Raw genomic sequence first — 56,676 nt, forward strand, 5'->3', positions numbered from 1 at the left:
ACGGACGCAGGTCTTCGGGTGGGACAACGAGTCACGCGGCCATCTTGGCGCAGCCGAAGCCGTTGATCAGACGTTCCGAAACATGGTGGCGATGGTGCGGGCGTATCGCCGTTCTGTCCAGTGGCCGCGGGCGCCGATCCCGAATAAAATCCCATGCGCCGCGAAATGCCGCACCGGCCGTTTCAGCCCGCCGCCGCACCTTCGGCGATCAACTGGCGCAACAACCGTTCCAGCCGCGCGGTATCCTCGGGGCCGAGCCGCCGGCGCAGCGCCTGGCCATAGGCGGTCGCGCGGCGGCCCAGGTCGGCAAAGGCGGCGCGGCCCGCGTCGGTCAGCGACAGGATCTCCACCCGCCGGTCGTGGCTGTCGGGCGTGCGGGTCAGGAAACCGCGTTCCTCCAGCGCCGCCACGGCGCGGCTGACCTTGGTCTTTTCGATATGCGACAGCGCGCAGATGTCGCGCGCGGTCATCGCGCCGAACCTGCCCAGGTTGGCCAGCACCCGCCACTGGGTGCGGGTCATGCCGTAGGCCTCGCGGTAGATGGTGTGGAACGAGCTTGACGTCGCCTCTGCGGCCTGGTTGAGCAGATAGGGCAGGAACGACCCGAGGTCGAAATCCTCGCCCGGTTCCGCGCCTTCGGTCGCCCTGTTCATGCCGCCATCCCCGTCCGCAACGGCGCGCGTGCCGCCACCGCAAGCTATACCAGCCCCGGCGGACCCGGCGCAATGCGGGGGCGGATGATATGTTGCAGATGCAACTTTATCTTGACTTCATTGCATCTGCAACGATAATGCGCGCCGGAACCACGCCGCCCCCGCCGCGGCCTGCCAGGAGGACCCCGATGCACCACGACCCCGCACCCCGCGGCATGATCCGCGCTCTTGGCGGCAATGGGCCGCATGAAGGCTACATGCCCGGCTTCGGCAACGATTTCGAGACCGAGGCGCTGCCGGGCGCGCTGCCGCAGGGGCAGAACAGCCCGCAGAAATGCGCCTACGGGCTTTATGCCGAACAGCTTTCGGGTTCGGCCTTCACCAAGCCGCACCCGGAACGGACCTGGTGCTACCGCATCCGCCCCTCGGTCAAGCACACCACGCGCTTCACCCGCATCGACGTGCCGCTGTGGAAATCCGCCCCCCATGTGCTGCCCGAGGTCACCAGCCTCGGCCAGTACCGCTGGGATCCGGTGCCCCATGCGGATGAACCGCTGACCTGGATCACCGGCATGCGCACCGTGACCACGGCGGGCGATGTGAACACCCAAGCGGGGATGGCGGCGCATATCTACCTCGTGACCGAGTCGATGCGCGACGAATATTTCTATTCCGCCGACGGCGAGCTGCTGGTGGTGCCGCAGGAGGGCCGGCTGCGTTTCTGCACCGAACTGGGCATCATCGACCTCGAACCGAAGGAAATCGCGGTGCTGCCGCGCGGGCTCGTCTACCGTGTCGAGGTGCTGGAAGGCCCGGCGCGCGGCTTCGTCTGCGAAAACTACGGCGTGCCCTTCGCGCCCCCGGCCCGCGGCCCTATCGGCGCCAACTGCCTGGCCAACCCGCGCGATTTCAAGACCCCGGTCGCGGCTTTCGAGGACCGCGACGCGCCCTCGCGCGTGGTGCTGAAATGGTGCGGGCAGTTCCATGAGACCCCGATCGGCCATTCGCCGCTGGACGTGGTGGCCTGGCACGGCAACTACGCGCCCTACAAATACGACCTGCGCACCTATTCGCCGGTCGGCGCGATCCTGTTCGACCACCCCGACCCGTCGATCTTCACCGTGTTGACCGCGCCTTCGGGGCTGGAGGGCACGGCCAATATCGACTTCGTGCTGTTCCGCGAACGCTGGATGGTGGCGGAACATTCCTTCCGCCCGCCGTGGTACCACAAGAACGTCATGTCGGAACTGATGGGCAACATCTACGGCATCTACGACGCCAAGCCCAAGGGCTTCGTCCCCGGGGGCATGAGCCTGCACAACTGCATGCTGCCCCACGGGCCCGACCGCAACGCCTTCGAGGGCGCGTCGAACGGCGAACTGAAGCCCGAGAAGCTGGAAGAGACCATGAGCTTCATGTTCGAAACCCGCTTCCCCCAGCATCTGACCGAATGGGCGGCGAAAAGCGCGCCGATGCAGGACGACTACATCGACTGCTGGGACAGCCTCGAGAAGAAGTTCGACGGAACCCCCGGCGTGAAGTGACCCCAAGGGCGGGGGCGCGGTCGCGCACCTCCGCCCGCAGCCCCGGCGGAGGGCGCAGGAGCCTCCGGCGGGGATATTTAGGGACAGAAAATGAAGCAGGCGCGCCTTGTTCCGGGGCGTGCGGCTTCATCTTTTCCCAAATACCCCCGCGCGGCGCGCCGCCGACGGCACCACCGGCACGGCGCCGGGTCAGGGCGCGCCGAAATCCAGCACCAGCTTGCCGCGCAGATGGCCGCTGTCGGACAGGCGCTGCGCCTCGGCATGGCCGCTTGCGGGCAGCACCTGCGCGGGGCCCGGGTCCAGTTGCCCCTGTGCGACCAGATCCAGCAATGCGGCCAGCATCGGCGCGTCGGGCGCGATTTCCGCGATTTCCACCCGCATGCCGGTTTCCGCCGAACGGTCGGCGAAGGGGGCGGCGCGCAGGCAGGCGATCAGCCCGCCGGGGCGCAGCACGGCATGGCTGCGGTGGTGCACCTCGCCGCCCATCGTGTCGATCACCAGATCCACATCGCGCAGCGCGGTGAAATCCTCGACGTCATAGGCCCAGAGCCGCGCGCCGAGGGCCTCGACCGCCGCCCGGCTGGCGGAGGATGCGGTGGCGTGCACCTCTGCCCCCGTCAGCCGTGCCAGCTGCACCGCGATCCGCCCGACGCCGCCCGCCCCGGCATGGACCAGCACCCGCAGCCCCGGCGCCGGCCGCAGCGGCCAGAGCCCGCCGAGCGCCAGCGCCCGCGCGGCGGAGATCCCGGCGAGCGGCAGGGCCGCGGCGGCGAGATCGTCGACGCCTGCGGGGATTTCGGCCAGCGCCGCGACCGGCAGGTTCACCGCCATGCCCCATGTGCCCTCGCCGCGCGGCGCGAGGAAGGCCACGCGGCGGTTCAGCCAGCCGGGCGCGACGCCGGGGCCCACCGCCAGCACGCGCCCCGCGCCGTCGCGCCCGGTGGTGGCGGGAAAGGCGGGCGGCAGGCCCGGCAGCCGCCCCGCGCGGATCTTGCCGTCCACCGGGTTGACCGAGGCCGCGCGCACCGCCACCCGCGCCTCGCCCGGGGCGGGCGGGGGCAGGGGCCCCTTGCGCCAGGTCAGGACCTCGGGCCCGCCGGGGCGGTCGTGTTCCACGCGCCAGACCTGCGTGGCGGTGGCGAGATCCTGCGGTATGTCCATGGCCGTTCCCCCGGTTCGCTGCGGGTATCCTGCCCGTTGCGGCGGCCGGGGTCCACCCGTCGGCGGGTTCAGTCGATCAGCGGGTCGGGCCTGGCGAAGGCGCGCAGGCGTTCGGCATCGGTGATGATGATCCGCGCGCCATCGACCCGCACCCCGTGCGGTTCCAGCGCGCGCAGGGTGCGCGACAGGCTTTCCGGCGTGATCCCGAGGTAAGAGGCCAGGTGCCGCTTTTCCACCGGCAGCATGAAGGCCGGCGCGCCGTTCGCCTGCGTCAGGATCCAGGCCGCCAGCCGTTCGCGCGCGTTGCGCAGTTTCAGGTTCTTGGCGTGGCGCACCATGCTGCGATAGCTGCCGGCGAGTTCGGCCATCGCCGCCATCGCCAGATCCGGGTCGCGCCGCATCGCCGCGCGCAGGTCCGCGACCGGCAGCAGCACGATATGCGATTTTTCCAGCGTGCGCGCCGACATCAGATAGGGCACGTTGCGCACGCAGGCGGCGAGGATGAAGGCCGACACCGGCCGCACCACGCCCATCACCGTTTCCTGCCCGTTCCACTGGGCCTGAAGCTCGACCGCGCCCTCGATCACGATATGCAGGAAGTCCGCCGTCTCGCCCTGGCGGAACAGTTCCAGCCCCGGGGGGAAGCTTTGCGAATAGGCGACCTGCATCAGGCCGTCGAAGGTCTGGGTCATCATCTCGCGGAACAGCGGCAGGCGGCGGATATGGGGTTTTTCCTCGTCGCGCACGAATCGGCGTCCTTTCCGAAGGGTGGCTTGATTTTCATCAATCGCAGCCCGGCGCCATATCAACCTTGATCCGTGTCAAATGCGGCGCCGACCTTGACGCGCCGCCTTCGCCGCCTTGCGGCACGCCAATTCGGGTCGGATTTCGCACGTGCAGCGGGAAAAATTGATCTGCATCAACCCGCCCCGGCGGTGTCGGATGCTGGGTGTTGCCCGAACCACCGCGCGCCCCCGGGTGCGCCGTCATGCGGAGCCATTCATGCCGGGTATATCCATGCCCTCTCGGGCCGATCAGCAACGGGCGCTCTGGCTGTCGACCGTCGCCTTCACGCTCTGTTTCGCCGTGTGGACGATCTTTTCCATCATCGGCATCACCATCAAGGCCGAACTCGGCCTGACGGAATTCGAATACGGCGTCCTGATCGCGACGCCGGTGCTGACCGGTTCGCTGACCCGGCTGATCCTCGGGGTCTGGACGGAACGCTATGGCGGGCGGCTGGTGTTCGGGGCGCAGATGGTGCTGACGGGGGCGGCGACGCTGGCGCTGACCTGGGCCGACAGCTACGCGACCTTTCTTCTGGCGGCGCTGGGCGTGGGGCTGGCGGGCGGGTCGTTCATCATCGGCGTGGCCTATGTGTCGAAATGGTACCCGGCGGAAAAGCAGGGGATGGCGCTGGGCGTCTTCGGCATGGGCAACGTGGGCGCGGCGGTGACGAAGTTCCTTGCGCCCTTCGTGCTGGTCGTCTGGGGCTGGCAGGGCGTGGCAGAGATCTGGGCCGCCGGTATCGCGCTGATGGGGGTGGTGTTCTGGATCTTCGCCAAGGACGATCCCGATTTCGCCGCCCGCCGCGCCCGGGGCGTGCGCGCGCCCACCCTGGGTGAACAGTTCGCGCCGCTGAAGAACCTTCAGGTCTGGCGCTTCTCTCTGTACTACTTCTTCGTCTTCGGGGGCTTCGTGGCGCTGGCGCTGTGGCTGCCGCATTACCTCGTGCAGGTCTATGGCGTGGATGTGCGCATGGCGGGGATCGCCGCGGCGGCCTTCAGCCTGGCGGCGAGCGTGTTCCGCGCCTATGGCGGCGTGCTGTCGGACCGTTTCGGCGCGCGCACGGTGATGTACTGGACCTTCGGCTTTTCGGCGCTGTTCCTGTTCATGCTGTCCTATCCGCCGACGGATTACGTGATCCGCGGCAAGGACGGGCCCATCGCCTTTTCGACCGAGATGGGGTTGCTGCCCTTCGTCGCCACGCTGTTCGCGCTGGGGTTCTTCATGAGCCTCGGCAAGGCGGCGGTGTTCAAGCACATCCCGGTCTACTACCCCAACCATGTCGGCGCGGTCGGCGGGCTGGTCGGCATGATCGGCGGCCTGGGCGGGTTCATCCTGCCCATCGTCTTCGGCGCGCTGCTGGATGTCACCGGCATCTGGACCTCGGCCTTCGTGCTGCTGCTGCTGATCGTCGTCGTGTCGATGGGCTGGATGCATCTGTCGGTCCGGGTGATGGAACGGCAGGCGCATGGCGCGACCCTGGACCGGCTGCCGGCCTTCCCCGAACTGCGCGAGGTGCACGACCCCGAACGCACCGTCATGCCCCATGTGATCGAGGACTGGCGGCCCGAGGATCCGGCGTTCTGGGCCGAAAAGGGCCGGCGGATCGCGCGGCGCAACCTGTGGATTTCCATCCCCGCGCTGCTGTTGGCCTTTGCGGTCTGGATGGTGTGGTCGGTGGTGGTGGCGCGGCTGCCGGCGATCGGCTTTGCCTTCACGCAGGACCAGCTGTTCTGGCTGGCCGCCTTGCCCGCGCTGTCGGGGGCGACCTTGCGCATCTTCTACAGCTTCATGGTGCCGATCTTCGGCGGTCGGCTCTGGACCACCTTGTCCACCGCCTCGCTGCTGATCCCGGCGCTGGGGATCGGCTATGCGGTGCAGGATCCGGGGACGCCCTATCTGATCTTCGTGGTGCTGGCGCTTCTGTGCGGGCTGGGCGGGGGCAACTTCGCCTCGTCCATGGCCAATATCAGCTTCTTCTTCCCGCGCGCCGAAAAGGGCAATGCGCTGGCGCTGAACGCGGGTCTGGGCAATCTCGGCGTGTCGGTGATGCAGTTCCTGGTGCCGCTGGTCATCACCCTGGGCGTGTTCGGCGCGATGGGCGGCGCGCCGCAGGAACTGTCGGACGGCGGGCGGCTCTGGGTGCAGAACGCGGGCTTCGTCTGGGTGCCGTTCATCGTCGCCTCGACCGCGGCGGCCTGGCTGGGGATGAACGACCTGGCCGATGCGCGGGCGAGCTTCCGCGAACAGGCGGTGATCTTTGCCCGGCGGCACAACTGGATCATGTGCCTGCTCTACATCGGCACCTTCGGCAGCTTCCTGGGCTATTCCGCGGGCTTCCCCTTGCTGACCCGGATCGCATTTCCCGAGGTGAACGCGCTGCAATACGTGTTCCTCGGCCCGCTGGTCGGCGCGCTCAGCCGGGCGGGAACGGGCTGGGTGTCCGACCGGGTGGGCGGCGGTCGCGTCACCTTCTGGGTGTTCGCGGGGATGATCGCCTCGGTTCTGGTCGTCATCCAGGGGTTGCAGGGGGCGTCCTTCGCGCTGTTCTTCGCCGGGTTCATGGCGCTGTTCTTCTTCACCGGGGTCGGCAATTCGTCCACCTTCCAGATGATCCCGGTGATCATGCGCAAGGAAACCGCGCGGCTGGCCCCGCAGGCCGGGCCCGAGGAACAACGCCGCCGCGCCGACCGCGAATCCGCCGCGATCATCGCCTTTTCCAGCGCCATCGGCGGCTATGGCGGGTTCTTCATCCCCAAGGCCTACGGGTCGTCCATCGCGATGACGGGCGGGCCGCTGGGGGCGCTCTGGGCCTTCCTTGCCTTCTACGTGCTGTGCCTTGCCGTGACCTGGGCCGTCTACACCCGGCGCGGCGGGCTTCTTTTCGACATCGAACGCGGCCGCGCCCCCGTGGCCGCCGCCCCGGCAGAATAACCTGAGGGAGAGCGCCATGAGCCATCTTCTGGATCGCCTGAATTTCCTGACGTCCCTGCGCAAGGACACGTTCGCGGACGGGCACGGCCAGACCACCATCGAAAGCCGCGACTGGGAGGACGCCTATCGCCGCCGCTGGCAGCACGACAAGATCGTGCGGTCCACGCATGGGGTGAACTGTACCGGGTCCTGTTCGTGGAAGATCTACGTCAAGTCCGGCATCGTGACATGGGAGACGCAGCAGACCGACTATCCGCGCACCCGCCCGGACCTGCCCAACCACGAACCGCGCGGCTGCGCGCGGGGGGCGAGCTACAGCTGGTATCTCTACAGCGCGAACCGGGTGAAGACGCCGCTGATCCGGGGGCGGCTGATGCGGCTCTGGCGGGAAAAGCGGCGGACCATGGCGCCGGTGGCGGCCTGGGCCGCGATCCAGAACGACCCGGCGACGCGCGAAAGCTATACCCGCATCCGCGGCAAGGGCGGCTTCGTCCGTGCCAGCTGGGACGAGGCGACGGAAATCGTGGCCGCCGCCAACGCCTATACCGCAAGGCAATACGGCCCCGACCGGGTGTTCGGCTTTTCACCCATCCCGGCGATGTCGATGGTCAGCTATGCCGCCGGCACGCGCTATCTGTCGCTTTTGGGGGGCACCTGCATGTCCTTCTACGACTGGTATTGCGACCTGCCGCCGGCCAGCCCCATGACCTGGGGCGAACAGACCGACGTGCCCGAAAGCGCCGATTGGTACAATGCCGGCTATCTGCTGCTCTGGGGGTCCAACGTGCCGCAGACGCGCACGCCGGACGCGCATTTCTATACCGAAGTGCGCTACAAGGGCACCAAATCCGCCGTCATCTGCCCGGATTATTCCGAGGCGGCGAAATTCGCCGACATCTGGCTGAACGCCAAGCAGGGCACCGATGCCGCGCTCGGCATGGCGTTCGGCCATGTGATCCTGCGCGAATTCCATCTGGACCGGCAGGCGGACTATTTCGAGGATTATTGCCGCCGTTACACCGACATGCCGATGCTGGTGCGGCTCGACCGGCAGGGCGACCGGCTGGTGCCGGGGCGGCAGTTGCGCGCGGCGGATTTCGCGGGCGGGCTGGGGCAGGCCAACAACCCCGAATGGAAGACGGTGGCGATCGACGATGCGACCGGGGGGATCGTGGTTCCCAACGGCTCCATCGGCTTCCGCTGGGGCGAGGAGGGGCGCTGGAACCTCGAACAGAAGGCCGGGGGGGCAGAGGTCGCCCTGCGGATGAGCCTGATCCTCGACGACGACCATGACGAGGTGGCGAGCGTCGGTTTCCCCTGGTTCGGCGGCATGGCCACCAACGGTTTCGTCGTGGACGACCGCGGCGGGGTGCTGGCGCGCAACGTGCCGGTGAAGCGGCTGCGCCTGGCGGATGGCGAAGAGGTGCTGGCGGCGACGGTGTTCGACCTGCTGTGCGCCAACTACGGGCTCGACCGGGGCCTGGGGGGCGAAAACGTCGCGCGCGGCTATGACGCCGACGTGCCCTTCACCCCCGCCTGGGCCGAACGCATCACCGGCGTCCCCCGCGACCGCATCGTGCAGGTGGCGCGCGAATTCGCCGCCAATGCCGAAAAGACCCGTGGCCGGTCGATGATCATCATCGGCGCGGCGATGAACCACTGGTTCCACATGGACATGAACTATCGCGCCGTCATCAACATGCTGGTGATGTGCGGCTGCGTGGGCCAGTCGGGCGGCGGCTGGGCGCATTACGTGGGGCAGGAAAAGCTGCGCCCGCAGACGGGGTGGACGGCGCTGGCCTTTGCGCTCGACTGGGCGCGCCCGCCGCGGCACATGAACTCGACCTCTGCCTTCTATGCCCATACCGACCAGTGGCGCTACGAAACCGTGACGGCGCGGGAACTGCTGTCGCCCACCGCGCCGGAGGGCGACTGGGACCGGCTGTCGCTCATCGACTACAACATCCGCGCCGAACGCATGGGCTGGCTGCCCTCGGCCCCGCAACTGCGCACCAACCCGCTGGAGGTGGGCCGGGCCGCCAAGGCCGCAGGGGTGGAGGCCAGGGATTATGTGGCGCAGCGCCTGAAATCGGGTGAACTCCAGATGTCCTGCGAGGACCCCGACGCGCCGGAAAACTGGCCGCGCAACCTGTTCGTCTGGCGGTCGAACCTGCTCGGTTCTTCCGGCAAGGGGCATGAATATTTCCTCAAGCACCTTCTGGGCACCGCCCATGGCGTGCAGGGCAAGGATCTGGGGCAGGAGGGCCGCGCCCGCCCCGTCGAGGCCGTCTGGCACGACACCGCGCCCGAGGGGAAGCTCGACCTGCTGGTCACGATCGACTTCCGCATGTCCACCACCGCGGTCTATGCCGACATCGTTCTTCCCACCGCCAGCTGGTACGAGAAGGACGACATGAACACCTCGGACATGCACCCGTTCATCCACCCGCTGCAGGCGGCGGTGGACCCGGCCTATGAATCGAAAACCGACTGGGAGATCTTCAAGGCCATCGCCAAACGGTTTTCCGAGGTCGCGCCAGAGGTTCTGGGCGTGGAAACCGATGTGGTGCAACTGCCGCTGCAACACGACAGCCCCGGCGAGATCGCGCAGCCGCAGGTGGCGGACTGGAAGCGGGGCGAGTGCGACCTGATCCCCGGCCGCACCGCGCCCGCCTATATCGCGGTGGAACGCGACTATCCCGGCCTTTACCGCCGCTTCACCGCCATCGGCCCGCTGATGGAAAAACTGGGCAACGGCGGCAAGGGGATTTCGTGGGACACGAAACACGAAATCGCCCATCTGCGCGCGCTGAACGGCACGGTGACGGCCGATGGCCCGACGCGCGGCATGGCGCGGCTGGAAACCGCCATCGACGCGGCCGAAATGGTGCTGATGCTGGCCCCCGAAACCAACGGCGAGGTCGCGGTCAAGGCGTGGGAGGCCCTGGGCCGCGCCACGGGACGCGATCACAGGCATCTGGCAGAGGTCAAGGAGGACGAAAAGATCCGCTTCCGCGACATCGCCGCACAGCCGCGCAAGATCATCTCCTCCCCCACCTGGTCGGGGATCGAAAGCGAAGAGGTCTGCTACAACGCCGGCTGGACCAACGTGCACGAACTGATCCCCTGGCGCACCGTCACCGGGCGGCAGCAATTGTATCAGGACCACGAATGGATGCGCGCCTTCGGCGAGGGTTTCGTCACCTGGCGCCCGCCGGTCGATCTCAAGACCGTGGGCCATGCGGCCACCCGGTCGCTGGCGCCGGGCGAGAAACATGTGGTGCTGAACTTCATCACCCCGCACCAGAAATGGGGTATCCATTCCACCTATTCCGACAACCTGCTGATGCTGACGCTCAACCGCGGGGGGCCGGTGGTCTGGATTTCGGAAACCGACGCGAAAACCGCCGGGCTGGCCGATAACGACTGGGTGGAGGTGTTCAACGCCAACGGCGTCATCGCCGCCCGCGCGGTGGTCAGCCAGCGGATGAAGGACGGCACCGTCTTCATGTATCACGCGCAGGAAAAGATCGTGAACACGCCCGGCAGCCAGATCACCGGCCAGCGCGGCGGCATCCACAATTCGGTGACGCGCACGGTGCCCAAACCCACCCATATGATCGGCGGCTATGCGCAACTGTCCTACGGGTTCAACTACTACGGCACAGTGGGCGCCAACCGCGACGAATTCGTCATCGTCAGGAAGATGGAAAAGATCGACTGGCTGGACCAGCCCGCGAACGTGGAGGCAGCGGAATGAAAGTGCGCGCACAGATCGGCATGGTGCTGAACCTCGACAAATGCATCGGCTGCCACACCTGTTCCGTCACCTGCAAGAACGTCTGGACCAGCCGCGAGGGCGTGGAATACGCCTGGTTCAACAACGTGGAAACCAAGCCCGGCATCGGCTATCCCAAGGACTGGGAAAACCAGAAACGCTGGAACGGCGGGTGGGTGCGGTCGAAATCGGGCGCCCTGCACCCGAAACAGGGCGGCAAGTGGCGCATCCTTGCGAACATCTTCGCCAACCCCGATCTGCCGGAAATCGACGATTTCTACGAACCCTTCGATTTCGACTATGACCATCTGAAATCCGCGCCCGAGATGCAGGCTTTCCCCACCGCCCGCCCGCGATCCAAAATCAGCGGCGAGCGGATGGAAAAGATCGAATGGGGCCCGAACTGGGAAGAAATCCTCGGCGGCGAATTCGCCAAGCGGTCGCAGGACGCGAACTTCGAGGGGGTGCAGAAGGAGATCTACGGCGAATACGAAAACACCTTCATGATGTATCTGCCGCGGCTGTGCGAACATTGCCTCAACCCGGCCTGCGTCGCGTCCTGCCCCTCGGGTGCGATCTACAAGCGCGAGGACGACGGCGTGGTGCTGATCGACCAGGAAAAGTGCCGCGGCTGGCGGATGTGCGTTTCCGGCTGCCCCTACAAGAAGATCTACTACAACTGGTCCAGCGGAAAGTCGGAAAAGTGCACCCTGTGCTATCCCCGGCTGGAAAGCGGCCAGCCCACGGTCTGTTCGGAAACCTGCGTCGGGCGCATCCGTTACCTCGGCGTGATGCTCTATGACGCCGACCGGATCGCGGAGGCCGCGGGGACGGAACGGGAAACCGATCTTTACGACGCGCAACTGGGCGTGTTCCTGAACCCCCACGACCCCGAGGTCATCGCCGCTGCCCGCGCCGAGGGCATCCCCGAGGACTGGATCAGGGGCGCGCAACGTTCGCCGATCTGGAAGATGGCGATGGAATGGAAGATCGCCTTCCCGCTGCATCCCGAATACCGCACGCTGCCGATGGTCTGGTACGTGCCGCCGCTGTCGCCGATCCAGAACGCGGCAGAGGCGGGCCGGATCGCGGCGCAGGACGACATGCCCGATGTAAGATCGCTGCGCATCCCGCTGAAGTACCTTGCGAACATGCTGACCGCGGGGGACGAGCGCCCGGTGGCCGCGGCGCTGGAACGGATGCTGGCGATGCGGTCCTACATGCGGTCGAAAACCATCGACGGCGTGGTCAATCTGGGCGTGGCCGACCGCGTGGGCCTGACGCCGCAGCAGATCGACGAGATGTATCACCTGCTGGCAATCGCCAACTACGAGGACCGTTTCGTCATCCCCACCACCCACCGCGAACTGGTCGAGGATGCCTATGACCTCAAGGGCGGCTGCGGCTTCACCGACGGCAACGGCTGTTCCACCGGCCATTCCGGCGGCACGCTGTTCGGCAGCCGCAAGTTCCGCAGCCCGCAGGAGTTCATCGCATGAAAACCTTCAAGGCGCTTTCGCTGTTGCTGAGCTATCCCACGGTCGACCTGCAACAGGCCATCCCCGCCATCGACGCGGTGCTGCATGCCGAGGGGCTGCTCGGTCCGCGGCGGATGCACGATCTGGCCCCCCTTCTGGCCATGCTGCGCGACCAGGACATTTACGACCTGCAAGAGGGCTATGTGCTGCTGTTCGACCGCTCTCGCACCCTGTCGCTGAACCTTTTCGAACATGTGCACGGCGAAAGCCGCGACCGGGGCGGGGCGATGGTGGATCTGCTGACGATGTACCGGGCGGGGGGCTATGACCTGTCGGGGGCCGAACTGCCCGACCACCTGCCGGTGCTGCTGGAATACCTGTCCACCCGGCCCCTGGCAGAGGCGCAGGCGGTTCTGGCCGATGCCGGGCCGATCCTCGTCGCGCTGGCCGAACGGCTGACCCGCCGCGCGGCGCCCTATGCGGCGGTGCTCGACGCGCTGGCGACGATTGCCAGCGCCGATCCGGGGGCGGAGGCCGCGCAGGCCCTGCTGGCCGAGGCCGACGACAACCCCGAGGATCTGGCCGCCCTCGATGCCGTCTGGGCCGAGGCGCAGGTGACGTTCGGCCCCGATCCCAGTGCCGGCTGCCCCGCCAGCCGCGATATCCTTGCCCGCATGGACCCGGGCCCCGCAGCGCCCGCCCAGTGACAGGAGGCCACGATGCACGATTTCCTCTACGGCATATTTCCCTATATCGCGATCACGGTGATGATCATGGGCTCGGTCGCGCGCTACGAACGCGACCCCTTCACCTGGAAATCCTCGTCCAGCCAGTTGCTGCGCCGGCGGCAGTTCGTCCTGGGCTCGGTCCTGTTCCATCTGGGGGTGCTGATGATCCTCGCCGGGCATCTGGTGGGCCTGCTGACCCCCATCGCGGTTTTCGACGCGCTCGGCGTCGGCCATGGCGCGAAACAGGTGCTGGCGGTGGCGGCGGGGGGCATCGCGGGGGTGATGGCGCTGGCGGGGGGCATCATCCTGCTGCACCGCCGCCTGACGGATCCGCGCGTGCGCGCCCATTCCACGCTGGCCGACACCGGGATCCTCGTGCTGCTGATGGTGCAGCTTTGCCTCGGGCTCGGCACCATCGTGCTGTCGCTCGGCCATCTCGACGGGGAAGAGATGGTGAAGTTCATGAACTGGGCGCAGGGCATCGTCTATTTCCGTGCCGGTGCGGCGGCGCATATCGCCGATGTGCATTGGCTGTTCAAGGCGCATATCCTGTTGGGGCTGGTGATCTTTCTGCTGTTTCCCTTCACGCGGCTGGTGCACATGCTGTCGGCGCCGGTCCGTTACCTCTGGCGTCCGGGCTATCAGATCGTGCGCTCGCGCCGGGGGGCGAAACCGGCGCGCACGGGGCTGAAGCCCCTGCCGCGCCGCGCGGCGGAGTAGGGGCGATGGCTGCGCAACCGCTTTTGTCCCCGGTCACGGTGAACGGCGTGACCATCCCGGCCGAACGCATCGCGGCCGAGGCGCAGAACCATCCCGCGCCCAGGGGCAAGCCGGGCCATGCCTGGAAATCCGCCGCCCGGGCGCTGGCGCTGCGCGAGTTGCTGTTGCAGGCGGCGCGGGCGCGGGGGCTGGTCGCGGCCCCGCAGGAACTGGCCAAGGGGCAGTGGGAAACTGCCGAAGAGGCGCTGATCCGTCAGTTCCTGGAATCCGAGATCGCCCCCGCCATGCCGGACGAGGCCGCGCTGCATGCGATCTGGCACGAGGCGCCCGAGCGGTTCCGCGCCCCATCCGTCTACGAGGCCGCGCATATCCTGATCGCCGCACCCCCGGGCGATGCCCCGGCGCGGCAGGCGGCGCGGGCGCGGGCGGGGGCGCTGCTGGCGGACCTGCACCGCGACCCCGCGCGCTTTGCCGCGCTGGCGCGGGAACACAGCGCCTGTTCTTCGGCCCGCAATGGGGGCATGCTGGGGCAGGTGGCCGCCGGCGATACGGTGCCGGAATTCGAGGCCGCCTTGGCCGGGATGGCGGAGGGGACGATGTCCCCCGCGCCGGTGGAAAGCCGCTATGGGTTCCACCTGATCCGGCTGGATGCGCGGGCGCGGGGCGCGGTGCTGCCCTTTGCGGCGGTGCTGCCGCATCTGCGTGCGGCGCAGGAAAAGGCCGCCTGGGCCCGTGCCGCGCGCGATCTGGCGTTGCGGCTGGCGGCAGGGGCGCAGGTCACGGGGGTGCGGCTGGCGCCCGATGGGGGGATTGGGGGATGACGATCATGCTTGCCGGACGGCCCGACCCGGTGATGTGCGGCTGCGACGGGGCGGCGGATGCGCTGATCCCGGTGGACGAGGCGCTGCGCCGCGGCCTTGCGCTGGCCACGCCGGTGGCGGAACTGGAAACGCTGCCCCTGTCCCGCGCCCATGGCCGCGTGCTGGCGCGCGCGCTGCGCAGCCGCAGCCCGCTGCCGCGGTTCGACAATTCGGCGATGGACGGCTATGCGCTGCGGCTGGCCGATCTGGCCGGGCCGGGGCCCTGGCGTCTGCCGCTGGCGGGCCGGATCGCCGCCGGGGATGCCGGGCCCCCGTCCTGGCCGCGCGGGTCGGCGTTGCGCATCCTGACCGGCGCGGCGGTCCCGCCCGGCTGCGACGCGGTGGCGATGCAGGAAGAGGCCGTGGCGGCCGAGGGCGCCGTCACCTTCCGCCGCCGCCCCGTGGCGGGCGAGAACATCCGCCGCGCGGGCGAGGATCTGCCCGCGGGCGCGCCGCTTCTGCCCGGCGGGCGGGTGATCGACCCGCGCGCGGCGGCGGTGCTGGCCGCCGCCGGGATGGGCGAGGTGCGGGTGCGCCGGCGGGTGCGGGTGGCGCTGTTTTCCACCGGGTCGGAACTGCGCGAACCGGGCGAGCGGCTGGCCCCGGGCCAGATCTGGAACGCCAACCGCCATCACCTGACCGGCGCGCTGGCGCTGCCCTGGGTGGATCTGCTGGACATGGGCGTGGTGCCCGACGATCCGGCGGCGCTGCTGTCGGCGCTGGAACGGGCGGCCTATGGTGCGGATCTGGTGGTCACGACCGGCGGGATTTCCGTGGGGGAAGAGGATCACATGCCCGCCGTTCTGGCGCGGATCGGGGCGGGGATCCATGTCATGCGGCTGGCGATGAAGCCGGGCAAGCCGCTGACCATCGGGCAGATCGGCGGCGCGGTCTATGTCGGGCTGCCGGGCAATCCGGTGTCGGCCTTCGTCACCTGGCACGTGATCGGTGCGCGCATCGCCGAGGCGCTGGCGGGCATCGCCGGGGGAGGTTTGCGCAAGACGCTGGTGCGCGCGGGGTTCGCCCGCGACCGCGTGCCGGGGCGATGCGAATTCGTGCCCGCGCGGCTGATGGGCCTCGACGGCACGGGCATCGAGGTGGTGGAATCGCTGGCAGGGTCGGTTTCGCACCGCGTGGCGCTCTTGGCCGGGGCGGACGGGCTGGTGCTGATCCCGGCGGATTGCGATCATGTCGGGCGCGGCGATCTGCTGGAATTCATTCCGTTCTGAGGCGGGGGAAGCGATGAAACTGGGATATGTCAGCCTGCCGGGCCGCGGCGCGACCGATCTGCTGCTGGCTGGGGCCGTGGCGCGGCTGGAGGCGCGGGGGATCGCGCTGGTCGGCACGGTGCAGACCAATATCGAGCGCCCCGACCGCCATCATTGCGACATGGACCTGCGGCTGATGCCCGCGGGGCCCGCGGTGCGCATCAGCCTCGACCGCGGGGCGGGGGCCACGGGCTGCCGGCTGGATGCGGGCGTGCTGGAACAGGCGGTGCTGTGGGTGAGCCAGCATCTGGACGGCGCGCAGATGCTGGTGGTCAACAAGTTCGGCAAGCAGGAGGCGGAAGGCCGCGCCTTCGCCCCCGTGATCGGCGAGGCGCTGGCGCGCGGCCTGCCGGTGCTGGTGGGGGTGAACGGGCTGAACCTCGGCCCCTTCCTGACCTTTGCCGACGGTCTGGCCGAACCGCTGCCGGGCGATGCGGCGGCGGTGGCCGACTGGTGCCTTGCCGCCTGCGCCGCTGTGGCGGAGGGTTAGGGGGGCGTATCCAACCCATTGCTCTGTCTGGCGAAGGCGCGTGCCTTCGCCATATCCTGCCGGTGCCGCTGCCCCGGCCAGCGCCCGCCCCGCCCATGGCGGGCGCTACTCGCCCGCCGGGGCAGGCGCTGGCCTGGCCGGGTTTCCTGACATCACCGTCTCCAGTGTCACCCTCGCGCGAACGGGCGGGGGAAACGCAGTGCGTTTCCTCATCCCGCCCGGCCCGGCGGAGCCGAATGCCCCACCCTAACCGTGCGAAAACGGCACCCGCCCCGGGGTCGGCAGGCGGGCGGTCAGGATCGTCGAGGTGCTGGAATCGGTGATGTAGAGCCGGCGGGGGTCCTCGATCCCGAAGGCGATGTTCGTCACCATCCGCCCGCGCGGGGAATTGATCCGCAGCACCGGCTCGCCCAATGCGCTGTAGACCCAGACGCAGCCGAGCCCGCCATGGGCGATGATCAGGTTGTCCTCGGCATCCATCAGCAGCCCGTCGGGGCCGAGCCCCCCCGACAGCTGGATGAAATGCGCCACCCGCGCCACCCCGCCATCGGCCGTCAGCCGCATCTGCCAGACCGCGTTCTGGCGGAACATGTTGAGGTAAAGCGCCGTCCCCGCCCGGTTGATCGCCAGCCCGTTGGGCGCCGCGAGCCCGTCGAGCACCACGCGCGCCCGGCCCTCGGGGTCGATCCTGACCAGCCGGCCGAAGGGCGCGGCCAGATCGGAATCGCCCATGTCGGTGAAATAGACCGCACCGTCATCGGCGAAGACCAGATCGTTGGGCCCCACCAGCGGCCGGCCCTCGACGGCGGTGACATAGGGGTCCACCCGGCGCGTGGCGGGGTCGATGACCATGATGCCGCGCTTGTGGTCGGCCACGAAGATGCGCCCGTCGCGGTGGATGCGCAGGCCGTTCGGTTCGCCGTCATACTGCACGAACAGCTCGAACCGCCCCCCGGGCGAGATGCGGAAGATGCGCCCGTAGGGGATGTCGACGCAGTAGAGAAACCCGTCGCGGCCGAAACCCGGGCCTTCCAGAAAGGCCGGCGGCACGCCCCAGGGGCGGCCTTCCAGCCAGGGTGTGGGGCCGCCGCGCCAGTGCAGGTCGGGCGGAACCTCGGCAAAGACCTCTGCCTCGATGGTGGGGATGGTGTACACGGGCGCCTCCTCAGGCTCAGCGGATCATGCCCAGATACTGGGGCAGGATGAGCGAGATCGCCGGGATATAGGTGATCAGCGCCAGCGCGATCAGCAGCGGCACCAGCCAGGGCAGGATCGCCGCCGTCGCCCGCTCGACCGAGATCCGCGCCACCCGCGACAGCACGAACAGCACCATGCCGAGCGGCGGATGCAGCAGGCCGATCATCAGGTTCAGCACCATGATCAGCCCGAAATGGATCGGATCCATCCCGAAGGCCAGCGCGATGGGCAGCAGCAGCGGCACCAGGATCGTGATCGCCGCGATGGTGTCGAGAAAGCAGCCGACGACCAGCATCAGCGCATTGGCCAGCAGCAGGAACAGCCACTTGCTGTCCGTCAGCCCCAGGATCAGCCCCGACAGCACCTGTGCTGCCTGACTGACGGTCAGCAGCCAGGCGAAGATCGAGGCGCAGGTGACGATGAACAGCACCGAGGCCGTGGTCTCTATCGTGTCGAAGCTGATCTTGGCCAGCATCCGCGCCGTCAGGCTGCGATAGCGCACGAGGCCGAGGAACAGCGACCAGATCACCGCGGCCATCGCCGCCTCGGTGGGCGTGAACCAGCCCATGGTCATCCCGCCGATCAGGATCATCGGCGTCATCAGCGCCATCACCGCGGAAAAGTCGAAGATCCAGTCGATGACGATCAGCGCCGCCAGCGCGGCCAGCACCGCCATGTTGACCGACAGCCCCGCCCGCACCAGCAGCCAGACCGCCAGCGGAAAGCAGAACACGATGGCGATTTCCAGCCCCGCTTCCAGCAGCCGGCGCAGGTCGAAGGCGGTATCCGCCCCCCATCCCTTGCGCCAGGCCAGCAGCGTGACGGTGCCCATCATCAGCACCGTCATCACGATCCCCGGCACCACCCCCGCCATGAACAGCGCCCCGATGGAGACATTGGCCATCATCCCGTAGATCACGAAGGGCAGCGAGGGCGGAAAGATCGGGCCGAGCGTGGCCGAGGCGGCGGTGATGCCCACCGCGGCCTCTACCGGATAGCCGTGGTCGCGCATCGCCTTGATCTCGATCGTGCCGATGCCGGCGGCATCGGCCAGCGCGGTGCCCGACATGCCGGAAAACACCACCGAGCCGACGATGTTCACCTGCCCCAGCCCGCCCTTCATCCAGCCCACCAGCGACAGGGCGAAGCCGTAGATCCGCCCCGTGACCCCGGCGCTGTTCATCAGGTTGCCGGCCAGGATGAAGAACGGCACCGCCAGCAGCGGAAAGCTGTCCACCCCCGCGACCATGCGCTGCGCCGCGATCAGGTCGGGCGCGACATCGTAGATCAGGATATAGGCGAGCGAGGACACCGCCATCGACACCGCCACCGGCACGCCGAGGATCATCAGGGCCAGAAAGCCCCCGACCAGAACCAGCATCGGCTATTCCCCCTTGTCGAAGGCAAGTTCGGGCCGTTCCAGCACCGAATACCCGCGGCGCCAGTTCCGCACCATCACCTGCACCGCGCGCAGGAACATGATCGCGAAGGCCGCCAGCATCGGATAGAGGAACCAGCCCCGCGACAGGCGCACGGAAATCAGCCTCTCGTCCGCCACGACCGCCACATAGCGCCACATCAGCCAGACCGCATAGGCGAAAAAGCCGACCCGGATCGCATCCACCAGCCGCGACAGCCAGCGCCCGGCCGCGGGGCCGACATGGTGGTAGATCAGGTCGACATGGATGTGCCGCGTCGTGCGCGTGCACATCGCGGCGCCCATGAACACCAGCACGATCAGGGCGTTGACGGCGACCTCCTCGGTCCAGGCGAGACTGTTGTTGAGCGCGTAGCGGGTGAAGAACTGCAAGAACACCAGCCCGACGATGACCCAGAACACGGCCAGCGCCACCCAGTCCTCGGGCCCGTGGTCGCGCAGGCTGACGGCCTGTTCCTCTTCCTCGAACGCATGGGCGAGGTCGTCGATGGTCGGTTTGGGCAGGGCGTGGTCGGTCGGCATCGCGCGTTCCTGTCTGGGTGGCGGGCGGCGGGCCGGACGGCGGGGCAGGGCCCGCCGCCCGGCGGCGCGGTTACTGGACGGCGCGGATCGCCTCCCAGTCGGCCTTGTCATAGCCGAAATCCTCGAACTTCACCTTTTCCAGCACCGTGTTCTGGAAGCTGGGCAGGTCCACCTCGAGGATGGTGACGCCGCGGTCGCGGAACACGTCGAGCAGCTTCGCCTCGCGGTCGAGGATGATCTGCGAGGCGCGCTGCGCGGCCTCGTGCGCGACCTCGGTGAACACCGCGCGGTCGGCCTCGTCGATCTTCTTCCAGGTGCCGCCGGCGATGACGATGTTCAGCTGGTCGACGATATGGCCGGTCAGCGCGATATGGGTCTGCACCTCGTCGAGCTTCTTGGCCTCGATCGAGGGCAGGGGGTTTTCCTGCGCATCCACCGTGCCGTTCTGGAGCGCCAGATAGAGTTCCGCGAAGGGCACCGGCGTCGTGTTGGCGCCGCAGGCGGTGGGCATCGCCATATAGGTCGGGATCGAGGGCACCCGCATCTTCACCCCGGTCAGGTCCGAACATTTCTCGACCGGCTTGTTCGCGGTCGTGTGCCGGGTGCCGTAATAGGTGGTCGCCAGGATCTGGTGGCCCGTCGCCTCGGTATAGCCGCCGGTCAGTTTGCGGTAGACCTCGCTTTCGGTGTATTTCAGCAGATGCGCCGCGTCGCGGAAGGTGAAGGGATAATACGTCACCCCGATCGGCGGGTATTTGTTCGCGGCAAAGCCGTTGGTCAGGATCACCATGTCCACCGTGCCGAGCGTCAGGCCCTGGTCGAGGCTGACCTCGTTGCCGAGTTGCGCCGCCGGGTACACGTCGATCTTGTAGCGGCCGCCGGTGCGCCTGGCGATTTCCCCGGCGGCCCAGAGGGCCTCGGTGTGGAAGGGTTCCGAGACCTCGAAGATATGGGCCCATTTCAGCGTGGTCTGCGCTTGCGCCGGTGCGGCCAGCGCGAGCCCCGCCAGCGCGGCGGCGATGGTCGTGCCGAAGATGCGTCGTGTCAGCATGGCTTCCTCCCTGAAGCTCTCGTGATGTTTTCCGGTGTTGGTTGCGAGGATCATTCTCTGGATGAATTTTCGTTTCAAGACGGGATCGGCCGGATCAGCCCGGCAGATAGCGGCGTTCCCAGTCGTCCAGCGCCTGCCGGCGGCACAGCCGGTCCACGATCGCGGCGTTTTCCGGGGTTGCGGTGGGGTCGGGCAGGGCGGTGCCCCCGTCGCGCAGCGCGCGATAGGCGGCGTCCATCGCCGCCAGCGCGGCGCGGAACGGCCGATGGGGCAGGAACCGCAGCTTGAGCCGCGTGCGGCGCAGGAATTCGGGGTCGTCGCGGTCCCGCTGCGGCACGCCCAGAACGAACAGCGGCAGGCCCGCGGCATCGGCCACCTCGACCAGATCGGCGGGGCCGCCCGGCAGGTCGGCCAGCATCACCGCCTCTGCCCCCGTCTGCGCATAGGCGCGGATGCGGGCCAATGCCTCTGCCCGGGGCAGTTCCGACAGCGCGAAGCTGCGCGCGACGATGATCGTTGCGGGGTCGCGCCGCGCCGCGACCGCCGCGCGCAGCTTGCCCAGATGTTCCTCCAGCGGCACCATCAGCGCATGGCGCCGCGCGGCGGCCTGCGTGCTTTGGGGGACGAGATTGTCCTCGATCTCTATCGCCGCGACGCCGGCCATTTCCAGATCGCGGATCGTGGCGCGCAGCGTGATGGCGTTGCCCCCGCCCTCGTCGGCGTCCGCGACCAGCGGCAGGTCGGTGTTGCGGCAGATGCGGCGGCAGATGTCGGCCAGATCGGTCATGTTCGCCAGCGGCAGCCCGTCGGGGGCCGATACATTGGCCATCTTCGACACCGACCCCGACAGCTTGGCCACCGGCCAGCCGTTCATTTCCGCCACCCGGGCCGAGAACGGGTCGAACACCGGCGCGGCGTCGGTGCATCCCGGCTGTGCGAGCAGGGCGCGCAGGCGGCTGCGTGGGCTTGTCATCTGCGGTCCCTCCCGTGGTCCGGCCCCGGGGCGGCTCTGCGGCATCCTTCGGCGGGGTGGATGAACATTATTATTGAATTCTCTATTCATCAAGAGAATAATGAGACTCGAAACCGGCCATCTGCGCAGCGCCGCCCCGGGATGGTTCCGGGGCGGCGCGGTGTGGGCGGGCGATGCCGCGGGCAGCCAGAGGGAGGGCTCGGACGTGACGGATCGGGAAATTTCGACAGATATCATAGAGGCTTACAGGGGCCTGAGTTCGGCCATCATTTCCGACGCGCTGGACCGCGCGGGGATCCACGGCACGCTGCACGGGCTGAAGCCGCAGGTGGACGGTGCGCGGATGTGCGGCCCGGCCTTCACCGCGAAATACACGCTCGCCCCCGCCGCGCTGGACCGTTTCGCCGATTTCCTCGACGACATCCCGGCGGGCGCGGTGGTCGCCATCGACAACGGCGGGCGGACGGATGTGTCGGTCTGGGGGGATACGTTGTCGCTGTTCGCCTCGGTCCAGGGGTTTGCGGGCACGCTGATCGACGGCGCCTGCCGCGACATCGACGGCACGCGAGCGCTCGGCTATCCGATGTTCAGCCGCGATCTCTACATGCGCACCGGCAAGGGCCGGGTGGGCGTGGAAAGCACGCAGGCGCCGATTCGCATCGCGGGGGTGGAGATTCATCCGGGCGATCTGATCTTCGGCGATGCGACCGGCGCGGTGGCCGTCCCCAGGGCGCGCGCGGCAGAGGTGCTGGCGATCGCGCAACAGATCGCGCGCCGCGACGACGCATGGGAGGCCGCGATCCGCGCGGGATTGCCGATGGCGCAGGTCTGGCAGGCCGCCGACTGATCCCCGCCGCCCGAACCGTTCCCGATGCCCGGCCCCGGCCGGCCGATGCCGCCTGCCCGAACCATGAGGATCCCGATGCAGCCCCCCCTTGGCGGTGACAATGCGTTCTACCTTGGTCTTTACGCGAAATACCTGACGGATCCGGCCTCGGTTCCCGCCGACTGGGGGGCGTATTTCGCGGAAATGCGCGCCCCCGCCGCCCCGGACGCCCCCGGCCGGGCGGTCGCGGCCTATCTGGAGGCGGCGCGGCGCTTCGGGCATCTGGCGGCGGATCTCGACCCGCTCGGCCTTGCGCCGCGGGATGGCCGGCTCGATCCGCTGCGCGCGGCGGCGCGGGCCGAAGGCGCCGCCGGGGTGCGCCTGACGCTGGCGGGTGCGCCCCGGGATCTGCCGGCGGCAGAGGCCACGGCGCTGATCGACCGCATCTATCGCGGCACGATGGGGATCGAGGCCGACCACCTGCACGACCCTGCCGAGGCCGACTGGCTGCTGGCGGCGTTCGAGCGCGCGATGCTGGCGCCGCCAGATGACGACCTGACCCGCGATGCGCTGGAATCGGTGGTGCTGGCCGACACGTTCGAATCCTTCATGCGGGTGAAGTTCCCGGCCAAGAAACGCTTCGGCAGCGAAGGGTCCGAGGGCACGCTGGTCTTTCTGCGCGCCTTGTTCCTTGCCGCCGCCGCGGGGCCGGGGGTGGACGAGATCGTGATGGGCGGCATGCATCGCGGCCGTCTGGCGGTGCTGGCCGTCGCCCTGGGCAAGAGCCCCGCCGCGCTGGCGGCGGAACTGACCGGGCGCGACCTGTCCGAGGGCGCGGCCTTCACCGGCGACGTGCCCTATCACCTGGGCCTGCGCACACGGTTCGAGGGCGCGCGGACGCTCGGCCTGACGCTGCTGCCGCATCCCTCGCATCTGATGGTGGTGGCGCCGGTGGCGCTGGGTCTGGCGCGGGCGGCGGGGGCCGGGGCGCTTTGCCTGCTGATGCACACCGACGCCGCCTTCGCCGGGCAGGGGCTGAGCGCCGAGATGATGCAGATCGCGGGTCTGCCGCCCTATCGGGCGGGCGGGGCGGTCCATCTGGTGGTCAACAACCAGATCGGCTTCACCACCCTGCCGGCCGAGGGGCGCAGCGCGCGCTATTGCACCGATGTCGCCCGGATGGTCGGTGTGCCGGTTCTGCATGTGAACGGCGACGATGCGCTGGCGGTGGCGCGGGCGGCGCGGCTGGCGCTGGACTGGCGCAACCGGTCCGGGCGCGACATCCTTGTGGACATGGTGTGCTATCGCCGCTTCGGGCACAACGAACTGGACGAGCCGCGCTTTACCCAGCCCCGCCTGTGGCAGGCGATCGACCGCCATCCGCCGCTGCGCGACCTGCTGACCGCCCGCGTGCAGCACGACCGCCCGGCGCTGGCCGACCATGCCGCGCGCTGCGCCGGGGATTTCACCCGCGCCCTTCAGGACGGGTTCCGGCGGGCGGCCGATCTGCTGCCCAACGACGCGCCGGTGCAACCCGACGCCTGGGCCGCGGTGGAACCCGCCGACGAAGCCGCGCTGCTGGCCCCCGTGCCCACCGGCCTGCCGCTGGCCGATCTGCGGCGGGTGGGGCTGGCGGCCAGCGCGCTGGCGCCCGGGGCGGCGGTCAACCCCAAGGTCCGCCGCTTTTACGACCAGCGCGCCGCCAGTCTCGAGGCGGGGCAGGAGATCACCTTCGCCACCGCCGAGGCGCTCGCCCTCGCCACGCTGCTGGACGAGGGGCATCCGGTGCGCCTGTCGGGGCAGGACGCCGTGCGCGGCACCTTCACGCAGCGGCATCTGGCGGTGCACGACATGGACAGCGGGCAGGCCCACCTGCCGCTGGCCGCCGCCGCCCGTGCCGGCGCGCGGGCAGAGATCATCAACAGCCCGCTGTCGGAATATGGCGTGCTGTCCTTCGAATACGGCCACAGCCTGTTCGACCCGCAGGCCCTGACGATATGGGAGGCGCAGTTCGGCGATTTCCTCAACGGCGCGCAGCCGGTGGTGGACCAGTACATCGTTTCGGCAGAGGCGAAATGGCGCCTGCGGTCGGGTCTTGTGGTGCAACTGCCGCACGGGCTGGAAGGGCAGGGGCCCGACCATTCCTCGGCCCGGGTGGAGCGGCTGTTGCAGATGTGCGCGGGCGGCAATGTCGTCGTCGCCAATCCCTCGACGCCGGCGAACCTGTTCCATCTGCTGCGCCGCCAGATCCATGCGCGCTGGCGCAAGCCGCTGTTCCTGATCGCGCCGAAATCGCTGTTGCGGGCGCGTTCGGCGGTGTCGGCGCTGGCCGAGATGGCCGAGGGCACCGCCTTTCGCCCGGTCATCGCCGAAGCCCCGCCGCCCGGCAGGGGCGGGGTGCGGCGGGTGGTGATCTGTTCGGGCAAGATCGCCCATGCGCTGGAACAGGCGCGGGACGCGGCGGGGCTGACCCATGCGGTGGCGGTGGTCCGGCTGGAACAGCTTTATCCGCTCGACATCGCGGCCTTGCGGGCGGCGCTGGCGTCCTTCGGGCGGGCAGAGGCGGTCTGGCTGCAAGAGGAGGCGGAAAACCAGGGGCCCTGGCCCTTCCTGGCCGAGGCGTTCCGCCGCCACGGCATCCACCTGAACCCCCGCCGCCCCGTCCACGCGCGGCCCGCCATGCCGGTGACGGCGGGCGGGTCGGTGGAACGGCACGAAAGGGAACAGGAGATCCTGTTGCGCGGGGTGCTGTCGGTCTGACGGGCAGGGGCGGGCCGGGGCGGCCGCATCCGGTTCACGGAAAATCCATTCACCTGATGAAAGATGGATGCTATGACCATGAAATACTATCACGGTCACGCCATTTCGCCAACCGGAGGGCCCATCCCATGGCATCGTTCGAGCCAGTGCGCGCCATCACCCGCGGCCTGCAGATCCTGCGGCTGGTCAGCGAATCCGGCCCGATCGCCACGACGGACATCGCCCGGCAACTGGACCTGCCGCAGCCCACGGTGGTGCGCATCCTCGAAACCCTGATCGAGGCGGGCTATGTCTACCGGCTGGAAAAAAGCACCCTTTTCGGCGTCACGGCGCGGACGTTGCGCCTGTCCAAGGGCTTTGCCGCCACCTCGCGGCTGGTGCAGCTGGCGACGCCGCTGATCGAGGATCTGCGGGCGGAAATCGGCTGGCCGTCGAACCTTGCGACCTATGAAAACGGCTCGATGGTGATCGCCTATACCAACCGTTCCGAACACGGGATGTCGATCGCGGGCCGCCTCGGCGCGCGGATCCCGGTGACGGTGACGGGGGTGGGGCTGGTCTATCTGGCGCATCTGCCGCCCGAGCAGCTGGAAGAGCGGCTACAGGATCTCAAGCGGTCCGACAGCCGCTGGGACAACAACCCGGCGATGCTGGATACCCTGCCGGACCGGCTGCGGCTGGTGCGGCAGAACGGCTATGCGCTGGCCGAACAGCCCTATCTGGACGAGATCTATCATTCGCAGATCTGGGCGGTGGCGGTGCCGATCCTCGTCGGCGGGCGCGTGGTCGCGGGGCTGAGCAGCCTGGTGCTGCGCAGCGCGGGCACGCCGAGCCGCGTGATGGCGAAGATCCTGCCCTCGCTTCAGCGCACGGCGCAGGAAATCGCCCTGCGGCTGGCCGAGGATTCGGGCCTGAACGACCGGATCGAGCCGCCCGCCCCGAAGGCCGCCCCGAAGGCTGCCAAGACGGGCCGCAAGAAAACCGAAAAATAGCGCCGGCAGAGGCGGGGTGAAACCCCGGCCCATATGACGCCCCCGGCAACGGCGGCCCCCGGCCCCGCCTTGCCGCGATTCCGCACGACCCGACCCTTCCCGCCATGCCCGCCGGCAGGGCTGCCGCGCCCCTGCCGCGATCAATCCGGTTGACAGGTGCGAAAACCGGATTATTATGAATTCACTATTCATATAGTGAATGAAAATGCGAGTCGACAGGGGCAGGGACAAGGCCCCGGTCCGGGCGGGCCGCCGCGAGAGGGGCGCTTGCCGGGGGACTCGTCTCACAACGGGAGGAAAGCGATGCAAGGGATGCTGAAGCGTGCGGCGGTGGCCGGCGCGGTCTGGGCGGCGGCGGCGGTATCGGCCGCGGCCGCGGATTTCGACTGGAAGTTCTTCACCATCTACGGCGTGGCCGACCGCCAGACCGAATGGATGCGCGGCTTTGCCGACGACGTGCGGCAGGCGACCGGCGGGCGGCTGAACATCACCGTCTTTACCGGCAGCGAACTGCCCTACAAGGGTGTCGATGTCTATCGCGCGCTCAGCCGCCGCCAGATCGAGATCGGCCATTCGCCCACAGGCTTCATCGCCGCCGATCTGGGGCTGCTCGACGCCATGTCGATGCCCTTCGTCTGCATGGACATGCAGCGTTTCTTCGACGGCGCCCTGCCGCAGATCGAGGCGACCTTCGACGCCGCCATCGACGACAAGTTCGGCGCCACGCCCATCATGCACTGGGCCATGCCCGGCCAGCAGGTCTGGAGCACGAAGGCCATCGCGACGCTGGAGGATTTCAAGGGGATGAAGATCCGCACCTGGAACCAGGGCCAGGTCCAGACGCTGGACAAGCTGGGCGCGACCAGCGTGTCGATCACCACCGCCGAGGTCACGCCGTCGTTGCAGCGCGGGCTGATCGACGGGGCCATCACCGCCTCTGTCAACGCCGATGCGTGGAACTGGCACGAGGTGCTGGGCAACGGCTATCTGTTCAACATCACGCTGTCGCACGAGGTGATCGCGGTGAACGACGCCGCGCTGGCCGAACTGCCCGAGGATATGCGCGCGGCCTTTCTCGAGGTTGCGCAGAAATGGGAAGGCACGCTGCGGCAAGAGGTTCTGACGCTCGACAGCCAGGCGCGGGCGAACCTGACCGCCAAGGGCATCAAGCTGGTGGAACCTTCGGCAGAGGACGCCGCGGCGCTGGCCACGATGACCGCCGACATCGCCGAGGCCTGGGCGGCGCAGCAGGGCGATGCGGGCCGGTCGGTGCTGGCCGCGATCCGCGCCGGCTGCCAGTAAGCCCCCCGCCTTCGTCCCCGCCCGCCCGGTGCGGGCGGGGCCCCGGACAGGAGCTTTCGCGATGTTGCACAGACTGGAACGCGGGCTTCTCGCGCTGTCGGCGGGGCTGATCGTCTGCATCGGCCTGCTGATGGTGGCGGAAATCACCCTGCGTTATGTCTTTTCCGTCTCGACCCGGATATCCGAGGAATACAGCGGTTATCTGTTCTGCGCCGCAACCCTTGCCGGGTTCTTTCCGGCGCTGACGACGGGGCGGTTCCTGCGCATTCCGGCGCTGATCGCGCGCCTGCCCACCCGGTTGCGGGCGCTGGCAGAGGTGGCGATCGCGCTGGTGTCGGCCGCCTTCTGCCTGCTTCTGGCCTGGCAATGCTGGGACCTGTTCCGCATGAGCCTGCGTTTCGGCAGCCGGTCGGAACAATATTCCGAAACCCCGCTGATGTATCCGCAGGCGCTGCTGCCGCTCGGGCTCGGGCTGCTGGCGGTGGGGATGCTGCTGCGCGGCGCGCATCTGGCGCGCGGGCTCTGGGCCGGGGATACCGCCCTTGCAGAGGATGAAGTGAATGTCGTTGACTGAACTGGGCATCCTCTATGGGGCGGTGCTTCTGGGCTGCCTTGTGGGCGGCGTCTATATCGGCGTGGCGATGGGGCTGGCGGGGGTCGCGGGGATCACCGCGCTGTTCGGGACCGCGCTCTGGCCCTCGCTGGCGGATGTGGTGTGGAACAACGCCACCAGCTTCAGCCTGATCGCCATTCCGCTGTTCATCCTGATGGGCGAATTGATCCTTCAGGGCGGCATCGCGAACCGTTTCTATGCCGGGCTGGCGCCGTGGTTCCGCAAGGTGCCGGGGGGGCTCGCGCAGACGAACATCGCCGGCTGCGCGGTGTTTTCCGCCGTCTGCGGGTCGTCGGTGGCGACCGTGCTGACCATCGGTTCCATCGCCATGAAGGAAATGCGCCAGCGCGGCTACAAGGACAGCCTGACGCTCGGCACGCTGGCGGCGGGCGGGGGGCTCGGCATCCTCATTCCGCCGTCCATTCCGATGATCGTCTATGCCTCGATCACCAATGTCTCGATCATCCAGCTGTTCATGGCCGGCATCGTGCCGGGGATCCTGCTGGCGATCCTGTTCAGCATCTTCGTCGGCATCCGCGCGAAGCTCGACCCTTCGCTGGTGCCGGTCTACGAGGAGGACGGCGGGCTGGAACGCGGCAACCTGCTGCGCGATGCGCTGCCGGTGATGCTGCTGGTGGGCAGCGTGATCCTGTCGATGTACGCCGGCATCGTCACGCCGACCGAGGCCGCGGCGCTCGGCGCGCTGCTGGCCGGGGTGATTTCCTGGTTCTACGGCGGCTTGACCGCCGCCAGCATCCGTGCCTCGCTGTCGAATGCCGCGATATCCAGCGCGGTGATCATGTTCATCACCATCTGCGCGCAGATCCTGCAATACGGGCTGGTGGTGACGGGTTTCGGCAAGCAGATCGCGGAAATCGTGGTGGCGATGAACATCGGACCCCTCGTGTTCTTCTGCATCCTGCTGCTGATCTATCTGGTCGTCGGCATGTTCATGGACGGGCTGTCGGTGATGCTGGTCACGGTGCCGCTGGTCTATGCGCCGATGATGGCGATGGGGTTCGACGGGATCTGGCTGGGGATCCTGCTGATCTTCGTCATAGAGCTGTCGGCGATCACGCCGCCGGTGGGGCTCAACCTCTTTGCGTTGCAGTCGATTTCGCCGGAAACGCCGCTGGCGCGCATCGCCTGGTCGTCGGCGCCCTATTGCGCGATCGTCCTCGGCTTCGCCTTCCTCTGCTACGCCTTTCCCCAGATCGTGCTGTGGCTGCCCCAGACCATGCGCTGATCGCCAAGAAGGAGTCCCCCCATGTACGCCCCCCCGCCCCGCACCACCGCCGAGGTCTTCACCCGCATGCCGGACGAACTGCGCAAAAAGGCGCGCGGCGGCGAATGGTTCAGCCATCAGCCGGCGATGAAACAGCATCATTCGGTGCTGGAGGGTCCGGGCTTCGACGCCGACGGCAACCTGTGGTGCGTCGACATCCCCTGGGGCCGGATCTTCCGCATCGACCCGGCCGGGAACTGGGAACTGGTGATCGAATACGAGGGCGAGCCGAACGGCCTGCGGTTCCACCGCGACGGGCGGGTCTTCATCGCCGACCACCGCAACGGGATCATGGTGCTGGATCCAGAGACGCGGAAGATCACGCCCTTCCTCGCCCGGGTGCGGCTGGAACATCTCAAGGCGGTCAACGACCTGTTCTTTGCCGAAAACGGCGATCTCTATTTCACCGACCAGGGGCTGACCGGGCTGCACGACCCTTCGGGCCGGGTGTTCCGGGTGAAACCGGACGGCCATGTGGACCTGATCCTCGACAACATTCCCAGCCCCAACGGGCTGGTCCTGTCGCCGGACGAACGGGTGCTGTTCCTGGCCGTCACCCGCGCCAACGCGATCTGGCGCATCCCGTTTTCCGACGACGGCACCGTGGCCAAGGTGGGCAATTTCATCCAGATGACGGGCGGCGGCGGGCCCGACGGGATCACGATGGACGAGGCCGGAAATCTGGTCGTCTGCCAGATCGGCCTGGGCGCGGTGTGGCTGTTCAGCCCGCAGGGCGAACCCGTCCTGCGCATCGACAGCCCCGCCGGCACCCAGACCACGAACATCGCCTATGGCGGGCCGGACCGCCGCACCGCCTTCGTGACCGAATGCGAGGAAGGCGCGATCCTGCGGGTCGAGATGCCGCACCCCGGCCGGCGCTTGTTTTCGGGGCGCTGACGGGCGATGCCGGGGCAGGGAGGAACGGTGTGATGCGGATCGAACGGTTGCGCCGGAAGGCGCTGGCGGTATCCGACCTGCGCGCGATGGCGCGGGCGAACCTGCCGCGGGGCATCTTCGAATATGTCGCGCGCGGCACCGACGACGACCTCGCGCTTCGCGGCAATGCCGCGGCTTTCGATGCGATCGGCATCCAGCCGCGGGTGGCGCGCGACGTGTCGGCCGTTTCCACCGCATGCCGGTTTTTCGGGCAGGACAGCGCGATGCCCCTGGCCGTCGCGCCTACCGGCTTTGCCAGCCTGATGTGGCGCGACGGCGAAATCGCCTCCGCCCGCGCGGCAGAGGCGGCGGGGATCCCCTTCGCGCTGTCCACCGGATCCATCACCCCGATGGAACGGATCCGCGAGGTTTCGCGCGGGCGGCTGTGGTTGCAGCTTTATGTCTGGCCGCAGCGCGAGATGACCCATGAACTGGTCGCGCGCGCCCGACGCGCGGGGTTCGAGGCGCTGATCGTCACCGTGGACACGCCCGTCGCCCCCTTCCGCCCCTACAACCTGCGCAACGGTTTCAGCATCCCCTTCCGGGTGCAGCCCAGGAACGCGGCCGACATCCTGCGGCATCCGAAATGGCTTCTGGACGTGGTGTTCCGGCGCTGGCTGAAACAGGGGCCGATGGTGGCCGAAAACTACCCCGAGGCGCTGCGCGTGCCGGTGGGCAAGGCGGCGGTGGGCAAGTTCAACCTGCCCTTCTGCGCCGATCTGGCCTGGGACGACATCCGCACCATCCGCCGGCTGTGGGACGGGCCGCTGATCGTCAAGGGGATCATGCATCCCGACGACGCGGCGGCGGCGGTCGAGGCCGGGGCGGACGGGATCGTGGTGTCGAACCACGGGGGGCGCAATCTGGATGCGGCGGTGCCGACGATCCGGGTGCTGCCGCAGATCGCCGACCGCGTGGGCGGGCGCGCGGCGGTGATGCTCGACAGCGGCATCATGCGCGGGGCCGACATCGCCAAGGCGCTGGCGCTCGGCGCCGATGGCGTGCTGGCGGGCAAGGCGTTCCTTTACGGCGTGGGCGCGGCGGGCGAGGCCGGCGCGCTGCGCGCCTGCGAGATCCTGCAAGAAGAACTCGTCCGCGTGATGACCTTTGCCGGCGCGGCCACGCTGGCGGACCTGCGCCCGGATCTGCTGTTCCCGCCGCCGCAGACCTGATCGGGGCTTCGCGGCGCGGGCCTGCGGCGCTATGCTGCATGCGACAGATTGCCCGCAGGGAGAGCCGACATGCCCGCGCACAGCCCTTGCCCCCCGCCGCGCGACGGTGCGGACCTGTGGCAGGAGGCGGTCTCGGCCGCCTATTTCCCGCTGGAAACCGAATGCCGCGACCGCGCGGGCTTTCGCGGCGCGCTGGAAATCTGGCCGCTCGGCCCCATCGCCCTGACGCGGATCCGATGCGACGGCGTGCTCTACCGCCGCCGGGCGGGCCATCTGCGCGACGACCGGGAAAGCGCGCTGCTGATTTCCGTCCCCGGCGCGGCGCAGGTGACGTTCCGCCAATACGCGCGCGAGGCGCGCTGCCCGCCCGGCGGTTTCGTGATCGAACGCAGCGATGCGCCCTATGAATACTGGCACCGCGAGGCGGACACCCAATGGGTGGTCAAGGTCCCCGCCGACAGCATCCGCGCCCGGATCGGCGACCTGCACCGCTGCGTCGCGCTGGCGGTCGATGCGCGGCAGGGGGTGGCGGGGTATTTCCTGGCGGGCCTGCGCAATGCGGTGGCGCATCTGGACGGGCTCGACGCACCCGCGCGGCAACTGGCAGGGCAGCATCTGCTGGAGGTGCTGTGCCTTGCCCTGCGCGGCGACGAGCGGGCGCTGGCCAGCGCCGACAGCACCGTGCAGGCCGCGCATCTGGACCGCGCGCAGGATTTCATCCGCGCGAACCTCAAGACCCCGGGCCTGTCGCCGCAGGACGTGGCCGATGCCTGCGGCATCTCGCTGCGCTATCTGCAACGGCTGTTCGCCGCCTCGGGCCAGACGGTGGGCGGCCATATCCGCGACTGCCGCCTTGCCCGCTGCGACGAGGACCTGCGCGCAGGCCACCGCGGCACCATCGCCCAGATCGCCTATCGCTGGGGCTTTTCCGATCAGGCGCAGTTCAGCCGCCACTACCGCAGCCGCTTCGGCCGCACCCCCACCGAGGCGCGGCAGACCGCACGCTGACCCTTTCCCCCGCGCGGGGGCCGGGCTATTCAGGGCGGCCGAAAGGACCGCCCCATGACCGCGCCAGATACCGCCAGCACCGATCCGCTTTCCGACGCCCGCAACCAGTTCCGGCAGGGCGTCATAGCCTGCCTGCCCACCATCCTGGGGTATTGGAGCATCGGCTTCGCCTCGGGCGCGATCGGGGCGGTGGCGGGGTTCTCGGTGCTGGAAATCACGCTGCTGTCGGGGCTGCTCTATACCGGCTCGGCGCAGTTCCTGTTCTATTCGATGGCCTCGGCCGGGGCCGGGGTCTGGGCGATCGTGGCGGCGGTGGCGCTGATCAACCTGCGCTATCTGCTGATGAGTTCCTATCTGGCGGTCTATTTCACCCGCGCCGCCGGCTGGCAGAAGGTCGTGGGCGGCGCGCTCTTGACGGACGAGACCTTCGGCGTGGCCGCACAGCATGGCGCGCGCCATGGCGCGCTGCCCTTCGCCTGGCTTCTGGGGCTGAACGTGACCGCCTGGCTCAACTGGATCGTGGCGAACCTGATGGGGGTGGCGCTGGCCTCGGCCCTGCCGGAAAGCCTGACCCGGGGGCTGAGCTTCAGCCTGGTGGCGATGTTCATCGGGCTGCTGTTGCTGACCTGGTTCGCCAGCCGCCGCAAGGTGCTGGAAACGGTGACGATCCTGGTGGCGATGGCGGTGGTCTGGGCCGGGTCCGGCCATGCCGGGGCGAACCTTCTGACGCTGGTGGCGACGGTGGGGGCGGCGACGCTGGCCACGGCGCTGCTGCGCCTGTCGCGCAAGGGGGACGGGGCATGAGCCAGACCGTCACGGCGATCCTTCTGGCCGCGCTGGTCACTTTCGCGCTGCGGGCGGGGCCGGTGCTGCTGCTGTCGCGGCGCGAACTGCCGGGGCCGGTGCGCGACTGGCTGGGGTTCATCCCGGCGGCGATCATGGCCGCGATCATCGCCGCCGAACTGACGGCCAAGCCGGAATTCACCCCCGGCGGCATCAGCCTGTCGCTGCTGGCCGCCGTTGCCGCCGCGCTGGCCGGGGTGGTCACGCGCAGCCTGTTCGTGACGGTTCTGGCCGGGATCCTCGCCTTTCTCGCCGCGCAAGCCTGGCTGCCCTGACCGTTGCATCCTGCGCGCCCCGCCCTATATCGCCCCTGATGGCAGAGAGGGTACGATGGGTTACGTGAAAACCGCGATGCTGATGGCGGCGATGACGGCGCTGTTCATGGGCATCGGCTGGCTTCTGGGCGGCGGCGGGGGGATGGCCGTGGCGCTGGCGGTCGCGGCGGCGATGAACGCCTTTGCCTGGTGGAATTCGGACAGGATGGTGCTGCGGATGCACAACGCCCGGCCCGTGGCGCGGGACGAGGCCACGGGCCTGGTCGAGATGGTCGAACGCCTTGCCCGCAACGCCGGCCTGCCGATGCCCGCCGTCTATGTGATCGACACGCCACAGCCCAATGCCTTTGCCACGGGGCGCAACCCCGCCAATGCCGCGGTGGCGGTGACGACGGGCCTGCTGGCCAGCCTCGGCCGCGAGGAACTGGCGGGCGTGATCGCGCATGAACTGGCCCATATCCGCAACCACGACACCGCGATCATGACGGTGACGGCGACCTTTGCGGGCGCGATCTCCATGCTGGCGAATTTCGCGCTGTTCTTCGGCGGCAGCCGCGAACGGCTCGGGCTGGCGGGGACGATCGCGATGATGGTGCTGGCGCCCTTGGCGGCGGCGCTGGTGCAGATGGCGATCAGCCGCACGCGCGAATATGCCGCCGACCGCGCGGGGGCAGAGATCTGCGGCGATCCCATGTGGCTCGCCTCGGCCCTGGCGCGGATCGAGCAGATGGCGGCCCGCATCGACAACACGGCGGCGGAACGCCACCCGGGCACGGCGCATCTGTTCATCATCAACCCGCTGCATGCCCATGCGCGCGACAGCCTGTTCGCCACCCATCCGGCGACCGCCAACCGCATCGCGGCGCTGCGGCAGATGGCGGGCCGGGCCGCGCCGTCCTCGATCCCGCGCACCGGACGCGGCCCGGGCCGCCGTCCGGGCAATCCCTGGGGCTGAACCTCAGCCCGCCTGCCAGTCGACCCGCATCCCGTCTTCACGAAAGGCGAAGCGCAGCAGATGGCGGGCGATCACGTCCTGCAACTGCGCCAGCCGTTCGGCATCCGGCGCGATGGCGGTCAGGTGCAGCGCGCCATCCTCTGCGCGCAGCCGGCAGGTGCCGAAGGGAAACACGATCTCTCCCGCCTCTGCGTCGAAGGTGACGGGGATCTTGTGGCCGAAATGCTTGCACAGCTGCTGCAGATAGCCGCTGGCCTTTGCGGTGGCGACAGCGGCGGTGCCGGTGATGTCTTGGGTCATGCGCGCTCCGGTATCCATGCGGGGGCGAGGATACCGGCCCCGCTGCGGGGCGCAACCCACGCTGGCGTGAGCATTTTCCGGGCCGCTGTCCGGCGGAAGGCGCGGCGCCGGGGCACTGCCCCGGACCCCGGGATATTTAAGGACAGAAAGTGAGGAAGGGCGTGTTTCCTTTCCTGTGCGGCTTCATCTTTTCCCAAATACTCCGGGGGTCCGGGGGCTGGCCCCCGGCGCCGACCTCGCCACCGGCACGCCGGGCAAAGCTGCATCCTTGATTCAGGTCAACGCGGGGCGCGGCTTTGCCGGTATGCTGAAAGGAAGGATTGCAGCGATGGAGGTGGGAATGCCTGCCCGGGATCTTGGCGAGGGTGCGGCGGACAAGCGGCGGCGGGGGCGGGCCCGGGTGGCTGTGGTCCCCGATGCCCCGCCGCCCGCCCCCGCTGCACCGACCCCGGCCCCCCGTCTGCCACCGCCCCGCCCCGCCGCGGGGGACGAGGCACCCTTGGGGATCGAGGCGTTTCAGGCGCTCGACCGCATGCGCGAGGCGCTGGCGGGGCAGATGACCGGCGGCATGTCGCCGGGGTCGGCGGCGCTCGCGCTTTTCGACTGGGGGCTGCATCTGGCGAATGCGCCGGGCAAGCGGCTGGAGCTGGCCTACAAGGGTGCGCACAAGGCCGGGCGGCTGATGGCGCATCTGCTGGCCTCGACCGTCGATCCCGCCGCCCCGCCCGCGATCGAGCCGCTGCCGGGCGACTACCGCTTCGTGCACGAGGGCTGGCGCCGCCCGCCCTATTCGTGGCTGGCGCAGGCGTTCCTGTTGCAACAGCAGTGGTGGCACAATGTCACCCACGAGGTGCCCGGCGTGATGAAGCATCACGAGGATGTGGTGTCCTTCGCCGCGCGGCAGATGCTCGACATGGTCTCGCCCGCCAACAATCCCTTCACCAACCCCGAGGTGATCGCCCGCACCGTGGCGACGGGGGGCATGAATCTGGTGCAGGGCTGGCAGAACTGGTGGCAGGACAGCCTGCGCAAGGCCACCGGCCGCCCGCCCGCGGGGGCCGAGGATTTCGTGCCGGGCGCGCAGGTCGCGCTGACGCCGGGCAAGGTGGTGTACCGCAACCACCTGATCGAGCTGATCCAGTACGCCCCCGCGACCGGGCAGGTACACCCCGAGCCGGTGCTGATCGTTCCCGCATGGATCATGAAATACTACATCCTCGACCTCGGCCCGGAAAACTCGCTGATCCGCTGGCTGGTGGGGCGGGGGCATACGGTCTTTGCCATCTCCTGGCGCAACCCGGGGCCCGAGGACCGCGACCTGACGATGGAGGATTACCGCAGCCAGGGCATCATGGCGGCGCTCGACGCCATCGGCGCCGTGGTGGCGGGGCGGAAGGTGCATGCGACGGGCTATTGTCTGGGGGGTACGCTTTTGGCCATCGCGGCGGCGGCGATGGCGCAGGCGGGGGACGACCGGCTCGCCTCGGTCTCGCTTTTCGCGGCGCAGGTGGATTTCACCGAACCGGGCGAGCTTGCGCTCTTCATCGACCCGAGCCAGATGCACTATCTGGAAAGCATGATGTGGAACCGGGGCTATCTGTCCGCCGACCAGATGGCGGGGGCGTTCCAGATGCTGCGGTCGAACGATCTGGTGTGGTCGCGCATGGTGCACGACTACATGATGGGCGCGCGCCGGCCGATGACCGACCTGATGGCCTGGAACGCCGACAGCACGCGCATGCCCTACCGGATGCATGCCGAATACCTCCAGCGGCTTTATCTGGACAACGAACTGGCCGCCGGGCGGTTCATGGTGGCGGGCAAGCCCGCGGTGTTGCAGAACATCCGCGTGCCGCTGTTCGTGGTGGGGACGGAACGCGACCATGTGGCGCCCTGGACATCCGTCTACAAGATCCACCAGTTCACCGACACCGAAGTGACCTTCGTGCTGACCTCGGGCGGGCACAACGCCGGGATCGTGGCCGAACCGGGCCACCCGGGCCGCCGCTACCGCATCGGCACGCATCGGGTGGAGGATGCGTTGCGGATGGCCTGCGACTGGAAGGCCGCGCAGACGCCCCGGGACGGATCGTGGTGGGCGGCGTGGGGCGACTGGCTGGCCGCGCGCAGCGGGGCGCCCGGGGCGCCGCCGCCGATGGGTGCGGCCGCGCGCGGGCTGCCGGTCTTGGGCGATGCGCCGGGGACCTATGTCTTTCAACGCTGACGCATCCGTGACCGGGGCTTAAGCCCCGCTTAAGCCCGCCCGCCGAGTTTGCGCGCCGCAAGCAAGCCGGAAGGAGCAGGAGATGGCAGATTTCGACCGCCGCCGCATATTGGGGATCGGTCTGGGCATGGGGCTGGCCGCCGCCGGGGGGCTGGCGCTGCCCGCGCACGCCCGGGCCGAAGGCATGACGCGCCGCAACATCAGCCGGTTCATCACGCAGCGCTGGCAGGATCATTTCGACAGCCTGGGCAAGGGGGCGATCGTGGCCGACACGGGGTCGCGCGCGCTGCATTTCTGGTCGGGCGACGGGGGCATCTACCGGGTCTATCCGACCTCGGTGCCGATCTCGGACGAACTGACCAAGCGCGGCCATACCGAGATCGTGCGCAAGAAGGTGGGGCCGAGCTGGACGCCCACGCCTTCGCAGATGGAACGCTTCCCCGACTGGAAGCCGGTCCCGCCGGGGCCGGACAATCCGCTCGGGACCCATGCGCTCTATCTCGGCTGGCCCGCCTATATCATCCACGGTACGCATGACACGCGCAAGATCGGGCGGCCGTCGTCGGACGGCTGCATCGGGCTCTATAACGAGATGATCGCGGAACTGTTCGACCTGTGCTCCGTCGGCACGCAGGTGCGGGTGATCTGAGGGGGGGCCACTTCCGCCGGGCCGGGCGGGATCAGGAAACGCATTGCGTTTCCCCCGCCCGTTCGCGCGGCGGTGCCGCTGGAAACGGTCACGCCCCAGAATCGAGAGGCCAGCGCCTGCCCCGGGGGGGCGAGTAGCGCCCGCCATGGGCGGGGCGGGCGCTGGCCGGGGGCTTGGGGCCCCCGGCCGGGGCAACTCCACCTGTTTCGCGATGGCGAAGGCACGCGCCTTCGCCAGCCCGGCGGAGGGACCGGACGCCGATCCTTTCTAGAGACCCAGCCGCAGCCGCCCGCCCGCGCGGGCGCGCGAACAGCAGGTCATCATCCGGTCGCCCCTGCCGCGTTCGGCGCGGCTCAGCACCTGGTCGCGGTGGTCGATCTCGCCCTCCAGCACCGCGACCTCGCAGGATCCGCACAGCCCCTCTTCGCAGTCGCAGGCCACGTCGATCCCCGCCGCCAGCAGCGTCTGCAACAGCGTGCGGTCGGCGGGCACGGTCAGCGTCAGGCCGCTGTCGGCCAGTTCCACCGCGAACGGGCTTTCCTTCGCGGGGTCGAGCAGCCCTTCGGCCGCCGCGAAATGTTCCACCGTCAGCGTGCAGTCGGGCCGCGCCCCCGCCAGCGCGTCGAGCGCATGCAGCAGCCGCTCCGGCCCGCAGGCGCAGATCTGCGCGCCCGGGGGCGCCCCGGCGAGGATCGCGCCCAGATCCATCCGCCGCCCCGCATCGCCGGGCCAGAACGTCAGCCGCGCGCCGTGATCGCGCGCCAGCCGGTCGGCGAAGGCCATCCGCCCCCGCGCGCCCCCGGCATAATGGATCGCGAAATCCCGCCCCTGTTGCGCCAGCCGGTCGGCCATCGCCAGGATCGGGGTAATGCCGATGCCCCCGGCGATCAGCAGGTGAAAGGGCGCGTCCTCGTCCAGCCGGAACAGGTTGCGCGGGCCGCCCACCGTCAGCATGTCGCCCGCGCGCAGGCTGTCGTGCAGCCAGCGCGACCCGCCGCGCCCCGCATCCTCGCGCAGCACCGCGATCTGCCAGGCGCCGTCGGCCCCGCAGAGCGAATATTTGCGCACCAGCCCGCCGGGCAGGTGCAGGTCGATATGGCTGCCGGGGCTCCACCCCGGCAGGGGCGCGCCCTCGGGGTGGTCCAGCCGGATGCCGATCACGCCCTCTGCCTCTGCCGTCACCGCGGCCACGCGCAGCTGGCGCGCGATGTCCTGCCGCCGCGGCGCGCCCATGACGAAATCCCGTTCCGGCCGCGGCGCGGGGTTCAGCGCCGGATCCCACCGCACCAGAACCCGTTCCGCCCCCCGGAAAGAGGTGTTGGGCAGGTAGGTGAAATCCTGCGGCACCAGTTCCATATGCGGCAGGCGGCGGGTCAGTTCCTCCAGAATGATGCGCAGTTCCATCCGGCCGATGTTCTTGCCCATGCACTGGTGGCTGCCATAGCCGAAGGTCAGATGCTCGGCCGTGTTGTCGCGCCAGAGATCGAGCGCGTCGGGGTTCTCGAACTTGCGCGGGTCGTGGTTGCCCGAGGCGACCACCATCAGGATCTTGCCGCCCGCCGGGATCGTCACCCCGCCCACCGCCGCGTCGCGGGTGGCGATGCGCCGCCAGGCGACGACGGAACCGGAATGGCGCAGGCATTCCTCCACCGCATTGGGGATCAGCGCGGGGGTGCGGCAGAGTTCGTTCCACGCGGCGCGGTCGGCCAGCAGGCGCTGCATCATGTTCGCCCCGGCCAGCGCCGTGGTTTCATGCGCCGCGACGATCACCGCCAGCATCATCGAATGCAGGTAGTTGTCCGTCACCACCTCGGGGTCGGCGCGGTTGGCGGCGATCATGTCGTACATCCAGCCGCGCCCGGTGGGGTCGGCCTTCATCCGGGTCAGCACCTCGTCGGCATATTGCCAGAACTGCCCCATGCTGTGCGCGATCCCGACCTGCTGTTCCGGCGTGGGCCGGCCCCAGGAATTGAGCGTATGGGCCACCGCATAGCGGCGCAGCGTGTCGTGATCCGCCGCCGGGATGCCGAGGAAATGCAGCGCGACGAGGAACGGCACCTCCCACAGCAGCGATTGCACCAGATCGGCCTCTCCCTTCGCCGCCATGGCGTCGACGCGGGCGCGCACCAGATCGCGGACCATCGGCGCATGGGCCGCCGCCGCATCCGGCGCAAAGGCATCCAGCAGCGCGCGGCGGCGTTCCATGTGCACGGGTTCATCCTCGTTCACCAGCGTGCGGCGCAGGTCGAACCCGTAGGATTTCAGCACCTCCAGCGATTCGGGCGTGGGCGGGGTGATCTTTTCCAGCGCGATCGCGGGCGAAAAGGTGATGTTGTCGCGGAAGATCGCCTTGATGTCGTCATAGCGGCTGACGACCCAGTATCCCAGCACCTCCGAATAGAACACCGGTTCCTGTTCGCGCGACCAGCGCAGGGCGGCGGCCGGATCGGTCTGGTATTCGGGGCCGAAGGGATCGAACTGCCGCGCGCGGTCGGAACCGTGGAAGGGGCAGGCGGAAACAGCGGGCGTGGCGGTCATGGCTCCTCCGAGTTGGTGCTATTATCGCACTTATGGTTCTCATATAGTAACTCCAGTAAGGCCCTGCGTCAATCTGGCGGCGGACTCGACGTCCTGCGGGCCGTCGCCTAAGAGGGCAGGGGATCGGGGATGGGGGGCGGCGTGAGCACATTGCAGACACTCGACCGCGGGCTGGCGGTGCTCGGCCTCGTGGCGGCGGCGCCGGGGGGGCTGGCGGTGCCGGCGATCGCAGAGGCGCTCGGCGTGCACAAGGCCATCGCCTACCGGCTGGTGGCGACGTTGCAGGCGCATGGCATGGTCTGGCGCGGCGAGGACGGGCGGGTGATGCTGGGCGCGGCGGTGCTGGGCCTTGCGGCGCGGTTCCAGCCGCATTTCCGCGCCGAGGCGGCGGCGCTGCTGGCCGACCTCACACGCGCGACCGGCTGCACCTCGTGCATCGCGCTGGCCGAGGGCGAGGATTGCGTGGTCGTTCTGGTGCAGGAGGCGGAGGAAGGCCCGCTGCGCTTTTCCTACCGCATCGGGCTGCGCCAGCCGCTGACCCGGGGGGCGGCGGCGGGGCTGGCGCTGCTGGCCGGCCGCGCCGAAACGCCGGGCGAGGCGCCCGAGGTGCGCCAGACGCGGATCGACGGCTATGCGCTGACCCATGGGCAGCTGCATCCCGGCGCCTCGGGGCTGGCGGTGCCGGTGCTGACGCCGGACATGCCGCGTCTGGGGCCGGAACCCTGCGTGGCGGTGATCAGCCTTGCGCCGATCGACGTGCCGCGCGTCAGCCGCGCCGCCTGGGATTGCGCGGCGCGGCTGCGGTCGCTTCTGGCGCCGGGCGGCGGGCGGGGCTGATCCCCGCCGCCCGGCGGCGGGTCATCTCAGCGCATGGGGCAGCCAGAGCGCGATGACCGGGAACGCCAGCATCAGGCCCAGCCAGACCACATCGGCCAGCACGAAGGGCATCACCGCCCGGAAGATCGCGCCGATGCGGATATGCGGCGCCACCGCATGCATGATGAAGACGTTCATCCCCACCGGCGGCGTGATCAGCGCGATCTCCACGATCATCACGTTGATGATGCCCCACCAGACCGGATCGTAGCCGAGGCTGACCACCAGCGGAAAGACGAAGGGGATCGTCAGCACCATCGCCGAGATGGAATCGAACACCATCCCCAGGAAGATGTACATCACCAGCAGGATCACCATCACCACCGGCGCAGGCACGCCGAGCGCCGCCACCGCATCGACGATTTCCAGCGGCGCATTGGTCAGCGTCAGCAGATAGCCCATGGCCGAGGCGCCGATGACCATGACGATCATCATTCCCGTCAGCGCCGCCGTATCGGCAAAGACCGCGCGCAGCGAGGCCCATCCCCGCGCGGGCGAGAACACCCAGAACCCGCCGGTGATCGCCACGCCCACCGCCGCGGCCTCGAGCACGGTGAAGGCGCCGGAATAGATGCCGACGATGACCAGAAGGATCGTCAGCACCGCGCGCCAGGCCCGCAGGGTGGACCGCAGCCGTCCGGCCCAGCCCACGCGGTCCGTCGCGGGGCCGAGCGCGGGGTTGCGGCTGACCACCAGCCAGACCGTCGCCTGATAGAGGATCACCGCCAGGATGCCCGGCACGATGCCCGCCGCGAACAGTTCCAGCACGAACTGTTCGGTCAGCACGGCATAGAGGACCATGATGATCGAGGGCGGGATCAGGATGCCGAGCCCGCCGCCGGTGGCGATGGTCGCCGCCGCGAGCCCCCCGGCATAGCCGCGCTTTTCCATCTCTGGCAGGGCGATGCGCGCCATCGCCGCCGTGGTGGCCGAGGACGACCCGCAGATCGCGCCATAGCCCGCGCTGCCCGCGATGGTCGCCATCGCCATGCCGCCGCGGAAATGGCCCATGTAGTTCTGCGCCACCTTGAAGATGTCGCCCGAGATGCCGGCCGCGGTCGCGAGATTGCCCATCAGCAGGAACAGCGGGATCGTCGCCAGATCGGCACTGTTGACGGCATTGGCCGGTTCCACCGCCAGAAGCGACAGCGCCGGGCCGAACCCGATGATCATCGCCGTGCCCGCGACGCCGACGATGGCCATGGCGATGCCGATGGGAATGCGCACGAAGATCAGCGCCAGCATGGCCAGAAAGGCGCCCGCCAGCCACAGGATGGGATGCTCAACCATGATGGACCTCTTCCTCCCGGTCGAGCGGTTGGGCAAAGACCAGCGGCACCGCCAGCGCAAAGGCCGCGGCCACGCCCAGCCACACCGGGCCGAGCGGCGCGCCCATCTGCACCGTCGCGCGCCGTTCGGCCAGCGCGTCCAGCCCGTAGCCCAGCATCTTCCATGCCACCGCCGCCAGCACGGCGGCGGACACGGCCCGCGTCAGCGCCACCAGCATGCGCCGCGCCGGGCGGGGCAGGCGGTCGGACAGGAAGGTGATCGACACCAGCATCCCCCGCGCCGCCCCCACCCCCAGGCAGGGCGCCATCGCCAGCGGCATGAGGATGAAGCCCATGTCGCTCATCCAGCCGAGGGGGGCGTTGAACAGATAGCGCATCAGCACGTTGCTGCTGACCAGCAGGACATAGACGCAGATCAGCGCCATCGAGATCATCGACAGCGCATCCGCAAGCCGCTGCCCGGCCGCCACATAGCCGGCGCGGAACCCCCGCGCCGGCCCGCCGAGGGCACCCTCATTCGCCACGAAGCGACTCCAGCGTCTTGATGGCGAAGTCGTAGACCGCCGCGCGCTCGGCGCCCTGCGCGGCCCAGTCGCGGCCCACGGCGGCGACCTTTTCCAGATAGGCCGCGCGCGCGGCGTCATCCAGCACCAGTTCCGAATGGCCCGGCTTGGCGGTGATCTTGGCGAAATAGGTCTCGTCCTGTTCGTGGAAGATCGCGCCCGTCGCCTCGGCGAAGGCCATGCCGCCATGCTTTTCGAAGGCCGCCTTGGCCGGGGCGGGCAGCTTTTCCCATGTGCCGAGGTTCATCGGCAGCATCAGCGCCGCCGAACCCATCGGCACGCGGATATGCTGCACCGCCACCTCGCTGGCGCGGAAGGCGTCGAGCGAGGCCGCCCCCATCACCGCGCCGTCCACGGTGCCGCGCGAAATCGCCTCTGCCACCTCGGTCGAGGCGAGGCCGGTGACGGGCACGCCGCCCAGGATGGTGACGCCATCGGCCTGCGGCTTGCCCACCGCGCGCAGGCTCTTGCCCGTCAGCCCGTCGAGGCCCGCAACGGGATCGCGCAGGTGGATCGCGTTCATGTCGGAACTGAAGACACCCAGCACCCGGGTGCGTTCGGGGGTTTCCAGCAGGCCCGCCGCATAGGCCGCCGCCAGCACCGCCGCGCCCTCGCGCGCGTCGTGGATCAGGCCCGGGATCTCGACGATGCCATAGCGGTCATAGGCCCCGGGGGTGAAGCCGGGCACCACGAAGGCCACATCGGCCACGCCGTCCTGCACCAGTTTCAGCTGTTCCGCCGGGTTCCGGCCGAGCGTGCCGCCGGGAAACAGCTGATAGTCCAGCGTGCCTTCGGCATCGGCCACCACGCGGTCGAGAAAGCCCTTGATGACCTGTTCGTTCACGAAATTGCCCGCGGGCGCATAGGACGACACGCGCAGCTTGATCGTGTCGGCCGCGGCCGGGCCGCCAAGCGCCGCCAGCGCCGCAAGGCAAAGGCCGGCAAGGGGCCGGGTAAGGTGTTTCATGCGTCATTCCTCCCGTTGGGGGCCGCCGCCCCGTTGCGTTCTGCCCGGCCCGGTTTTTTCGGGCATCGGGCCGGGCCGCGTCACAGATCGACGCGGCCCCAGACCTGCGCGAGGCAGGTGGATCCCGCCCCCAGCATGTGGCACAGCGCCAGCCGGTCGGCCGTGGTGCGGAAACGGCGCAGCGTCTCGATCGCCTGGAACACGCCCGAGGGCCCGCCCGGATGGCCGCGCCCGATCAGCCCGCCATCGGTGGAAAACTCGGGCAGGCCGAAGCGGTCGCGCGACCCGGGGCCGAAGGCGCCCTGTGCGGCCAGCGCGTCCGCCCCGCCTTCGGGCGCGAAGCCCAGAAGTTCGTAATAGACCAGTTCCTCGATGGCGAAGGCGTCGTGGATCTGAACGGCGTCGAGATCCTCGCGCCGCCGTCCGGCCCTGGCCAGCGCCGCGTCGGCGGCGGCGCGCGTGATCGCGGGCGGGCCGACGATGGCGCCCTCGATGATGTGATGGGGGCCCGGTTCCTCTGACCGGAACTCTGCCGCCTCCAGCCGGGCCACGGTGGCGGGGGGGCGGGGCAGGCTGTCCAGCCCCTTGCGGGTGCACAGCACCACCGCCGCCGCGCCATAGACCCATTGGGTGCACATCAGCGCCGTCAGCGGATCGGCCACCGGGCGGCTGGCCAGCACGTCCGCCACCGTCACCGCATGGTCCGGGCGGCGCGAGGCGAAGGGGATGGCGCGGGCGTTGTTGATGTTCTTGGCCGCGATGCGGGCCAGCGTTTCCGGCGTGGTGCCGCAATCGTGCATCCGCCGCCGCGCCCACATGCCGAACAGCGCCGGCGGCGGCAGATAGCCCTGCGCGGCGATGGGGTCGTCCAGCGTCGTCGGCACGTCATAGCCGATGACCAGAACCCGGTCCGCCCCGCCCGCGCGCATCGCATCCGCTGCCGCATGGATCGCGGCAAGGCCCGAGGCGGAGGCATTCGTCACCTGCACCACCGGGATGCCGGTCAGCCCGAATTCCTTGCCCACCAGCACCGCGGCGGGCGAGGTCGGCATCGCCACGCCGCAATAGAGCGCGTCCATGTCCGCATAGGTCAGCCCCGCATCCTGCAAGGCCGCCACCCCCGCCTGCCGCGCCAGCACCCGGCCGGACCCGAGCGGGTGTTTGCTGCTGACCGGCACCGCGCCGCCCGATACGACGAAAACCTCAGTCACGCACGAACCTCCATCCCGCGCCGTCGGGGGCGATGTCCAGCCGGTAGGGGGCGCCGATGTCGTGGGGGCCCTCGCCCAGTTCGGTCTGGATGCGCACGGCCTCGGGCAGGTCCACCTGGCCGTAAAAGCGCCCGGCAAAGCGGGTCCAGGTGTAGAGGATGCCGCGGTCGGACAGTGCGATTTCCGTGCAGGGCCGCAGGCTGCCGTCGGTGGACAGGGGGCGGAAGGGGAAGTGGCAGGCGCCGCTTGCGGGGTCGCGGGCGCCGCGCAGGCGGGGCGCGCCGGCGGAATCGGTCGTCAGGTCGGCCATGGGATCCCTGCGAATCAATCTTGTTCCAGATATTATCAATAGATCTATCGGGATAATGCAAGCGAATGATTTCCCGCTCGCGGCCCCACCGGGCCGGGTGCCGCGGACGGCGATGGATGTGTCAGCCATGCATGGGATTCAGGCGGTGGCTGATAGCGGCCGCAGCGGCTTTCCCCTATGCTACCCTGCGGCTTTTCCTTGCTGGAATGTGCCGGGCCGCGGTGCATCCCGGGCCTTTCCTGCGCATTTTGCTATTGCATGATCGGTAATACTGATAGATTTATAGACAACAAGCCTGGACCGGGAGGGGCCCATGAGCATTCCGATCAGCATCCTGCGGGCGGCGCAGGTGTTTCCGCACAATGCCGCCATCCGCCATGCCGGCCGCGACATCGGCTGGGCCGAGGCGGCCGACCGCATCGCCCGGCTGGCCGGCGGGCTGCGCGGCCTTGGCCTGCGGCCGGGCGAGGCGCTGGCGATTCTGTCCGCCAATGTGCCCGAGAACATGGAAATCACCTATGCCGCGATCTGGGCCGGCATCGTGATCGTGCCGCTGAACACGCGGCTGTCGGCGGCGGAGCTCGACGACATCCTGCGCCGCAGCGGCAGCCGCTTTCTGGCCTACGACCGGCGCAATGCGGCGCGGGCGGCGCAGGTCGGCGCCCCGCTGGCCGGGCTGATCGCGCTGGAACCCGGCGAGGGCCAGCCGGGCGGCACGCCCTGGGGCAGGCTGCTGGATGGCCCCGCCGCGCCGATGCACGACGCCCGGCCCGAGGATCTGCTGGGCGTCTACTATACCGGCGGCACCACCGGCACCCCCAAGGGGGTGGAACTGACGCACAACGCCTTCCATGTCTCGACGCTCGATATCCAGATCGAGGTGCGGTTCCGCCCCGATGACGTCTACCTGCACGCCGCGCCCTTCTTCCACCTTGCCGACTGCGGCCTTGGCCATGCCCTGACCTATGCCGGAGGCACGCATTGCTTTCTGCCCGAACCGGCGCCGGGGGCGATCCTGCAATCGCTCGGCCGCGACCGGCTGACCGCGCTGATGGCGGTGCCGACCAGCTTTCACGACCTGCTGAACCATATCCCCGAGGGCACGGTGCTGCCCGAGGTGCGCCATGTCGTCTATGGCGCGGCGGCGATGTCGGTGCCGCTGCTGCGGCGGATGATGCGGGTCTTTCCCAACGGCCGCTTCGTGCAGTTCTACGGCCAGACCGAACTGTGCGGCGGCTGCAACGTGCTGCGCCCCGAGGATCACCACCCCGACAACCCGCGGCTGGCCACGGTGGGCCGGGCGATGGCCTCGGCCCAGGTGCGCATCGCCGATGCCGCGGGCAACGAGGCGCCGCGCGGCGTGGCCGGGGAAATCCAGGTCAAGGGATATATCCAGATGCGCGGCTACAAGGACGATCCCGTCCGCACCGCCGACACCTTCGCCGATGGCTGGCTGCGCACCGGCGACGTGGGCGTGATGGACGAGGCGGGCTATGTCGCCATCGTGGACCGGATCAAGGACATGATCGTCTCGGGCGGCGAGAACGTCTTTTCCGGCGAGGTCGAGGCCGCGCTGGCGCGCCATCCGGCCGTGGCGCAATGCGCCGTCATCGGCCTGCCGCATCCCCGCTGGGGCGAGGCGGTGCATGCCGTCGTCGTCGCCCGCGGGGGCGATACGCCCGCGCCCGACGATCTGGTCGCGCATTGCCGGGCGCTGATCGCCGCCTACAAATGCCCCAAATCCGTCTCTTTCGCCGCGGCCCTGCCGCTGAGCGCGGTCGGCAAGGTCCGCAAGGATCTGCTGCGCGCCGAACTGCTTGCGGCGCAGCGCGCCCCGGACCCGAAGGACATCCGATGATCGACGATACCAGCCGCCATCTTTTCGGCGAGGACCACGCCATCTTCCGCGCGCAGGTCCGCAGCTTTCTGGACCGCGAGGCCGTGCCCCATCACGACCGCTGGGAACGCGAGGGCATGGTCAGCCGCGCGGTCTGGCAGGCGGCGGGCGCGCAGGGCCTGCTGTGCCCGACCGTGCCCGAAGCCTATGGCGGCGCGGGGGCGGACCCGCTCTTTTCCGTCGTGGTGGTCGAGGAACTGGCGCGCGCCGGCACCTCCGGTCTGGGGTTCTGGGTCCATTCCGAAATGGCCGTGCCCTATCTGGTGAATTTCGGCACCGAGGCGCAGAAGCACCGCTGGCTGCCCGGCGTCGTCAGCGGCGACACCATCGCCGCCGTCGCCATGACCGAACCCGATTCCGGGTCCGACCTGCGGGGCATGCGCACGCGCGCCACGCGGCAGGCCGATGGCGGCTGGCTGCTGAAGGGGCAGAAGGTCTTCATCTCGAACGGGCAGATGGCCGATCTGGTGATCGTCGCCGCCAAGACCGAGGTCGAGGGCAAGGACCGCATTTCCCTGTTCCTGCTCGACGCGCGGTCCGAGGGGTTCCGGCGCGGGCGCAACCTCGACAAGCTCGGCGTGCATGCGCAGGATACGTCGGAACTGTTCTTCGACGACATCCGCCTGCCGCCCGATGCGCTTCTGGGCGAGGCGGGCGAGGGTTTCGCCTATCTGCGCCGCGGGCTGGTCCGCGAACGGATGATCATCGCGGCGTCCTGCATAGCCAAGGCGGAACGCGCGCTGGCGCTGACGCTCGACCATGCCAGACAGCGGCGCATCTTCGGGCGGATGCTGTTGGATTACCAGAATACCCGTTTCGTGCTGGCCGATGTCGCGCGCGACATCACCGTGGGGCGGGAATTCGTCGACGGCTTTCTTGCCCGCTGGCTGGCGGGGGGGCTGGACGAGACGAATGCCGCCATCGCCAAGCTCTGGACCACCGAAATGGTCGGGCGCGTCGCCGACGCCTGCCTGCAACTGTTCGGGGGCTGGGGCTACATGACCGAATATCCCATCGCGCGGCTCTGGGCCGAGGCGCGGGTCGAACGCATCGCGGGCGGCACGTCCGAGGTGATGCGCGACCTGATCGGCCGCAGCCTCTGACCCCTTTTCCGCACCATCCGAAGGAAATCCCATGGCCATCATCACGCAGACGATGCAGGACGGCATCGCCGTCCTGACCTTCGACGATCCCGCAGCGGCGGTGAACACGCTCAGCTATGACGCGCTGACGGAACTGGAATCGCGGCTGGACGATCTGGCCGCAGCCCCGCCCCGGGGGGTGGTGATCGCCTCGGCCAAGGCGGCCTTCATCGCGGGGGCGAACCTGCGGCAGGTGCAGCAGATGCAGACCCCCGCCGATGCGCGCCGGGTGATCGACTGGGTGCACCGGATCCAGCGGCGGATCGAGACGATGCCGGTGCCGGTGGTGGCGGCGGTGAACGGGGTGGCGATGGGCGGCGGGCTGGAACTGGCGCTGGCCTGCCATGGCCGGGTGGCCACGCCGGACGCGCGGCTCGGCCTGCCGGAACTGGATCTGGGGCTGATGCCCGGCGCGGGGGGCACGCAGCGGCTGCCGCGCCTGATCGGCCTTGGCCCGGCGCTGGAGGTCATCCTCGGCGGCCGGGTGCTGACGGCGGCAGAGGCGCAGGCGATGGGCCTGATCGCCGCCCTCGCCCCGCCCGACCGGCTGGTGGCAGAGGCGGCGGCGCTGGCCGCGCGCATCGCCCCCGCGCAGCCCTGGGATGCCGCCGGCTGGACCGCGGCGCCCCCCGCCGGATCGCCCGAGGCCGCGGCGCTGCTGGCGGCGGCTGCGGTGCGCGCCGACAAGCGCCGGGGCGATGCCGACATCGCCGAGGCCGAGATCCTCGCCGTCATCCGCGAAGGCTATGCCCTGCCGTTGCAGGCTGCGCTGGCGCGCGAGGCCGAGGGGTTCGCGCGGCTTGCAGCCTCTGCCACCGCGAAGAACCGGATCCGCACCGGGTTTCTGGGGCCGCAGGTGCTGCGCGCGATGGGGTCGCGCCCGGCGGATGTGCCGCCCTGCGCCTTCCGCCGCATCGCGGTGGCGGGCGGCGGGCTGATGGGCGGGGGCATTGCCTTCACGGCGGCGCAGAACGGTATCGGCGTCGCGGTGATCGAGGCCGACGCGGCGGGGGCCGAACGTACCCGCGCCGCGCTGGCCCGCACCGCCGACCGGCTGGTCCGGCGCGGCAAGATGGATGCCGACAAGGCGGCGGCGATCCTGGGCCGCATCACGGTGCACGACACCATGCCCGACCTGCCGGACGTGCAGGCCGCCATCGAGGCGGTGCCCGAGGTGCCCGCGATCAAGGCCGGGGTGCTGGCGCGGCTGGCGGCGGCGCTGCCGGAAGGGGCGCTGATCGCGTCGAACACCTCGACCATGGCGATCGGCGGGCTGGCCGCGCATGTGCCGCAGCCCGGCCGCTTCATCGGCATGCATTTCTTTTCGCCGGTCGAGGTGATGCCGCTGCTGGAAATCATCTCGGGTCCCGGAACCGCGCCCGCGGCGCTGGCCGGGGCGCTGGATCTGGCGAAGGCGCTGCGCAAGCTGCCGATCACGGTGCAGGACGGGCCGGGTTTCTACACCAGCCGGATCGTCGGGTCCTATACCGGCGAGGCGCTGACCCTTCTGGCCGAGGGCGTGGCGCCCGGCGCCATCGACGCCGCCGCATTGGCCTTCGGCATGCCCATCGGGCCGCTGGCGATGGCCGATACGGTGGGCCTGCCGCTGCTGCGCGACATCTATGGCGCGCTGGCGGCCGGGGGCTCGCCCGTCGTCGCCCGGGGCTGCCGCGCGCAGGAGGCGCTGGCGGCGCTGGTCGGGGCGGGGCGGCGCGGGCGGCCGCAGGGGGGCATCTTCGACTATCCCGAGAATGGCGCCCCGCAGGGATGGGCCGGCCTTCCGGGCCTTTTTCCCGCCGATGGCCCCGCGCCCGATGCGGCGGCGATCAAGCGGCGGCTGTTCCATATCCAGGCGCTGGAATCCATCCGCGCGATGGAGGACGGCATCATCACCGACCCCACCCAGATCGATGTCGCCTCGACCCTCGGCTGGGCCTTTCCGAAAAGCTGGGGGGGCGTGCTGTCCTATGTCGATACCCTCGGCGCGGCGCGGTTCGCCGCGGAATCCGAGGTGCTGGCCGCCGCGCATGGCCCCCGCTTCGCCCCGCCCGCGCTGTTGCGCCGGATGGCGGCAGAGGGCGGGCGGTTCCATCCGGTGTGACCGCGACCTGCGGCAAAGGCAAAGGGGCGGCATCCGCGGGTGCCGCCCCCTTGCCCGCCCGTGTTGCGGGTTCAGTCCAGGTTCCGGTCCGCCAGCCACCCGCCGATCAGGCCGAGCGCCTCGGCCAGTTGCGCGGGTTGGCCGCGATAGTAATGCGTGGCGCCGGCGATGCCGTGGAAGGTCTTGTCGCGCATCCCCGCCGCGCGGAAGACGCAATGGGTATGGTCCACCGGCACGGCGTCGTCGGCCTCGTTCTCGATCACCAGCAGGGGGGCGGCGACATGCCTGACGCAGGCTTCGGCATCGGCGCGGGAATGGCGGGGCGACCATTGCGACAGCCAGGCCCGCAGCGTGCAGAACCGCGCCAGCCCCACGGGGCCGGAATTCACCGTTTCCGGCACGCCCAGATAGCACATCCCCGGCGCGCGGCCGTTGGGGTCCAGCGCCGGGTCCAGAAACCGCGGGTCGGCCATCGTACGGTGGACGACGAAGGGAAACTCCACCTCCGCCGTGCCGGACCGTTTCAGCATGTCCAACCGGTCGAGCACCCGGTCGGTGATCCGGTCCATCCGGTCGCGCTGCGCCTGCCGGAAACGGGCGACGAATTCCGGCGCATAGGGCGGTTTCGGCCCGCCGGCTGCGTAAAGGTCCAGCGTGGCGTCGCGGGCGAAGGGGTCCGACTCGTCGATGACCGAAGGGTCGATCCATTCCGTCAGGATACGCGCCCGCCCGGTATGGGCGGCGATGAACATCACCGCATCGGCGGGTTGCAGGTCCATCGCCGTCAGGTCGTAGGGATCGCCCGCGGGCGTGTCGCGCAGGCCGGGCCGTTCCGCCTGCGCCTGATAGAACAGCGCGAGCGACCCGCCCCCCGACCAGCCCGCCAGCACCACCTTGCGATAGCCGAGCGTTTCGCGCGCATACCGCACATAGGCGCCCAGATCCGCCGCCACCTTTTCCATCACCAGAACGCTGTCGTTCTTGGCGAAGCGCGACCCGCAGCAGAGCACGTGATGCCCCGCCGCCGCCAGCGCCGCGGGCAGGGGCATCAGGTTCAGCGTCGAGGCCGGGTGCATGAAGATCAGCACCGTGTCCGAGGGGCGGCCCTCGGGGATGATCCTCTGGCCTTCCAGAAACACGCTGCCCTGGGATCCGGTGAAGCCGTAGACCTCGGTGAAGGCGGCGGTTTCGCGGAACTCGACGATCACCGGCTCCCGCCGGATCGCATGGGCGGGGGCGGCCATCTCAGCCCCGGGCGTTTTCGTGGATCGGCGCCACGTCGGGCGCGCGTTTCGTCACCGCCCATTCCGCCAGCGTGGGTTCGGCGATGGTGCGCAGTTGCGCCAGCATCTCGGGGGTGGAACTGTCCACCGCCAGTTCCAGCCGGTGCCCGTCGGGGTCGAAGAAATAGATCGACTGGCACAGGTGATGGTCGGTCGGGCCCACGACGGCGATCCCGTCGGCCACCAGCTGCGCCTTGCGTTTCAGCAGCGTGTCCATGTCCGCGACCCGCAGGGCGAGGTGCTGCACCCATTCCGGGGTGCCCGCGTCCTTCTGCATGGCGGGGGATTCCGGCACCTCGAAGAAGGCGACATGGCTGTCGTCGTCCATGCGGAAGAAGATGTGGATATGGGGCGACCATTCGCCGGTGGAGGGCACGTAGTTTTCGGCCACGGCGATGTTGAAATCGAGCCCGAGGTATCTGGTGTAGAACTCGGTCGTGCGTTTCGCGTCCGAGCAGCGATAGGCGACATGATGCAGGCCCTTGACATCCATGGACGGTTCCTCCTTCCGGCTGGTTTCCTGTTTGGTGTACTATTGTATGAAATATGGCGGTATATCAAGGATTGAATCATGATTTGGTATACATTTATGCGAGGCGTCGCCCCGCCCCCACCCCAACGGAAAGGAACACCATGACCGCACCCCCCCTTGCCGGCCCGCTGGCCGGCCTGCGCGTGATCGAACTGGAGGCGATCGGCCCCGTGCCCTATGCCGCGATGCTGCTGGCCGATCTGGGCGCCGATGTCGTCACCGTGAACCGCCCCGGCGCGGATCTGCGCGGCAAGCGCGTGTCCGGCCGGTCGCGCCGGGTGGTCGAACTGGATCTGAAAACGCCCGAGGGGCTGGCCGCGGTGCGGCGGCTGGCGGCGCGGGCGGATGTGCTGCTGGAAGGTTTCCGCCCCGGCGTGCTGGAACGGCTCGGGCTGGCGCCGGCCGACCTGCTGGCCGCGGCGCCGGGGCTGGTGGTCGGGCGGATGACGGGATGGGGGCAGGACGGCCCGCTGGCGCCGGCGGCGGGGCATGACATCACCTATATCGCCCTGACCGGCGCCCTGGCCGCCATCGGCCCGGCGGGGGGCGACCCGGTGCCGCCGCTCAACCTCGTGGGCGATTTCGCCGGGGGGGCGCTGTTTCTCGTGGTGGGCGTGCTGGCGGCCTTGCAGGAACGCCAGCGGTCGGGGCGGGGGCAGGTGGTGGATGCGGCGATGGTGGATGGCGCCTCGCATCTGATGGCGATGTTCTGGAGCCTGCGGGCCGAGGGGCTGTGGACGAACCGGCGCGGCGCGAACATGCTGGACGGCGGCGCGCCCTATTACGGCACCTATCGTTGCGCCTGCGGCGGCCATGTCGCCATCGGGCCGATAGAGCCGAAGTTCTGGGCCGAATTCGTGGCCGGGGCCGGGGTGGACCCGGCGCTGGCCGCCCGGCGCGACGATCCGGCCGCATGGCCCGCGCTGCGCGCCGAGATCGCGGCGCGGATCGGCGCGCGCCGCCGCGACGACTGGGCGGCGGTCTTTGCGGGGTCGGACGCCTGCGTCGCCCCGGTGCTGGCGCTGGACGAGGTGCCGGCCCATCCCCACATGGCCGCGCGCGGGGTGATCGTCGAACACGACGGCGCGCTGCAACCCGCGCCCGCGCCACGGTTTTCGCGCAGCACCCCGGCCGCCCCGCGCAGCCCCGAAACGGTGGCGCCCGCCGCCGTTCTGGCCGGGTGGGGGGGCTGAGGCAACCGGCGCGCCACCCCCCGCGCGACCGCCGGGCAGGGGGCCGCGGCAGCGCCGCCGGAGGGGGCTCGATGCCCCCGCCGGCGGCGGCTCCGGCCGGGTCAGGCCCCGGACGCGCCAGGGGGGGCGGGCAGGTGCCGCAGGCTCGCCTCGATCGCGTCCTTCAACGCGGCGACCTCGGCGCCATGGGCGGCCAGATGGAACAGCGCCTTGGCCAGGAACAGCTCCGCCCCTTCGCCGGCACGGTCGATGCCCGCGGCGATCAGGTCGTTGATCTCTTCCAGCTTGGCCAGCGGGGGAAGGGTGTCGGTGGTCATCGTCGGTCTCCTCAGCGCAGGATGCGGGCCAGCGCGGCCCCGGCGGCCTCGGGCGCAAGGCCCTGCCAGCGGCCGCAGACATGCAGGTCGGGGCGCAACAGATAGGTCGCAGCACCCTCGACCCCGTATTTCTCGAAGGCGGTCGCGGGCGCGGGGCGGCCGACATCGGCCCCCGTCACCGCAGCGCCGAGCGCCACCACCCGCAGATCCGGCCAGCGCGCCTTGAGCGCCGCCGCATCCGCCCCGTCCGCCGCGCCCCCGATCAGCAGCAGCGTGAAGCCATAGCCGAAATGGTCGAACAGATATTCCCCGGGCCCGAGCCGCAGGTTGCGCGCCACCGATCCGGGCGCGATGCCCCCCGCGAAGGGATCCGACTCCGGCGCGTTCAGCACCGAATCCGCATGGTCGTGCGGGCGCGAGGTGCGCCAGTGCAGCATCGGGCGGCAGAAATCCTCGGTATAGGCGAAGGACAGGATGACCGCGCGCATCACCCGGTAGCCGCGCGTCGGCGGGTCCATCAGGCGGGTGGATTTCCCGGCCTCGTCGCAGATCTCGCGCGCCGCCGCCACGCGTTCGTGGCTGTAGCTGTCCAGCAGCCCGTCGCCCGCCCGCCCCCGCAGCACCGCGGCCAGTTTCCAGCCCAGGTTTTCGGCATCCTGCAACCCGGTGTTCGCGCCCCGGATGCCGAAGATCGGCAGCAGATGCGCGGCATCGCCCACGAACAGCACATGGCCGTGGCGGTAATCCGGCAGGGTGCGGGTGTTCGGCGAATAGACCGAGGCCCAGTCGAGCGTCCACGGCACCTCGCGGCCGAGGACCATTTCCATGATCCGGCGGGTGCGCAGGGCGATGGTCTCGGGTTTCAGCGCCTCTTCGGGGTCCTCGCCATCGGGCAGGCGATAGTCGAACCGCCAGACGTTGTTGGGCTGGCGGTGCACCAGCACGTTGTTGCCGGGGTTCCAGTCGGGGTCGAAATAGCACAGCCGCTCGGTCGGCATGTCGAAATCGGCCGATACGAAATCGGTGATGACGAACTTGCCGGCATAGGCCTGCCCCTCCATCCTGAGCCCCAGGAAATGCCGCACCGCGGACCGCCCGCCATCGGCGGCCACCAGCCAGCGGGCGCGGATGTCGTATTCGCCCTCGGGCGTGTCCAGCCGCGCGGTCACGCCCTCGCCGTCCTCGGCGAGGCTGTGGAAGGCGGTCTGCCAGCGCAGGTCCACCAGCGGTTCGCGCGCGATGGCGTCGATCAGGTATTCTTCCCAATACTGCTGCGAATTGTTGAGAACGGGCGGGAAGCGTTCGTCGGGATCGTCGGGCAGGGCCATGCGGAAGACCTCGCGCCCGGCATAGAACGACCGGCCCGACGACCAGCCATAGCCGTTTTCGACAAAGGGCGCGTCGGCGCGGGCCTGCTGGACGATTTCCATCGACCGCCGCGTCAGCGCCACCGCGCGCGAGCCGAGCGAAACCTGCGCCTCCGCCTCGATCAGGACCGAGGCCACGCCCGCCCGCGCCAGCAGCAGCGCCAGCACCATCCCCACCGGCCCCGCGCCGACGATCACCACATCATGGCGGGGGGCGGCGCCTTCCATTTCCGGCGGGCGGCGGAAGGGGTGGATCCTGTAGTCGTAGAAAACCGAAAAGCGGGGGGTCGTCCGGGGATTGTGCATCGCATCCTCTTTCTGGGCGGGGCGCGTCAGGTGAACAGCAGGTTGGCCAGCCACAGCGACAGCGCCGGAAAGGCGGCGACCAGCACGATGCGCAGGCTGTCGGCCAGGATGAAGGGCACCACCGCCCGGCACAGGCGGCCGAAGCCCACATCGGGGGCAGAGGCGGAAACGATGAACAGGTTCATTCCCACCGGCGGGGTGATCAGCCCGACTTCCACCACCGACAGCATCAGGATGCCGAACCAGATCGGATCCATGCCATAGCTTTGCACGATGGGGTAAAGAAAGGGCAGCGTCAGGAACACCATCGAGATGGAATCCATGAAACAGCCGAGCACGAGATAAAGCAGGATGATCGCCGCCACCACCTGCCAATAGCTCAGATCCGCCCCATGGACCGCCGCCACGAACAGGTCGGTGACGCGCGTCGCCTCGATGAAATAGTTGAAAAGCGCCGCGCCGATCAGGATGAAGAAGATCATCCCCGTCAGGCCGGCGGCCTCTTGCAGCGCGTCCAGAAACGCGCGGCGGCTAAACCGGCGCCGGGCGAGGCCGAGGGCGACCACCCCCGCCACCCCGACGGACGCCGCCTCGGTCGGCGAGAACAGCCCCAGGAACAGCCCGCCCAGAACGGCGACGAACAGCGCGATCACATCCCAGGCCGACAGGACCATGCGCAGCCGTTCGGCACCGGGGCGGCGGGGCAGGGCGGGGGCAAGATGGGGGTGGCGCGCCGTCACCACCGTGATCGCCCCGAGATAGAGCGCGGCCGCGACCAGCCCGGGGATGAAGGCCGCGACGAACAGCTTGCCCACCGATTCCTGCGTCAGCAGGGCATAGATCACCAGCACGAGGCTGGGCGGGATCAGCACGCCGAGCGTGCCGCCCGCCGCCACCGTGGCGGCGGCGAAGGCCGGGTCGTAGCCGCGCGCGCGCATTTCGGGGATGGAGATCCGCGCCATCGTCGCCGCGGTCGCAAGGCTCGACCCGCAGATCGCGCCGAAGCCCGCGCAGGCGGCGATGCCGCCCATCGCCAGCCCCCCGCGCCGATGGCCGAACCCGC

The 56,676-nt window shown here is 69.5% G+C and carries 49 protein-coding genes (1 of these 49 only partly in view); 28 read left to right on the forward strand and 21 right to left on the reverse strand.

Annotated elements, in window-relative coordinates; translation table 11 throughout:
- Positions 1-182: 182 nt before the first annotated feature.
- Positions 183-653, reverse strand: coding sequence for a MarR family winged helix-turn-helix transcriptional regulator (locus RGD00_RS11035; protein ID WP_310457384.1), 471 nt, complete (start codon positions 651-653; stop codon positions 183-185).
- A 188-nt stretch (positions 654-841) separates the two neighbouring features.
- On the opposite strand from RGD00_RS11035, the gene hmgA reads away from it, so the two are divergent.
- Entirely contained in the window at positions 842-2,197 is a 1,356-nt protein-coding gene (hmgA, locus tag RGD00_RS11040) for a homogentisate 1,2-dioxygenase (RefSeq protein WP_310457385.1), read from the forward strand.
- Between the two features lie 189 nt (positions 2,198-2,386).
- Here the strand turns inward: hmgA and RGD00_RS11045 are convergent, their stop codons facing one another.
- The 3 genes from RGD00_RS11045 to RGD00_RS11055 all read right to left on the reverse strand — a co-directional run bounded on the left by RGD00_RS11045 (position 2,387) and on the right by RGD00_RS11055 (position 4,348).
- Complete coding sequence (locus RGD00_RS11045; protein ID WP_310457386.1) at positions 2,387-3,358, reverse strand: quinone oxidoreductase family protein; 972 nt, start codon at positions 3,356-3,358, stop codon at positions 2,387-2,389.
- Positions 3,359-3,426: 68 nt separating this feature from the next.
- The gene (locus RGD00_RS11050; protein WP_310457387.1) at positions 3,427-4,104 is read right to left on the reverse strand and encodes a helix-turn-helix domain-containing protein; all 678 of its coding nucleotides are present in this window, start codon (positions 4,102-4,104) and stop codon (positions 3,427-3,429) included.
- Between the two features lie 37 nt (positions 4,105-4,141).
- On the reverse strand, positions 4,142-4,348 hold the full coding sequence (locus RGD00_RS11055) for a hypothetical protein (protein ID WP_310457388.1): 207 nt from the start codon (positions 4,346-4,348) through the stop codon (positions 4,142-4,144).
- Positions 4,349-4,360: 12 nt separating this feature from the next.
- Here RGD00_RS11055 and RGD00_RS11060 point away from each other — a divergent pair, with 12 nt between their 5' ends.
- Genes RGD00_RS11060 through RGD00_RS11095 form a run of 8 tightly spaced genes read left to right on the forward strand, consistent with a single transcriptional unit; the run spans position 4,361 to position 16,400 of the window.
- Entirely contained in the window at positions 4,361-7,078 is a 2,718-nt protein-coding gene (locus RGD00_RS11060; protein ID WP_310457389.1) for a nitrate/nitrite transporter, read from the forward strand.
- Between the two features lie 16 nt (positions 7,079-7,094).
- Positions 7,095-10,838 (forward strand): nitrate reductase subunit alpha, encoded by a 3,744-nt coding sequence (locus RGD00_RS11065; protein ID WP_310457390.1) that lies wholly within the window; start codon positions 7,095-7,097, stop codon positions 10,836-10,838.
- Complete coding sequence (narH, locus tag RGD00_RS11070; protein WP_310457391.1) at positions 10,835-12,355, forward strand: nitrate reductase subunit beta; 1,521 nt, start codon at positions 10,835-10,837, stop codon at positions 12,353-12,355. Before RGD00_RS11065 ends, narH begins: the two co-directional genes overlap by 4 nt.
- Complete coding sequence (narJ, locus tag RGD00_RS11075; protein ID WP_310457392.1) at positions 12,352-13,041, forward strand: nitrate reductase molybdenum cofactor assembly chaperone; 690 nt, start codon at positions 12,352-12,354, stop codon at positions 13,039-13,041. The genes narH and narJ overlap by 4 nt, the downstream gene beginning before the upstream one ends.
- Before the next feature lie 12 nt (positions 13,042-13,053).
- Positions 13,054-13,782: a respiratory nitrate reductase subunit gamma gene (narI, locus tag RGD00_RS11080; protein ID WP_310457393.1), complete on the forward strand. Its 729-nt coding sequence runs from the start codon at positions 13,054-13,056 to the stop codon at positions 13,780-13,782.
- A 5-nt stretch (positions 13,783-13,787) separates the two neighbouring features.
- Positions 13,788-14,603, forward strand: a complete 816-nt coding sequence (locus RGD00_RS11085) for a peptidylprolyl isomerase (protein WP_310457394.1) — start codon at positions 13,788-13,790, stop codon at positions 14,601-14,603.
- Positions 14,600-15,871, forward strand: coding sequence for a molybdopterin molybdotransferase MoeA (locus RGD00_RS11090; RefSeq protein ID WP_310457395.1), 1,272 nt, complete (start codon positions 14,600-14,602; stop codon positions 15,869-15,871). The genes RGD00_RS11085 and RGD00_RS11090 overlap by 4 nt, the downstream gene beginning before the upstream one ends.
- Positions 15,872-15,884: 13 nt before the next feature.
- Positions 15,885-16,400 (forward strand): DUF2478 domain-containing protein, encoded by a 516-nt coding sequence (locus RGD00_RS11095; protein WP_310457396.1) that lies wholly within the window; start codon positions 15,885-15,887, stop codon positions 16,398-16,400.
- A 246-nt stretch (positions 16,401-16,646) separates the two neighbouring features.
- On the opposite strand, the gene RGD00_RS11100 is transcribed toward RGD00_RS11095, so the two are convergent.
- The 5 genes from RGD00_RS11100 to RGD00_RS11120 form a co-directional block, all read right to left on the reverse strand.
- Positions 16,647-17,555, reverse strand: a complete 909-nt coding sequence (locus RGD00_RS11100) for an SMP-30/gluconolactonase/LRE family protein (protein ID WP_310457397.1) — start codon at positions 17,553-17,555, stop codon at positions 16,647-16,649.
- Positions 17,556-17,571: 16 nt separating this feature from the next.
- Positions 17,572-18,978, reverse strand: a complete 1,407-nt coding sequence (locus RGD00_RS11105) for a TRAP transporter large permease (protein WP_310457398.1) — start codon at positions 18,976-18,978, stop codon at positions 17,572-17,574.
- Between the two features lie 3 nt (positions 18,979-18,981).
- On the reverse strand, positions 18,982-19,557 hold the full coding sequence (locus RGD00_RS11110; protein WP_310457399.1) for a TRAP transporter small permease: 576 nt from the start codon (positions 19,555-19,557) through the stop codon (positions 18,982-18,984).
- 70 nt (positions 19,558-19,627) lie between these two features.
- Positions 19,628-20,608 carry a sialic acid TRAP transporter substrate-binding protein SiaP gene (locus tag RGD00_RS11115; protein WP_310457400.1) on the reverse strand — a complete coding sequence of 327 codons (981 nt, stop codon included), beginning with the start codon at positions 20,606-20,608 and terminating at the stop codon, positions 19,628-19,630.
- Between the two features lie 94 nt (positions 20,609-20,702).
- Positions 20,703-21,581: an isocitrate lyase/phosphoenolpyruvate mutase family protein gene (locus RGD00_RS11120; RefSeq protein WP_310457401.1), complete on the reverse strand. Its 879-nt coding sequence runs from the start codon at positions 21,579-21,581 to the stop codon at positions 20,703-20,705.
- Positions 21,582-21,681: 100 nt separating this feature from the next.
- On the opposite strand from RGD00_RS11120, the gene RGD00_RS11125 reads away from it, so the two are divergent.
- The 12 genes from RGD00_RS11125 to htpX all read left to right on the forward strand — a co-directional run bounded on the left by RGD00_RS11125 (position 21,682) and on the right by htpX (position 34,548).
- A complete protein-coding gene (locus RGD00_RS11125) occupies positions 21,682-22,428 on the forward strand; it encodes an RraA family protein (protein WP_310457402.1) in 747 nt (248 codons plus the stop codon).
- Positions 22,429-22,503: 75 nt separating this feature from the next.
- The gene (locus tag RGD00_RS11130) at positions 22,504-25,167 is read left to right on the forward strand and encodes a 2-oxoglutarate dehydrogenase E1 component (RefSeq protein WP_310457403.1); all 2,664 of its coding nucleotides are present in this window, start codon (positions 22,504-22,506) and stop codon (positions 25,165-25,167) included.
- Between the two features lie 128 nt (positions 25,168-25,295).
- Complete coding sequence (locus RGD00_RS11135; RefSeq protein ID WP_310457404.1) at positions 25,296-26,159, forward strand: helix-turn-helix domain-containing protein; 864 nt, start codon at positions 25,296-25,298, stop codon at positions 26,157-26,159.
- Positions 26,160-26,462: 303 nt separating this feature from the next.
- Entirely contained in the window at positions 26,463-27,461 is a 999-nt protein-coding gene (gene dctP, locus RGD00_RS11140) for a TRAP transporter substrate-binding protein DctP (RefSeq protein ID WP_310457405.1), read from the forward strand.
- A gap of 61 nt (positions 27,462-27,522) precedes the next feature.
- Positions 27,523-28,035, forward strand: coding sequence for a TRAP transporter small permease (locus RGD00_RS11145; protein ID WP_310457406.1), 513 nt, complete (start codon positions 27,523-27,525; stop codon positions 28,033-28,035).
- Positions 28,022-29,320, forward strand: coding sequence for a TRAP transporter large permease (locus RGD00_RS11150; protein WP_310457407.1), 1,299 nt, complete (start codon positions 28,022-28,024; stop codon positions 29,318-29,320). Before RGD00_RS11145 ends, RGD00_RS11150 begins: the two co-directional genes overlap by 14 nt.
- A gap of 21 nt (positions 29,321-29,341) precedes the next feature.
- Positions 29,342-30,256, forward strand: coding sequence for an SMP-30/gluconolactonase/LRE family protein (locus tag RGD00_RS11155; RefSeq protein ID WP_310457408.1), 915 nt, complete (start codon positions 29,342-29,344; stop codon positions 30,254-30,256).
- A gap of 32 nt (positions 30,257-30,288) precedes the next feature.
- Positions 30,289-31,467 carry an alpha-hydroxy acid oxidase gene (locus RGD00_RS11160; protein ID WP_310457409.1) on the forward strand — a complete coding sequence of 393 codons (1,179 nt, stop codon included), beginning with the start codon at positions 30,289-30,291 and terminating at the stop codon, positions 31,465-31,467.
- Positions 31,468-31,536: 69 nt separating this feature from the next.
- On the forward strand, positions 31,537-32,475 hold the full coding sequence (locus tag RGD00_RS11165; RefSeq protein WP_310457410.1) for an AraC-like ligand-binding domain-containing protein: 939 nt from the start codon (positions 31,537-31,539) through the stop codon (positions 32,473-32,475).
- A gap of 54 nt (positions 32,476-32,529) precedes the next feature.
- The gene (locus RGD00_RS11170) at positions 32,530-33,279 is read left to right on the forward strand and encodes an AzlC family ABC transporter permease (protein WP_310457411.1); all 750 of its coding nucleotides are present in this window, start codon (positions 32,530-32,532) and stop codon (positions 33,277-33,279) included.
- Positions 33,276-33,593: an AzlD domain-containing protein gene (locus tag RGD00_RS11175; protein WP_310457412.1), complete on the forward strand. Its 318-nt coding sequence runs from the start codon at positions 33,276-33,278 to the stop codon at positions 33,591-33,593. The genes RGD00_RS11170 and RGD00_RS11175 overlap by 4 nt, the downstream gene beginning before the upstream one ends.
- Before the next feature lie 55 nt (positions 33,594-33,648).
- Positions 33,649-34,548 carry a zinc metalloprotease HtpX gene (gene htpX / locus RGD00_RS11180; RefSeq protein ID WP_310457413.1) on the forward strand — a complete coding sequence of 300 codons (900 nt, stop codon included), beginning with the start codon at positions 33,649-33,651 and terminating at the stop codon, positions 34,546-34,548.
- A gap of 3 nt (positions 34,549-34,551) precedes the next feature.
- Here the strand turns inward: htpX and RGD00_RS11185 are convergent, their stop codons facing one another.
- Positions 34,552-34,848 (reverse strand): DUF2218 domain-containing protein, encoded by a 297-nt coding sequence (locus RGD00_RS11185; protein ID WP_310457414.1) that lies wholly within the window; start codon positions 34,846-34,848, stop codon positions 34,552-34,554.
- A gap of 340 nt (positions 34,849-35,188) precedes the next feature.
- On the opposite strand from RGD00_RS11185, the gene RGD00_RS11190 reads away from it, so the two are divergent.
- Positions 35,189-37,072, forward strand: coding sequence for a PHA/PHB synthase family protein (locus tag RGD00_RS11190; protein ID WP_310457415.1), 1,884 nt, complete (start codon positions 35,189-35,191; stop codon positions 37,070-37,072).
- An 82-nt stretch (positions 37,073-37,154) separates the two neighbouring features.
- Positions 37,155-37,721 (forward strand): L,D-transpeptidase, encoded by a 567-nt coding sequence (locus RGD00_RS11195; RefSeq protein WP_310457416.1) that lies wholly within the window; start codon positions 37,155-37,157, stop codon positions 37,719-37,721.
- Between the two features lie 267 nt (positions 37,722-37,988).
- On the opposite strand, the gene RGD00_RS11200 is transcribed toward RGD00_RS11195, so the two are convergent.
- Positions 37,989-40,259, reverse strand: coding sequence for a cytochrome P450/oxidoreductase (locus RGD00_RS11200; RefSeq protein ID WP_310457417.1), 2,271 nt, complete (start codon positions 40,257-40,259; stop codon positions 37,989-37,991).
- A gap of 141 nt (positions 40,260-40,400) precedes the next feature.
- Here RGD00_RS11200 and RGD00_RS11205 point away from each other — a divergent pair, with 141 nt between their 5' ends.
- Positions 40,401-41,096, forward strand: a complete 696-nt coding sequence (locus tag RGD00_RS11205; RefSeq protein WP_310457418.1) for a helix-turn-helix domain-containing protein — start codon at positions 40,401-40,403, stop codon at positions 41,094-41,096.
- 21 nt (positions 41,097-41,117) lie between these two features.
- Here RGD00_RS11205 and RGD00_RS11210 read toward each other — a convergent pair whose 3' ends face one another.
- The 5 genes from RGD00_RS11210 to RGD00_RS11230 all read right to left on the reverse strand — a co-directional run bounded on the left by RGD00_RS11210 (position 41,118) and on the right by RGD00_RS11230 (position 45,475).
- The gene (locus tag RGD00_RS11210; protein WP_310457419.1) at positions 41,118-42,425 is read right to left on the reverse strand and encodes a TRAP transporter large permease; all 1,308 of its coding nucleotides are present in this window, start codon (positions 42,423-42,425) and stop codon (positions 41,118-41,120) included.
- Entirely contained in the window at positions 42,418-42,948 is a 531-nt protein-coding gene (locus tag RGD00_RS11215; RefSeq protein WP_310457420.1) for a TRAP transporter small permease, read from the reverse strand. The genes RGD00_RS11210 and RGD00_RS11215 overlap by 8 nt, the downstream gene beginning before the upstream one ends.
- Complete coding sequence (gene dctP, locus RGD00_RS11220; protein ID WP_310457421.1) at positions 42,938-43,954, reverse strand: TRAP transporter substrate-binding protein DctP; 1,017 nt, start codon at positions 43,952-43,954, stop codon at positions 42,938-42,940. The genes RGD00_RS11215 and dctP (RGD00_RS11220) overlap by 11 nt, the downstream gene beginning before the upstream one ends.
- Positions 43,955-44,034: 80 nt before the next feature.
- The gene (locus RGD00_RS11225; protein ID WP_310457422.1) at positions 44,035-45,165 is read right to left on the reverse strand and encodes a thiolase family protein; all 1,131 of its coding nucleotides are present in this window, start codon (positions 45,163-45,165) and stop codon (positions 44,035-44,037) included.
- The gene (locus tag RGD00_RS11230; RefSeq protein WP_310457423.1) at positions 45,158-45,475 is read right to left on the reverse strand and encodes a PhlB family protein; all 318 of its coding nucleotides are present in this window, start codon (positions 45,473-45,475) and stop codon (positions 45,158-45,160) included. The genes RGD00_RS11225 and RGD00_RS11230 overlap by 8 nt, the downstream gene beginning before the upstream one ends.
- Before the next feature lie 313 nt (positions 45,476-45,788).
- Between RGD00_RS11230 and RGD00_RS11235 the strand changes: the two genes are divergently transcribed.
- The 3 genes from RGD00_RS11235 to RGD00_RS11245 are packed head-to-tail and all read left to right on the forward strand — an operon-like array spanning position 45,789 to position 50,615.
- Complete coding sequence (locus RGD00_RS11235) at positions 45,789-47,333, forward strand: AMP-binding protein (protein ID WP_310457424.1); 1,545 nt, start codon at positions 45,789-45,791, stop codon at positions 47,331-47,333.
- Positions 47,330-48,475, forward strand: coding sequence for an acyl-CoA dehydrogenase family protein (locus RGD00_RS11240; protein ID WP_310457425.1), 1,146 nt, complete (start codon positions 47,330-47,332; stop codon positions 48,473-48,475). Before RGD00_RS11235 ends, RGD00_RS11240 begins: the two co-directional genes overlap by 4 nt.
- A 31-nt stretch (positions 48,476-48,506) precedes the next feature.
- Entirely contained in the window at positions 48,507-50,615 is a 2,109-nt protein-coding gene (locus RGD00_RS11245; RefSeq protein ID WP_310457426.1) for a 3-hydroxyacyl-CoA dehydrogenase NAD-binding domain-containing protein, read from the forward strand.
- A gap of 71 nt (positions 50,616-50,686) precedes the next feature.
- Here the strand turns inward: RGD00_RS11245 and RGD00_RS11250 are convergent, their stop codons facing one another.
- Complete coding sequence (locus tag RGD00_RS11250) at positions 50,687-51,859, reverse strand: alpha/beta hydrolase (RefSeq protein ID WP_310457427.1); 1,173 nt, start codon at positions 51,857-51,859, stop codon at positions 50,687-50,689.
- Between the two features lies 1 nt (position 51,860).
- The gene (locus tag RGD00_RS11255) at positions 51,861-52,391 is read right to left on the reverse strand and encodes a VOC family protein (protein ID WP_310457428.1); all 531 of its coding nucleotides are present in this window, start codon (positions 52,389-52,391) and stop codon (positions 51,861-51,863) included.
- 140 nt (positions 52,392-52,531) lie between these two features.
- On the opposite strand from RGD00_RS11255, the gene RGD00_RS11260 reads away from it, so the two are divergent.
- Positions 52,532-53,623 (forward strand): CaiB/BaiF CoA transferase family protein, encoded by a 1,092-nt coding sequence (locus RGD00_RS11260; RefSeq protein WP_310457429.1) that lies wholly within the window; start codon positions 52,532-52,534, stop codon positions 53,621-53,623.
- A 101-nt stretch (positions 53,624-53,724) separates the two neighbouring features.
- Here RGD00_RS11260 and RGD00_RS11265 read toward each other — a convergent pair whose 3' ends face one another.
- The 3 genes in view from RGD00_RS11265 to RGD00_RS11275 are tightly spaced (at most 26 nt apart) and all read right to left on the reverse strand, a layout consistent with a single transcriptional unit that may run on beyond the window.
- Complete coding sequence (locus RGD00_RS11265; protein WP_310457430.1) at positions 53,725-53,940, reverse strand: hypothetical protein; 216 nt, start codon at positions 53,938-53,940, stop codon at positions 53,725-53,727.
- An 11-nt stretch (positions 53,941-53,951) separates the two neighbouring features.
- The gene (locus tag RGD00_RS11270; protein ID WP_310457431.1) at positions 53,952-55,613 is read right to left on the reverse strand and encodes an FAD-dependent monooxygenase; all 1,662 of its coding nucleotides are present in this window, start codon (positions 55,611-55,613) and stop codon (positions 53,952-53,954) included.
- Positions 55,614-55,639: 26 nt separating this feature from the next.
- On the reverse strand, positions 55,640-56,676 hold the 3' portion of the coding sequence (locus RGD00_RS11275; RefSeq protein ID WP_310457432.1) for a TRAP transporter large permease. Its footprint extends 268 nt past the window's final position; the window shows 1,037 of its 1,305 coding nt (coding positions 269-1,305); its start codon lies off the right edge, out of view; its stop codon occupies positions 55,640-55,642.

Origin of the sequence: Ruixingdingia sedimenti (assembly GCF_031432425.1) — a bacterium.
Classification (GTDB): Bacteria; Pseudomonadota; Alphaproteobacteria; order Rhodobacterales; family Rhodobacteraceae; genus Ruixingdingia; species Ruixingdingia sedimenti.

Bases quoted from the DNA above. Each gene is read 5' to 3' on its own strand.
- htpX (WP_310457413.1), top strand. From the start codon at position 33,649: ATGGGTTACGTGAAAACCGCGATGCTGATGGCGGCGATGACGGCGCTG.
- RGD00_RS11055 (WP_310457388.1), bottom strand. From the start codon at position 4,348: ATGACGGCGCACCCGGGGGCGCGCGGTGGTTCGGGCAACACCCAGCAT.
- RGD00_RS11270 (WP_310457431.1), bottom strand. From the start codon at position 55,613: ATGCACAATCCCCGGACGACCCCCCGCTTTTCGGTTTTCTACGACTAC.
- RGD00_RS11125 (WP_310457402.1), top strand. From the start codon at position 21,682: ATGAGACTCGAAACCGGCCATCTGCGCAGCGCCGCCCCGGGATGGTTC.
- RGD00_RS11265 (WP_310457430.1), bottom strand. From the start codon at position 53,940: ATGACCACCGACACCCTTCCCCCGCTGGCCAAGCTGGAAGAGATCAAC.
- RGD00_RS11185 (WP_310457414.1), bottom strand. From the start codon at position 34,848: ATGACCCAAGACATCACCGGCACCGCCGCTGTCGCCACCGCAAAGGCC.
- RGD00_RS11155 (WP_310457408.1), top strand. From the start codon at position 29,342: ATGTACGCCCCCCCGCCCCGCACCACCGCCGAGGTCTTCACCCGCATG.
- RGD00_RS11200 (WP_310457417.1), bottom strand. From the start codon at position 40,259: ATGACCGCCACGCCCGCTGTTTCCGCCTGCCCCTTCCACGGTTCCGAC.
- RGD00_RS11060 (WP_310457389.1), top strand. From the start codon at position 4,361: ATGCCGGGTATATCCATGCCCTCTCGGGCCGATCAGCAACGGGCGCTC.
- narH (WP_310457391.1), top strand. From the start codon at position 10,835: ATGAAAGTGCGCGCACAGATCGGCATGGTGCTGAACCTCGACAAATGC.
- RGD00_RS11045 (WP_310457386.1), bottom strand. From the start codon at position 3,358: ATGGACATACCGCAGGATCTCGCCACCGCCACGCAGGTCTGGCGCGTG.
- RGD00_RS11160 (WP_310457409.1), top strand. From the start codon at position 30,289: ATGCGGATCGAACGGTTGCGCCGGAAGGCGCTGGCGGTATCCGACCTG.
- narJ (WP_310457392.1), top strand. From the start codon at position 12,352: ATGAAAACCTTCAAGGCGCTTTCGCTGTTGCTGAGCTATCCCACGGTC.
- RGD00_RS11110 (WP_310457399.1), bottom strand. From the start codon at position 19,557: ATGCCGACCGACCACGCCCTGCCCAAACCGACCATCGACGACCTCGCC.
- RGD00_RS11135 (WP_310457404.1), top strand. From the start codon at position 25,296: ATGGCATCGTTCGAGCCAGTGCGCGCCATCACCCGCGGCCTGCAGATC.
- RGD00_RS11240 (WP_310457425.1), top strand. From the start codon at position 47,330: ATGATCGACGATACCAGCCGCCATCTTTTCGGCGAGGACCACGCCATC.
- hmgA (WP_310457385.1), top strand. From the start codon at position 842: ATGCACCACGACCCCGCACCCCGCGGCATGATCCGCGCTCTTGGCGGC.
- RGD00_RS11165 (WP_310457410.1), top strand. From the start codon at position 31,537: ATGCCCGCGCACAGCCCTTGCCCCCCGCCGCGCGACGGTGCGGACCTG.
- RGD00_RS11250 (WP_310457427.1), bottom strand. From the start codon at position 51,859: ATGGCCGCCCCCGCCCATGCGATCCGGCGGGAGCCGGTGATCGTCGAG.
- RGD00_RS11090 (WP_310457395.1), top strand. From the start codon at position 14,600: ATGACGATCATGCTTGCCGGACGGCCCGACCCGGTGATGTGCGGCTGC.
- RGD00_RS11210 (WP_310457419.1), bottom strand. From the start codon at position 42,425: ATGGTTGAGCATCCCATCCTGTGGCTGGCGGGCGCCTTTCTGGCCATG.
- RGD00_RS11105 (WP_310457398.1), bottom strand. From the start codon at position 18,978: ATGCTGGTTCTGGTCGGGGGCTTTCTGGCCCTGATGATCCTCGGCGTG.
- RGD00_RS11035 (WP_310457384.1), bottom strand. From the start codon at position 653: ATGAACAGGGCGACCGAAGGCGCGGAACCGGGCGAGGATTTCGACCTC.
- RGD00_RS11190 (WP_310457415.1), top strand. From the start codon at position 35,189: ATGCCTGCCCGGGATCTTGGCGAGGGTGCGGCGGACAAGCGGCGGCGG.
- dctP (WP_310457421.1), bottom strand. From the start codon at position 43,954: ATGAAACACCTTACCCGGCCCCTTGCCGGCCTTTGCCTTGCGGCGCTG.
- RGD00_RS11150 (WP_310457407.1), top strand. From the start codon at position 28,022: ATGTCGTTGACTGAACTGGGCATCCTCTATGGGGCGGTGCTTCTGGGC.
- RGD00_RS11230 (WP_310457423.1), bottom strand. From the start codon at position 45,475: ATGGCCGACCTGACGACCGATTCCGCCGGCGCGCCCCGCCTGCGCGGC.
- RGD00_RS11085 (WP_310457394.1), top strand. From the start codon at position 13,788: ATGGCTGCGCAACCGCTTTTGTCCCCGGTCACGGTGAACGGCGTGACC.
- RGD00_RS11245 (WP_310457426.1), top strand. From the start codon at position 48,507: ATGGCCATCATCACGCAGACGATGCAGGACGGCATCGCCGTCCTGACC.
- dctP (WP_310457405.1), top strand. From the start codon at position 26,463: ATGCAAGGGATGCTGAAGCGTGCGGCGGTGGCCGGCGCGGTCTGGGCG.
- RGD00_RS11195 (WP_310457416.1), top strand. From the start codon at position 37,155: ATGGCAGATTTCGACCGCCGCCGCATATTGGGGATCGGTCTGGGCATG.
- RGD00_RS11115 (WP_310457400.1), bottom strand. From the start codon at position 20,608: ATGCTGACACGACGCATCTTCGGCACGACCATCGCCGCCGCGCTGGCG.
- RGD00_RS11120 (WP_310457401.1), bottom strand. From the start codon at position 21,581: ATGACAAGCCCACGCAGCCGCCTGCGCGCCCTGCTCGCACAGCCGGGA.
- RGD00_RS11235 (WP_310457424.1), top strand. From the start codon at position 45,789: ATGAGCATTCCGATCAGCATCCTGCGGGCGGCGCAGGTGTTTCCGCAC.
- RGD00_RS11175 (WP_310457412.1), top strand. From the start codon at position 33,276: ATGAGCCAGACCGTCACGGCGATCCTTCTGGCCGCGCTGGTCACTTTC.
- RGD00_RS11260 (WP_310457429.1), top strand. From the start codon at position 52,532: ATGACCGCACCCCCCCTTGCCGGCCCGCTGGCCGGCCTGCGCGTGATC.
- RGD00_RS11065 (WP_310457390.1), top strand. From the start codon at position 7,095: ATGAGCCATCTTCTGGATCGCCTGAATTTCCTGACGTCCCTGCGCAAG.
- RGD00_RS11130 (WP_310457403.1), top strand. From the start codon at position 22,504: ATGCAGCCCCCCCTTGGCGGTGACAATGCGTTCTACCTTGGTCTTTAC.
- RGD00_RS11255 (WP_310457428.1), bottom strand. From the start codon at position 52,391: ATGGATGTCAAGGGCCTGCATCATGTCGCCTATCGCTGCTCGGACGCG.
- narI (WP_310457393.1), top strand. From the start codon at position 13,054: ATGCACGATTTCCTCTACGGCATATTTCCCTATATCGCGATCACGGTG.
- RGD00_RS11095 (WP_310457396.1), top strand. From the start codon at position 15,885: ATGAAACTGGGATATGTCAGCCTGCCGGGCCGCGGCGCGACCGATCTG.
- RGD00_RS11170 (WP_310457411.1), top strand. From the start codon at position 32,530: ATGACCGCGCCAGATACCGCCAGCACCGATCCGCTTTCCGACGCCCGC.
- RGD00_RS11145 (WP_310457406.1), top strand. From the start codon at position 27,523: ATGTTGCACAGACTGGAACGCGGGCTTCTCGCGCTGTCGGCGGGGCTG.